A 57,671-nucleotide genomic window follows, 5' to 3' on the forward strand; every position below is an offset into this window, starting at 1 on the left:
GGCTGGCTTAAAATGGTCGATTGTTAAGATCCCCTCACCCCAACCCCTCTCCCATCCGATGGGCGAGGGGCTTTAACGCCATGGTTTTTGCGCAATTCGTTGGGAAACAAGGGTCGGCTCCTCCTCGCCCGCGTTCAGTGGGAGAGGGGGCTGGCTTAAAATGGTCGATTGTTAAGATCCCCTCACCCCAACCCCTCTCCCATCCGATGGGCGAGGGGCTTTAACACCATGGTTTTTGCGCAATTCGTTGGGAAACAAGGGTCGGCTCCTCCTCGCCCGCGTTCAGTGGGAGAGGGGGCTGGGGGGTGAGGGGATCATTACCGATCCCCAACCCCAACCGTTGCTAATTCCGCAACGGCTTGTTGTTTTGCAACATAAACATGATGCGTTCCATGGTTTTTGGTTCGTGGCACAGCGCCAAGAACACTTCGCGCTCCATGGCCAAGAAATGCTCTTCATCAACCCATTGCGGGCTGCTGAGGTCGCCGCCAGCGATGGCATAGGCTAGTTTGTTGCCAATAAAGGCATCGTATTCGGAAATATAACCGCCTTGTTGCATCATCCACACGCCGACGCGCATTGCGGCCAAGCCATCGCGGCCAGCGGCATAGAGCTTTTCGCGGGCTGGTGGGGTAAAGCCAGCAGCAGCCAAATCAAGCACAAATTGCTTAGCGCGACCAAGCAACTCATCGCCGTTCATAACGATTCGATCGGCTTCGGTAACAAAGCCTTGATCGCGGGCTTCGAAGGCGCTAGTGCCAACTTTGGCCATGCCGATTTGCTCGAACACTCGTTGCAGATAGGGCGTTGGGTCGCTTTCGGGAGCCAATTTGATTGCAGGAGAGATGACGCGACGCACAAATTCTTTGACCCCGCCAGCCCCAGGAATCAAGCCAACCCCAACTTCGACCAAGCCCATGTAGGTTTCGGCGGCGATACACATGCGCGAGCCGTGCATCGAAACTTCAGCGCCACCACCAAGCACCCGTCCGAATGGCGCGGTCACAATTGGCTTGGGAGAGAAGCGCATGCCTTGCATCAGGTCGTGCGAGGTTTTCAGCATTTGCTCAAGCTGATCAAATTGATCGTTTTGAGCAGCCATCATCAGCATAAAGATGTTGGCCCCGATGCAGAAATCTGAGCCTTGGTTGCCAACGACCATGCCCGTCCAACGCTCGTCTTTGAGCAATTCCAAGGCTTTGAAGCCCATTTCAGTGATTTCGCTATCCAGCGCGTTCATCTTGGAATGGAATTCAAAGCACAATACGCCATCGCCCAAATCGATTAAGCTAGCTGAATCGTTGCGGGCGACTTCTTTGCCAGCGTTGCGCAATTCATCAAGGTCAAGCTTCAAGTCGGAGCTTGGCACGGCTTCATATTCGCCAGTGACTGGGCTGTATGCTTGTTTGGTTCCATCAACCGTTTGATAGAACGAGCTATGGCCTTTTTCAAGCAATGCAAGCACCCAATCAGCCACATGAATATCGCGTTCTTGCATCAGCTTCACGCCATCGGCGAGGCCAATTGCATCCCACATTTCAAATGGCCCCATCTCTTTGGCAAAGCCCCAGCGCAAGGCATTATCAACATCGTAGAGATGGTCGCTAATTTCTGGCACGCGGCGCGCAGCATAGGCCAATGATGGCAGCAAGGTGTCGGCAATCAACTTACCACCACGATCTTGGCTTTGATTGACCAAGAAGCGCAAGCGGGCAGCCAAATTGCCTTGTTTTTTGGCTTGCTTGATGATTGGCAAATCAACTTCACGCGGGGCACGATGCTCGCCAGTTTCCCAATCGAGCACCCAAAATTCCTTGCCATTCGCACCTTTGACGGTTTTATAGAAGCCTTGGCCAGATTTTTGGCCGAGCCAGCCACGTTCCATCAAGCCTTGAACCGGAGCCGGAGCCAGCAACGCATCACGTGATTCATCATCGGGCACGAGATTGTAGAGGTTGTGGGCAACCCCAACCATCACATCGATCCCGACCAAATCGCCAAGCCGGAAGGTTCCCGATTTGGGATTGCCAATCAAGGTGCCGGTTAAGGCATCGACTTCTTCGATTGTGTAGCCGTTATCGACGATATATTTCATGGCATATGCGCCACCGAAGGTGCCGATGCGGTTGGCGATAAAGTTAGGCGTATCTTTGGCGATAACCACGCCTTTGCCCAAGCGTTCTTGGCCAAAGCTGCGAATATAGTCAATAATCGCTTGATCGGTATCAGGAGTTGGAATCACTTCGAGCAATTTGAGGTAGCGGGGTGGGTTGAAGAAGTGAGTTCCAAGGAAGTGCTTTTTGAAATCGTCCGAGCGGCCTTCAGCAATTTTGTGAATCGGAATCCCGCTGGTATTTGATGAAATAATACTGCCAGCTTTGCGAATTTCGTCGATGCGGGCCATGAGCTGCTGCTTGGGTTCGAGTTTTTCAACGATAACTTCAATTACCCAATCGGCTTCGCTGATTACGGCAAAATCATCTTCGAGATTGCCAAGTTGTACCAACTCGCCAGCTTTTTTATTCATCAGCGCGGCGGGGCTGCTCTTGACCACCCGATCCCAGCCAGTTTGCACAACCCGATTGCGCACGGCTTTGCTTTGCAACGAAAGCCCTTTGGCCTCTTCTTCGGGCGTTAAGCTGTTTGGCACAATATCCAACAACACGGTGCGAACGCCAGCATTGGCCAGATGGGCTGCGATGCCACCACCCATAGTGCCTGAGCCAATTACTACTGCCCGTTGAATGCGGTACGTCATTGAACCACCTTTCTTTCTGGTTGGAAGCGATTTAATAAACGATCAACTGTAATCAGCGAGGTTTTGCAGCTCTTTGGGGCTGATTCCAGGGTTGGAAAAACAATTAAAGTTCGATTCGGGCAACCTTACGCAATCCATCGGTCAACAAATCGACCAACGGATCGCCCAATTGCTGGCGCATAGCGTTTTCGACCGCATCGCCACGTTGGCGAGCATCGGGCAAACGCTCCAAACCACTGCTGGTTAATTGGATGCGAGTTGTGCGCCGATCGTTGGGGTCGGGCATGCGTTCGAGCCAGCCATCGCGCTCAAGGCGGTCGATGATTGGCGTTAGGGTTGAATTATCGAGATAAGTGCGGCTGGAAAGTTCGCCCATGGTTGGAGCTTCATCGGGCTTCATGGCTACGAGAACGAAGTATTGGGCGGTGGTCAGCCCCAAGGGAGCCAACACCCGATTGTAGTGGCTGATCAATTGGCGGGCTACGCGCCCAACTTGAAAACACAAATGATAGTGCGCTTCCACAATGCTACGTCCTTGTAAGCTTGATGAAGAACAGCGAATCGATTAATTTTTAACGACGAAGGACACGAAGCGCACGAATGAGTTCTCAAATCATTATTTGTGCATTGCCCCTAATGTTTATTCCTGACTCCTAGCCCCTGACATCTGATCCCTTGTGGGCAAATAGTCCGTACACAAACTAACTATACGCAGTGCGTTATGCTTTGTCAAGATTGAGAATTTTGCTACGAAGTGGCTGCTTGCGAGAGTGGGGAAAGCTTGTTATGATTAGTTAATCCTCACTTGGTCATGGATTCACCATGCATCCGCCAAAGAAATGCGTGCTACCATGAGTTTGTTCGAGACCATTCCTGCCAATCTTTTTCGCCCACTCGCTAGCCCTGGGGCTGCAATTTATACCCAAGTGTTGCTAGCGCTGTTTGCCGCCACCAAACAACAATCGCAACCGCTTAGCCGTGAACGAGCATTAAGCCTCGTCGAACAACAATTAGAGCAACCGAACGCTGAAGTGCTGACTAGCGATGCCCACGAAGAAGAATCGGAGCTTGAGCAAAATAATCATGCTTCGGCGATTTTGCGCTCGCTGCGGGCTTGGGGTTGGCTGCGCTTCGAGCAACAAAGCGATTATTCCTCGGCGATTATTTTGCCCGATTATGCCTTTCGGCTGTTGCAACTCTTTGAAGACCTTGCAACCAAACAGCGCCAACATTTGCGTGGCATGATTTGTGGCATTCACGATGTGCTCGAAAAAGCCTGCACTGGCGATGCGCCGCACGATCGGCTTTCGAATGCCTATGACCAAACGCTTTTTCTGACTCAAGCGCTCAAAGAATTGCAACACAATATTGGTTTGCACATTCAAACTGTGCTCAAAACCCTCAAAACCAAAGATGTGCTTGAACATGTGTTTGGCAGCTATCGCAAAGATATTGTCGATCAAGCCTATCATCAGTTGCGCACCTCCGACCACCTTTCGCGCTATCGGCCTGCAATTTTACAATTTTTGCACAAAATCGAGCGCACGAATCTCATCGATCTATCGGCGCAGCATTTGGTTAGTCGCGGCGAGGCTGCTAGTTTTGAACTAGCCTACAATCGATTAAGCGAGCAAATTGAAACAATTCGTAGTCATTTTGAGCAACTTGATCAATTAATTAGGGTAATTGATCTTCGTCATAGCCAATTTGTTGATTCGGCAGTGCGCAATATCGAATTATTTCTCAGTGCTAGCACCAGCACCAGCGGCCAACTCCACAGTATTTTGAGCCAGATCTTACCTAATCCTGAAGCCTATGCCCAAGCCAGCCCAGAAATTAGCGAACTATTGAATATTTACGAGGTTCAACTAACCGATCAGCAATCGTTAACTGCGCCAACGCGCGCGGCTGTCCCTTTTGAAAGTCAGGCTGATAGCTATATACCAATTAGCGAGGCAGACATTGAACAAGCACAGGCCGCTACCTTGCGCCAATTGCGCCGTTCGATCAGCCGCGATCGAGTGCGCCGTTATGCCTTACAACTGTTGGGCGATGCCGAGCAACGGCGTGGCTCAGAGATTGAGCTTGAAAGTATTGACGATTTATCATTAATTATCTATTTGCGCTCATATGGTGATGGCTCGCTGGGCTATAAAATTGAGCCAATTGATGATGGTGTGTGGGTTGAGCACGATGGCGTGGGCTTTCGCGATTTTTTGGTGCGGCGGGTTTCAACGGAGCAACCAGCATGAGTTTAGTTAATTTTGCTGAAGAATATAGCCAACTTTCATCAACCGAACAGCAATTATTTGCCGATAGTGTGCGGCGTTTGCTCAGCGATGGTCTGATTTGGCGTGAAGATGAGCAGGATCGGCGGATTTTTGCTTGGTTAGTGCGCCGCATCGATTTGGTGCGTGATTATTTAGCGGTCGCAGGCTGGGAACTGCATTACGCTGAAAATTTACATATTTTTCATGTCTTTCATCGTGATGGCAGCCATCGCCGCCGCTTTGATAAAGAGGAAACCCTCTGGTTGCTCTTATTGCGCTTGATCTACGCTGAACAATATGAATCCCTTAATCCGAGTTTGACGCGCTATCCTACTACGACGGTAAGTGATCTCTATACCCGTTATAGTGAGTTTTTCCCCAATCGAGCTATTCGTAAAAAAGGCGTTTTCGATAGCGCTTTACGTCTATTCAATGGACTTAAATTAATTCGTGCCCCGCAAAGTACGGTGCTGAGAGCCAATGATCCTGAGACAGTGATTGAATTATTGCCAGCCCTTGAGGTGATTGTTCCTGCTAGCGGCATCGCCGCTTTGGCCGAACGCCTAGCCGAATATCAACGCCCGAGCAGTTCAGACGAGGAGCAAGCATGATTAAGCTGAGTCGAATTTTTTTGTATCATTGGCATCGCTTCGATCGGCATGTCTTAGATGTGCAGGATAGTTTGTATTTGGCTGGCCATAATGGCTCTGGAAAATCATCAATCCTTGATGCGTTGCAACTTGTGCTCGTGGCCGATTTGGGGCGAGTACGGTTTAACAGCGCCGCCCAAGATCGCTCGCAGCGTTCGCTCGATAGCTATGTGCGCGGCAAAATTGGCGAGCAACATTGGCTGCGGCCTGGCAATACGATTGGCTATGTGGTGCTAGAGTGGACTGACGATCTGAAGCATCAAGCCTTTATCAGCGGGGTTTGTATCGAAGCCCGGCCCATCAACCAGAGTCTTGAAAGAACTTTTTTTATTGCTGATGGTCAGCTTAATCCTGACCTGTTTGTTAATCAGGGCAAAGAAACTACCCGCAGCGAACTTAAGAAATTGGCCCGCAATCGATCAAGTTTTACTTGTTTCGAGCAAATCGGCGAATATCAGGCGGAGCTGCTGAATCGACTTGGGGGCCTCAATCAGCGCTTTTTCGATTTATTTCTGCGCGCCCTGACCTTCCAGCCAATTCGTAATATTCGTGAGTTTGTTGAACAATGGTTGTTGGAGCCGAATTCGCTTGATGTGAATACCTTGCAAAATGTTGTTGAACGACTTCGCGATTTGGAACGTAAAGCCAAACAAGTCGAAGATCAATTAAAAAGCCTCAATGCAATTATCAAAACCCAAGATGAAGCGAAACGATTTCGTGATTTGCAAGGGAAATTTGAAATTCTAGCGGCGCATTACAACGTTGCGGCAATTCAACAACAGATTAATCAACACCAACAACGATTAATCGATACCCGCCGTGATTACGAATTGAATCAGACTGATTTAGAACAACAACTTGGTTTGCAACAAAATGCCCAAGCTGCCTTAGTTGAGGCTCAAGTTCAATTAAGTCAATCGGATGTTATACGGCGTAAACAACAACTTGCCAACGAAATTCAGCAATTGCAGCAACAAATTCAAAAAATTAACCAACGCTGGCGGCAGCTCCAAGCAAAATTGACCCAAATTGCTCAATTATTGAATACCTTACCAGCAATTGCTGAGCAAGATTTAGTTAATCTATTGCAGCAGCCTGAGCATATTCCCCAAGCGCAGCAAATTGTTCCTTTACTCCAGCAACAAAACGTGGCTACCGGATCTGCTTTAAAACTGCAAATCCAAGCGCTGACGAGAACTGATGATACGATTGCGCGCTTAGTTGAACAAGAAAGCAGCTTAAAAAAGGAAATTGCGAGCCTTGAACAATCAAATCGCCAAAATCATTATCCACAAAATGTGGAAAATGTGCGTAACTACTTAAAACAAGAATTAAAGATTGAACTGTTTTTGCTTTGTGAGCTTTTAGAAATTCCTGATCAACATTGGCAAGATGCTGTTGAAGCAATGCTTGGTCAGCGCCGATTCAATATTATTGTTGAACCTAAATATTATAGTCAAGCACTCGATTTGCTTGATCAGTTACGTGATAAACAACGCCTCTATGATGTGGGCTTGGTTGATTTGCAGCAAGCAAGCGCCGAAACTCGCCCAGCAAGACCATTATCATTGGCAACGAAAGTTAAAGCCAAAACAGGTTTAATTGATAAATATATTGCAGCGATTTTAGGCGATATTATCACGTGCGAACGTGTTCAAGATTTGCGCCAACATCGGCGAGCAATTACCGCTGAAGTGATGGTGTATCAAGAATGGACGGCTCGTTCAATCGATCCGCGCAAATTTCGGCCTTGGTTTATCGGCGAACGCGCACAACGCTCGCAAATCGAAAGTCGCCGCCAGCAATTAACCGAAATCCAAGCAGAGTTAGCGATATTACGTCCTGAACAACAACGTCAACGTCAATATTCTGAGCAACTTGAAAAATTACAACAAATCTTATTAGGCTTAGATTCATATTTTGCGGAAGAACTTGATGCGAGTGAATTACAACGAACGCTTGTAGAATTACAACAAGATCACGATAGCATTGATACCAGCGGCGTAGCTGCCCTTGAAGCAGAAGTTAAACGTTTGCAAATAATGTATGATGAATATTCTAAAAATATTAGCCGCTTTAATGAGCTAAATGGTGCTTTTAAAACTAAAATCAACCAACTTGAACAACAAATTCAACAAGATAACCATCAATTATTGAATGCTCAAAGCCTGTTTGATCATACGCAGCAGCAGTATCCCAACCAAATTGAGGATGCAAGCGCCGATTTTCAGCGTGAAAATACTGAAGCTGCGCAATTTAGCCGTTTGCAAGAAACCGCTGAGCAACAGAGTCGCGGCTATCATACGCGCTTCAATAATCGCCAAGAAGCTTTGCGTGAACAAGTTCTACTCTATAATCGCGATTTTGGGGCGCGTGAGCTGGCCGTTATTGAGCAAACGAGCTTCCAAACCAGAAAAGCTGAATTAGAAGCTACAGATTTGCCCAATTTCGGGCAGAAAATTGCTGAAGCAAAACACGAAACTGAAACAGAGCTACGTGAACATGTTTTACACAAGTTACGCGAAAATATTGGCCGCGCTAAAGCTGAACTTGATCGGATTAACGATGCTTTACAAGGCTTAGATTTTAATGGCCAGCGTTATCATTTTCGCTATGAAGTTGCCGATTCACTCCGTGATTTTTATCAACTAATCGAGCAATCAGCCAATGTGACCAGTGAAATTATTCAAGATAGTGACTTTTATCAACAACATAAGGCGACCTTTGATCGCTTTTTCCAATTGTTGATTCAGCCTGGATTAACCGACCAAGAAAAGCTTGAACAAGCTCAAATTACCGATTATCGACGCTATTTAAGCTACGATATTGATGTAATTGATCGTGATGGTACACGCTCTCGTTTGAGCAAGATTATGGGTCAAACTTCAGGTGGCGAAACTCAAACGCCATTTTATGTGACGATTGCAGCATCGTTTGTGCAACTGTATAAAATTAGCGAACGCAGCAAACGCTCAACCATCAGAATTGTGGCCTTCGACGAGGCATTTTCAAAAATGGATCAAGATCGGATTGGCTCGACCCTCGATCTCTTCCATCATTTTGGCTTGCAGATTATCACTGCTACACCGATTGAACGCTGCGAATATCTGGTGCCAAAAATGTGCACAACCTTGGTTTTAACGAGCTTGAAAGATCAGCAACAGCGAGTTTTGGTTGAGCCATATCGTAATTATGCAGCACGTCTAGAGGCGCTGAATGCTGAATCTGAACAAAACTAGCACTGCTATTTTGCAGCAATTGCTTGACCAACATGAGCAACGCGATCGTCAGCGGGTTAATCGTGTCCAAATTAAATCAGCTAAATTTCAGCGCTATTTTGACCCTAAGCAGGTTGATGAACGCCAACAAACCAATAGTTGTTTGCTTGAATTGGCGCGAACGCAGGTCATTAAACTCCATTGGCGCAAATGGGAAGAGCATAATTGGCTTGAAGCTGTCGATTTGCTTGAGGCTGTGCCGCTTTATCATTTATTGAAGCGTCAGCCTTTGGCCGAGCAAGAGCAGGCGTTGCGCGCATTGTTGGCCGAGTATGTGAACCCACAGGCTTGGTTTGCTGAGTGGTTGATGTGGCTCGAACAGCAATTAATTCAACAACGCTCAATCCAACCGCTTGATATAACCAACCCTGCTTGGAATCGCGATCTGCTACGGGCAGTTTATGGGCTAACTCAATTAGAAACGCCAATGCTAGAACGCTTATTTAGTGTTCGTTGGCTTCGCCAGAGCAAACGATTTAGCGAGCTAGAAGGCGCAGTTTTGCGAATTTTGCGCCAATTTGCGCCCCAAGCTAAGCAGTTTGGCGATGACGACCGCGCTTTGTTACAAGCATTTGGGCTGGAAAAAGTACCAGAATATGTGTTAATTGCTGGTGATGTGCGGTTGAGTTTGAATCAAAAAATCCTCGAATTGGGTAATTTTCGACCAAGTTTGGGCTTGCCTAGCTCAATTTTACGCCAAGCTACGGTGCTCGATTCAAGCTGTAGCGAAATTATTACAATCGAAAATTTAACGAGTTTTCACAGTATGCTTGTCCGTCAGCCCCAAGCGATGCTGATCTATACAGGTGGCTTTGCGAGCCCAAGTCTTTGCCAATTTCTGGTCAAGTTAGCAACCGCATTGCCAAGCGTCGGTTGGTATCATTGGGGTGATTACGACGTAGGTGGCTTGCGCATCTTGGCCCATTTACGCCAACACATTGCGCAAATTCGGTTATGGCAACCTGAGCCAACTATTTTTGAACGGATGCCCAATGCGAGCCAACCATTAAATCAAAAAGAACGCCAAAACCTCACTGAACTCCAAAAACACCCGTTGCTTGCCGATTGCCAAGCCTTGATTGCTGCAATGCTGGCCCAGAATGTAAAACTTGAACAAGAGCAACTTGATCTTTTAGGCGGCTAAAAATCCTTTGCCCAGCGAGGGGGACGCTGGGCAAAGGTGCGGCGGAAGGAGGTGTCTACACCGTTGCTGGCTTAGCAGGCGGCGCGGTGGAATTTGCGCCATCCATGGGGTGCCAAGTCACGGCAACAGTCAACGATCAAGGCCAGAACGTCCGGCACCATATTGGCCAATAGCACCACGATAGCGATCGTGGAAAGGAGGGCCTTGGCCGCAGACCGGCAATCAGAGAATCCTAGCTCAACAAGCTACCAAGCTTGGTAGCAACAGTGCTGCAAATATCAAGCTCTCGTGTCAACCGAATGAGTATCCCAGCTTCAGGTTTGCGAACCAGTTGAGCGCTGGTTGATACTCGGTTCAGGCATTGCGACGGCTAACCCTCAAGCTTTGTTGTTGATTCAGGTGGTTGGAATGGCCTAGCATTAACCACTGGATGAATCGAGCCAACGGCGATATTTGGACGCTGCTTGCCTTCGGATGAAGGCTTTGCTGAAACTAGGCTGTGAAGCGTCGCATCTTCGTTGAGCAGAATTGCTCTGACGATTGTGTCCAGCAGTGATGGTGCTTCACGTGGCCTCGTTTGTTTATGGGTTTAGGATACTCCTGCTTAGCCATAATCACTGAAATACTTTCGCAACGTATCGTAGCGACTCCTTCACCTGCTTAGGCTGGCAGTCGCACGCTCCAACCCGCTAAATCATGCTCAGGCTGGTGTTGCCAAATTAACAAGCCATCTTGGGCTAGGCCACTCACCAACTTGGCGAGCCAGGTAAGATCAGCCTCGTTGCCCATCCAATCTGGCTTTACTTGCGGCCCTAAACGTGCCAAATCGAGGCTTTGTTGTGCTTCAAGCGCCCGCAGTGCATCGATAATTCGCCCACGAAAATAGCGGTTGGAGCTATGAAACGGTTGCTCTGCAGCCTTTTTGCGGGGCTTGATGACTGGCGGTTGCCACATATCGAGCTGGGTATTGGCCTCGCGCCAGATCGCATAAGCCCGACAATGCTGATTGAGCGGGCAGCGCCAACATTGGGGCTTGGCTGCGGTGCAAATCAAGGCCCCCAACTCCATAATTGCTTGGTTCCAAGCCCAACCTTGGCCTGGCGGAATCAATTGTTTGGCATAATCAATCAATGTTTGTTCGTTGGTCTCAGGCGCTGCATCTTCGGGGCCAACCAACAAGCGCCGCACGACGCGCCGAATATTGGTATCAAGAAACGCCACATCACGCTCGAAGGCAAAACATGCCACCGCCCCCGAGGTGTAAGCGCCGATGCCTGGCAAATTGCGCAAGCCCTCGGGCGTATCGGGGAAGCCAGCAGGCTCGGTGGGATAGCCAGCAGCAACAATCGCTTGGGCTGCACGTTGCAAATTAACCGCCCGCCGATTGTAGCCCAAGCCTTGCCACGAACGAATGACATCGGCGGTTGAGGCGCTAGCCAAGGCTTCGACGGTAGGAAACAACGCCAAAAAAGCCTCATATTTGGGAATAACCCGATCAACTTGGGTTTGTTGAAGCATCGTTTCCGACACCAAAATATAGTAGGGGTTGCGGGTGCGTCGCCACGGTAAATCGCGTCCATTGGCCTGAAACCACGCCAACAGATCGCTTTGTAATGCGCTTGTCTCGTTCATAGCTCTTTCTGTTCTAAAATGTTCTAGCTTGATCGTACCATAAACTCAGCAAATTGGTTGAAATATCAGTCTTTTGGCGCTAGAAAACGAACAATTGTGCGGCTATACTAAACTTAATATTGATTGTATGTGGAGGACTCTTGATGAGTCAGACGCTTGAAACAGGCTATGTCGCTGTTGATGGTGGTGAATTGTATTATGAAGCGGTGGGCAGTGGCTTGCCGTTGGTTTTTATCCACGCTGGGGTGGCCGATTCGCGTATGTGGGATGCGCAAGTTGCCCATTTTTCGCCCAAATATCGAGTGATTCGCTATGATACCCGTGGCTTTGGCCGCTCGAAAACCGAAGCCGTCAGTTTTTCCAATCGCCAAGATCTGTTGGCTGTGCTTGATCATTGTAAGGTTGATCAGGCGATTTTGATTGGCAATTCACGCGGTGGCAGTATCGCGATTGATTCAACTTTGAGCTTTCCCGATCGGGTCAAGGGCTTAGTGGTGCTTGGCTCCGGCTTGGGCGGCTTTGGCTCAGAAGAAATTCCTCCCGATTTGGTGGAGCCAATTGGCAAAATGCAAGCTGCCCAAGAAGCCAAAGATTGGGCCTTATTAGCTGAATTAGAAGCCCGCTTTTGGGCCGATGGGCCAAATCAGCCAGCGGGTCGCGCCGATAATGCTGTCTATGAAGCTGTGCGATCAATGACCTACGAAAATTTTATTAATCAACCAGTCGAGGCTGATGCCCAACCATTAGATCCGCCAGCAATTGGTCGATTGGCCGAAATTCAAGTGCCATTGTTGATTTTTATTGGCTTACTTGATGAAGCAGATTGTGTTGAAGCAGCGAAATATCTGGCCGAGCATGTGACCAATGCCCAATATGTGGCCTTCCCCGATGTGGCGCATATGGTCAGCCTCGAAAAGCCCCAAGAATTCAATCGGATTATTGACGAATTTATCGATCGTAATCACTTGTAATTAATGAATTGGCCCAGCCCGACCACTTAATAAGGGTTGGGCCAATGTATCATCAAGCATGGCGATTGCGCGGTGCAGATGTTGTCGTCGCTTGGTGGTTTGATATAAAATCCAGCCAGCCCCAGCAAAAAAGAGCGCTGCCAGCATATTCGTGGTCAAAACCATCGAAACCATGAGTTCAGATGGCGCACTGAAACTATGGGCAATAATGTTCATGCTGCTAATCATCGTCAAATAAGCAGTTGAGAACAGAACGACCGTGCGCAAGCGTTGCCAGCGGGCTTGGCGAATGCATAAACCAATCACAATAAACGTAGCAATGCTGGTGAAGCTCAGCAGCAAAATAAATTTGCTTGGGCCTGCTTGGCGGCCAAGCATTAATGCAGTAAAGCCTTGAATCCCAACAATTGTGAGGATTGGCGCTAGCCAAATTTGGGCTGAACGCCGTAGTTGCAAGGCTTGCTGGCCATGCCAAAGCGCGTAGGCCAAACACACAAAACCTGGGGTTAAAAATTGAAACAGATCAATCGACCAACCAAACAGACTTTGCCCAGAGCTTAATTTGCTGAAACGGTTGAACGACGATAATGCGCCGCCAATGGTGATCATCAGTGCGCCAAGCCCCGCCAAATAACCACTTTCCTCATCCATTAAGCCGATCATGCTGGTGATCCACCACAACGCGGCTGAAGTTAATAAAAAGGTAAGTAAATCGCCTGCGGCGAGCATCCAAATTGTTTGCATAAAATGGCCTCCTGATTATTGGGTTGGCTAGCGTGGTTCCCAAACCCATTCATCATGGAGAATGCGCCAAATTTGGTTGGGAAAACGATCTTGATTGATAGGAATGCCAATAAAACCATCGAAACCAGCATTCCGCGTTCGTTCTACATCATCGATCATAATATTGGCGGTTAAAGCGACAATTCGCGTGCCAATTAATTTTGGATGCACTCTTAATATAGGCAATTGGGCAAATGCTGCCCGTAAAGGCCGTTTAATATCATACAAAATTAAGTCAAACAAGCCCGATGTCGGTGCATCAAGCATCGTAATTAACGAGCGGCCATCGCGACAACGCACACACGAACGCACGCCAACCTCAGCAAGCAACAGATCTTGCACCACAAAAAACGTATCATCGCGATCTTCAACGACCAGCACATGGGCAAATCTTGGGTCTATCATAGCGCTGTCTGTTTCGTCTGTGGGTCAAAAATCACAACTTCTGGCGTAAGATTTTCGGCAATCGGCAGGGTAAAGCTAAAGCTCGAACCGCTGCCAAATTGGCTTTCAGCCCACATCGTGCCGCCTTGTAATTCTACCAAGTGACGACTAATTGGCAAGCCCAAACCAGTGCCTTGTTGGCGTTGCGCCGAAGCAGCCTGCTCAACTTGGTGAAATTCCTCAAAAACCAAGGGCAACTCGTGAGCAGGAATTCCTGCGCCGGTATCGATCACTGAAATTTGCACCATGCCATCACTTTCGAAGGCACGCAGCGTAATGCCCCCGCTATCGGTAAATTTGGCAGCGTTGGAGAGCAAATTAAGCAGAATCTGGCGTACCCGCACTTTATCGCCGCGTACTGGCGGAATTTCTTCCTCGACATCTGCTTCGAGGTTCAGCCCCTTGCTTTTAGTCAATCCAACCGCAGTGGCCATTACCCCATTGAAAATCGGCTGTAAATCAAGCAATTCGAGCTGCAATTCCATCCGTCCCGCTTCAATTTTCGAAAGGTCTAAGATGTCGTTGATCAACCCAAGCAGATGCTCGCTATTGACCAGTACCCGTTCTTGCAGCTCAATTTGGCGCGCCGTTAGCTCGCCATAGCGTGGTTTGCCCAAAAACTGGGTAAAGTTGATGATTGCATTGAGCGGGGTGCGCAATTCATGCGACATATTGGCCAAGAAGCGGGTTTTCAAGGTGTTGGCTTCGTCGGCAACAGTCCGCGCCACTTCTAGCTCTTTATTCAATACTTGGAGTTGGCTGTTCAAGCGCGATTGCATCTCATATGCGCCTTCAAGCTCCAAGAGCGTGCGGGCTACGCGAGCCTCACTGACTCGCAAGCGTTCGGCGCGACGCTCAGCCAAGCGATGGCTTTCCATGGCCCATTCGACGGTTGCCACTAAGTCGCGGGTGGCGAGCCAACTGGTGAGTGCTGCCAAAACTAAAATCACGATTGGTGGCGTAAATGTGGTAATAAATTGGGTAATCGAGCCATAATGATTGGTAACATTGGTGGCCGAAGCAAAGCCGACAGATAAAAAGATGATGATAACTAAGCAAACTACGGTAAATGGTGCACGTGGCGAATATAAAATCCCAGCCACAATCACCGCAAGCACCAGTGAGTAGGCCATAAATGCGGTTGTGCCAGGCAGTAGAAACAAACTAATGGTTGGCGTGCCGACAATTGAGAAGAAGAATGCACCACGGGCTAAGCGAATTTTGTTGTAGCGCAAGCCCAAAAATGCCACGCCTGTGCCAACCGCAAACAAGGCCCATGGTGGGCCGCTGCGCACATAATTACTTGGGTTGCCAGTAACTTGGGTTAGCAACATGGCAAACCAAAATACCCCAAAGCCCAAGCACAAATAGACCAAAATCGTGAGTGTGTCGATCCGAAACGATAGGAGATTTTCCTGAAGGCTGGCATCAATTTGATCGCGTTCTTCCATCGTGGGGCCACCGTTCAGTTGCATTAATTTAATTAGGTTGCAAAAGCTTGATTATGGCTCAAAATCATACCATGTTTTTGTAATTATTGTGCGTCTGATTGCGCTAAATCAGCCTATTGCGCTTGGGCCAAACCAGCCCAATCTTCACGCTTCCAACGATAGGGCAATTGCACGAATGTGCCCGCTTGGCTGGCATGCATCAAGAGATCCAAACCATGCTTAATCAATAATTGTTGCTGAACGATGTTATGCGGCTCGCCTAACACATGGCCAAAGGGAAACTTGACGCTCAGGCCACGCGGCACGCCAAGCTGTTGGGCGATTTCAGCCAGCAGAAAAAAGCTGACCGTACTAATTCCAGCTGCTTCTAAAACCCGCGCGATCAGTCCCACGGACTGGTTACAAATGCCTCAGGCAGGGGTCAGCACTGCCGCCGTAATTCCAGCAGCGCGTAAATTGCGGGCAACGGTTGGCGCAGTTTGGTTGATTAATGTGTCGATGTGCTCGTCGGTGATATGGCCCATAAAGCTGTAGCATGGCCCAAGGTGCTGAATTGTGCCCTGCGCTGCCAGCTGTTGAAAATGGCTGATTGGCAGCACGATATTCACATCACGATCAGCATCACGATGATCATAATAATCGTGGGTAATCATCAAATCATTGGGCTTAGCACTGGCAGGAATCAAGCGAAAGCTGGGGTCGCCGTGCGGATCGTGCATATCAAACGCTGGATCACTGCGCAGATGCACGCCGCCAGTGGTAATTAAACTAATTCGTTGTTGCGCCAGCGTTCCTCGCAGCGCCGTCCATGGAATCTGGGCCTCAACTGGTTGCACCTCAAAGCGTTTGGCCCAACGCTGGCCAAGCCCAGGCAGCGCCCGATACAACCAAGCCCCAAGTTGATTGAATGCTCGCCGCATTGGCAAACTCCAAGCATCAAAATGCGTAATCGTGCTGTTGGCAGTGTAGCATGGCAAAAATTGTTGGGCAATAAAAAACAGCACCAATCGTTGTGATTGGTACTGTTTTCGCTTACGAGCAAGCCTAATTAGGCTTCGGTTGCTGGGTTAAGAATCGCTTCGATCCGTTCTTGGTAGATCTTCTTGGGGCCTGCGCCAACAATCCGATCGACCTCTTGACCACCTTGGAAGAAGATCAAGGTAGGAATCCCTTGAACCCCAAATTTCATGGCGTTGCCACTATCTTCATCGGTGTTTACCTTGGCAATTAACAATTTGCCTTGGTATTCATCGGCCAATTCTTCGAGCACAGGGGCGATTGAGCGGCAAGGCCCACACCATGGTGCCCAGAAATCAACCAAAACCGGAATATCGGAATTAATCACTGCTGATTCAAATTCGGCATCGCTAACTGCTAATGGCTTGGCCATTGAAAGTCCTCCTTGATAGCTTGTGCATTGCTGCACCTGCATGTAGTGTAGCACGTTTTTGATAAAAGCTAATAAGCGTTATATTAATGTTTAGGTGCTACTCTGCGCCATTAAAGCGTTGTTGCAAGGCTTGCTCAATTGCCTGAGAAACTTCATTTGGTGTGCCATCAGCATCGATCAAAATCAGTAAATCGCGTTCGCCATAGAATTGAAGTAATGGCTCAGTTTTGGCATTGTATTCAGCTAAACGGCGTTTAATCGTTTCTGGTCGATCATCATCGCGCTCGATCAGTTGGCCGCCGCTAGCGCGACATTGGTCTAAGGCTGCTTGGTCGCTGATATGCAAAATTTGGTCGGGCTGGCCTTTGATGCGGCAGATGCGGCGGCCACTTAAGCGCCGAATTGCCTCTTCATCGGAGAGCGTGAGCGCAATCACCACTTCAAGCGGGCGATTAATCGCTTGCATCAATTGATCAAGGCTTTGAGCTTGGCTCAATGTGCGCGGATAGCCATCGAGCAGCACGCCAACCTCGCTGGGAATGGTCAGCAGCCATTCATTCAAGAGCTTGTTCATCAATGTATCATCAACCAAGCGGCCAGCGGCCATGACTTGGGCAACTTCTTGACCTAATTCCGAGCCAGTTTCGACGGTTTGGCGCAAACGTTGACCAGTCGAAATTGAATCGATTGCTGCTAATTTATCCAAATAGGCCGCTTGGGTCGATTTCCCCGCACCTGGGGGGCCAAAAAGAATGAGGTTAAGTGGTTTCATCCCTATACCTCGGCATTAAACAAATAATATGCATTATCTTATCACAGCAGTTTCATGCTGATGTAGCGTGTTTAAAACAAAACAACCGCGAATATTCGCGATTGTTTTTTGGTGCCGAGGGTGGGAGTCGAACCCACACTCCCTTGCGAGAACTACGCCCTGAACGTAGCGCGTCTGCCAATTCCGCCACATCGGCTAAGGGATTTGCTGCTAAAGCAACGTCATCAAGTATAGCAAATCTTCAACGATTGTGCAAGTTGGGGCTAAAAAGCTTCAGAGCCGCAGTTGCGACTCTGAAGTGGTGTAGATACTCACATATTTGCTGTTGACTCTCGGTTGCCCTGAAATGTTCAAAATTATTGTTGCAGTTTGGCAAGCTCTTCGCTGGTAATCATGCGAAATTGGTTGCTGCTGGCATCGTTGATATACACCATCTCTTCTTGCTTGACGCTCACCAACATATCCAGACGTTGATCAGCATTGACATCAGCAAAGCGCAGGCTGACAGGAGTTAAGTCTTCGCCGGCCCCAAACAGGTATGGGCCAACAATTGTGCGGGCCTTGGCTGGGTCGCCACCAGGCATTTCGACAATTACAATTCGGCGTTCCATATTCATTGCGACAAAGTGCGAAGGCAAACCGTTGGTTTCGTCGTGGCCAACAAAGGCGGTAGTTTGCATGGTGCGCGGGCGGCCATATTTTACATCGTCGTACTTAACTTTGAACCACGAGACAATTGGGCTGAACATCGCATTGGCCAAAATCAACGCCAAAATAATGGTGATGGCATAGGCAAACTTGTTATGCACACCAAACGACATCGAGCGACTCGCATACCGTTGCCGCGTTTGTGGCAAGGTAATGACAGTGGTAGGTCTCGTGCGGCGCACAACCTCCGCTGAACGTAGATCGCGACTTGTAATGGCCATAGCGAACCTCCTGTGAGTCAACGTTAGAACAAATATGCTGGCTGTGAGTATAGTAGAACATGCGTTCTGTGTCAAGCGAAAAGCAGCCTTTTTGCTCGTTAACTCTTTGATTGGTTGTCGTAAGGCCAATTTTGCTTATTTGGCGCTTGAATACTCCACAACATGCGTCCAATGTGGATTAGCCCAAATTTCGCCATGGGTTGGCTCAAATATGCTTAATGCCTGTTGATCATCAGCCAGCAAACCCCGCAGCCACGCAGTTAAATAGCCGCGATAACTGCCGCCATCATGTTCGATTTCGGTATGCCCAGCGCCAACCGACAGTGCCAAAAAGCGCTTCTTGGCACTTGATTGTTCTAAACTAGCTTGGTTGGCCGCAGCAGGCGAGACAATTAGATCGCGGGTTCCACTGAGAATCAGCCATGGCACGGCGATTAAGCTTGGATCATAGGTGTGGGCTTCATCTGTCCAGCGTTGTTGTGGCAGCGCATTGGTGACCAAGGTTTTGAGCATCTGCCCTTGTGGATAGCGATTGTAGGCATTGATTATTCCTGTTGCGCCCTGCGATGTGCCAACTGCACCAATCTGATCAAGTTGAATTTTTTGGAATAAAGGATTAGCTGGGTCTGTATTAGCAGCAATTAAATAATCGAGAGTTTGAATAATATCTGCACCATCACCAGTAGTTTCACTATAACTATCAATCACAATAAATCCCCAGCTTGCCAGATGTTCGAATAAACCAGCATATTTTGCTGGCGAAGCAATCGTGCCATTGCCCCAAATAATTGCTGGATATGTGCGTGATAAATCATTTGGATAATAAATAATTGCTTTTTGCTGATTTGCTAACGTTAGCTCATTTTGGCTAATTGCTAAGCTGCCAAGCTGCGCATAGCTAAATTCCAATGGATACGCAGAATCAAAGTCATAAGTGCTGCGTTTACCAGCGGTGAATTTTAGCCCAACAATGCAGACGATCACTATAACAATCGAGCTGCCCATAATGCCCCAAAACCACTTTTTATAACGAGCCATGTGCAACCTCATCCGAGTCAAATTACGCCCATTTTAGCCAATTTGCCAAATTGCTGTGGCTACGATGCCAAAAATTAGAGCTGTGTGTATCTAGGGTTGGTTGTAGCGCTACGATTGTCAGTTTCTACATCACAAGGAAGGCTGCGATGATTCCAATACGCCGTGTTATGAGTATGTTGATTGTAAGTAGTATGATGATTGGTATCGTCCCTTCAAAAGCTGTTCAATCAACCGCGTCCACCGTTCAGCCCGTCGCTCAGCATGCCGCATTAAACGATATTCTGCTTGATGCCGATGATTATCAAGTGCTGAGTAGCGGCCAGACCTCGAATGTTGCGACCATTTTGCCCAAAACTGATCAAGATGTCTTTTATCTTGATGTTATGGCGCAGCAAGAAATTAGCGTTAATATGCAGCGCTCTGCGGATGAAGTAATGTTAAATGGTGAATTATCGCTGTTTGATCCAGCTGGCCGCTTAATTGCCAGCGATGATAATAGTGGCAACGCTGGGAATCCGCAGATCGGCCCGACGCTTGCGCCAACCACAGGCCGCTATGCAATTTGGGTACGCGACCATGCAGGCACGCGTACTGGAAGTTACCAACTTACTGCAACCGTAAGCGAGCCATTGGTTGCCGCTACCGAATATTCAACCTTTGATTTAGAACCAGATCCATGCCCTGAGCCTACTACTAGCATTGATTTACCTGAGTTAGAGCCATCACCGAATCAGCCGCAAAATGCCTCGGTCAAGTATACCAACCAGGCTTTACCACCTACAAACTACCCCTTGAACTGCGAGTTTGCTCGTGATCGAGAAATTTTGGCAACGCTTAGCCCTGAATCATTCAGCATCGAAAATGCCAGTCAAGCCTTTACAACCGAAGCATTGGTTGTGCCCGATGCTAGCCAAATGCTGCTGTTTGAATACATAGTTGGGCGCAAAACCGCTGATAGCATGACCCCGCTGCACGTGGAAGTATTGAGTGGGGCAAACTTTGCGGATGTTACCAACATTAGCAATTGGCGCATTAAGGGCCAATATCGGCTTGGCTGGCAAACAGGCCGATTAAATATTCAAGCCTTTCGTGGCCAAACGATTAAGCTCCGCTTTATTAACGATTGGTGGTGGATTGATCAGCCATCAGCCCAAGTGCGCGATCTGCGCTTAACGCAAGAAATCCCTGATTGGGAGCTATCGGATTTTGGCGAATTTGCAATTCACAATGATTATTTGATTGGCGCATATGCGGTAATTACTGGGGCAAGTGCCAGTCTTATTTCCGCCCCAATCAACCTAAATCAACAAGTTCAAAGCCTTTCGTTTCGCTATCGTACTGGGCGTTGGCAGCACGATGGGAGTGCGCCGCTTTTTGTGGAGATTTTGAGTGGCGCATCATTTGCAACGATAACCAACATTGATCAATGGAGTTTGAAAGGTCGCTTAACTGATGGTTGGCATGAAGCTGTGCTTGATATTCAGGCATTTCGTGGTCAAACGATCAAAATCAAAATTATCAACGATTGGTGGCCACACCATCCTCAAGTTACCTCGATTGATAGGTTTACGTTAAATAGGGCTGTGCCAGGCTGGGATATTTCAAATGCAAGGTTTGTGCGAACCAATACAGCAGCACAACCCTCAGGAACTCCATTAAACGTTGATTTTGCACAAGATTTTATGGCCTTTGATGTGATTGAAAACGCTGATTTTGAACAAACTCAGCTCGTGCTAGCTGAACCGCAACAGCCGCTGATCAATCTTGAAGGCCTGCAAACAAGGGCCAGTAGTGTTGATTTTGCCGTACCACCTGCGGCAACCAGTATTCATTTTGAATATCTGCTCGGCGATCTTGATGATCCTACTACTACTCGACGACTCTTGATAACGATATTAAGCGGCGAAAACTTTGAAATTCTTGAGTTCCCTCAAGGCCATAGTTTTGTGGGTTCGAGTCAAGCAGGCTGGCAACAAGGTCGACTTGATCTGGTTGGCTATCGTGGGAAAACCATCAAGCTCCAGTTGATTAATGATGTATATGGCCGCCCAATCAGCCAAATGAGACAATTAAAGCTTGTCCAAGATGTACCTGCTTGGCAAGCCCAAAATCATCAAGCGCTTAGCCTTGATCAGGATTCCACTCAAGGCAATCATGGCTATCTGCATGGCCATGCAATGCAGCTAACCTCGCTCGATTTTACTGTTCCGCTGACTGCTCAACAGGTGCGCTTCGATTATCAAGCTGGATTTAGCGACAATCCTGCTGCACGTCAGCGGGTTGCAATCAGTATCTTGAGTGGGCGTAACTTTGAAATCATCTATCCACTTCCTGCCAATTCTTTGCTTGGCTCAACAGATCAAGGCTGGCAAGCTTTGGCGATTGATTTGCAGCGCTTCCAAGACCAAACAATTAAGCTTCAATTCACCTTAGAAGCCCATAATACTGCCTATTTACGTTTAGATAATGTTCAAGTAGGCCACGTATTAACTGGCTGGTCGAGCAGCGAACATACACCATTTGTGCTCGAAACAAGTGATTCAAATCGCCAGGTTGTGCGCTTTGCTGGGAATAACGCACACTTTACCAGCGATGCCTGGACTGTGCTATCCGATACTGAAGCCCTCCAATTCAACTATAAAACCCAACACCCTGATGCGTGGTGGCGTTCGGTAATTGAGGTTTATGTGTTGAGTGGCACTGGTTTTGAAATCGTTACACCAATTGATGCAGGTTCGGTCTATGGTTATGGCAATGACCCAAATAATGGTTGGCATGAAGCGCGCTTAGGCCTGGCTCAATTTCAAGGCCAAACGATTAAGCTCCAATTTAGGCATCAAGGCCATGGCTATTCCACTTCTTGGCTGGATAATCTTCAGCTGATCGCTGGTGAAACGCGGGCAAAACAAGCAGCCTACCATTCGCCTGATCATGCATTTATCGAAATGTCACAGACTTGGCAGCATGTTACAAGTTCTGGTTTTGAAGTTGCCAATGATAGCCAATTCTTGCGCTTTGTCTATCAAGTTGGCAATAAAGATCATGGCAATGCGCAACATCATTTGGTTGTTGAAGTGCTTTCAGGAGCCAATTTTACAATTTTGACCCGAATCGATCAGAATCAACTGTATCGTTCGCTTAACGATGGCTGGAAGATAGCGCAATTGCCAATTCAGCAATTCCAAAATCAAACGATCAAAATTCGCTTTGTTGCACCAGGTTGGATTTCTGCACCAATCGCCCGAATTGATAAAGTTGCCTTGCTCAGCCCGCGAGCAAGCATTACCGGCCCAATCGATGTACATGGCGTAACGTATTTGAATGTACCACTTGCTGAATTAGCCGGAATGACTACCCCAACTACCATGACCATAAACTCCTTGGTTATGTATGATGACTATATGGATGTAGCGGGTCAAGTGCATTATAGCAATATGACTTATCCATTTGCCTTGTCTGGTGATTTATATCATTCCAACCTAGGTACAACTGGCGATATTGTGGCTGATCTTCAAGACACCACCGGAACATTTGAAGCGCTTTATTTTGCCCTGCGCCAACACCCATTTGGGCCTCAAGCCAGTCCTTCAATCGTTGATCAAAATCTTTCGTTATATCTCCAACGCCATGAAACCCGAGAAGCTACATTAATCGATCTTGGCTTAGATGATTCACTTAGTGCATTGTTAGGCCCACTATTCGAGCTATCAACGCTTACGAATGCTCGTTATGCTGATGATTACTGGTTTGGCAAACTTCTCGAACCACACTCCACTTTTGAAGTATTAGGCGACCCTGATGAAAAGAAGTGGACTTGGAAGCGCACGACGATTGGCAAAGATTGCTCATTATTACAACGGCTTGATTTTGGTGTTGTAGTGTCCGTTCCAGATGGCAATATTGGTGAAAATAGTGGCAAATTTGGCAGCCAACTGGAAATACTTGGATCAATCTCTAATGGTTATGTAACACCTGGACAGTCTTGGCCAGCAGATTCATGTGATATCTATGATGCTGATAATGCTGGCGTTACTTTAGGCTCCAAAGACGATCCAGTGACTGTTAAGTTTGTGTCCTCAGGTAACGGTTTAACTGGGAATGCTGCCCAAGGTGATTATTTGAGTGATGCAACCTTTGGAGGCGATGCCACTCGCTTTAAAGGTAATCAACTTTGGTTTGATCAATTTATTGGCGATTTGATTAAATCAGTTGATATGGTTTCAAAACTATATTCAATCCCAATTACTGTTGGTGATGTATCACAATTATTCCCTGAAAGTACGCCAGATATGGGAGATAAACCATCTTTAGTAAACACTATGATATTAAATGACTGGGATGATAATCCTAATACAAAAATAAAAGTCTTACGCGTACCATTTCAACAATCTGTACTAGTTAAGCAACGAGATTATTTTATGGTTTCTACTATTGTTGCATGCAAGAAACAAAATAGTAATCGAGATATGCTGTTGAAAATATATTGGGAGATTCCACTTTATGATAATGTTACAAGAAAAGAATTGAATGTCAATTTATATAATAGAAGCTTTTTGGTTGATTATAAAAGTGGTCCTTGTAACAATTAGCTAATTTGAATAGCGTTGAAATTAGCTTACCCATAAAAGGTAGGCTAATTTCAACTTAGTAGCAAAGGGATGACTATGAACATATTTCAACGTTGGTTACTAGCGGCTTCACTGATTAGCTGTTTAGTTCTGAGCTTTTATAGTTACACAATCAATCATAATTTAAAGGTTATCGAAGCACGTCAGCGTGGGCAAATTGCTACAACAGGACAATCGTTATGGTTTAGTTGGCATAATTGTGCTGACAAACTAACTTGGGTTTTAAGAGCTAGTGATCGTGATGCTCAAGCAGAGGTTTTAGAATATCTTTCCAATGCACAGCTTCATTGTGAAGCATCTTCACAATTTATCTATAACTACAATGCTGCTCTGAAGTGGGCCGTTAAACCATGGTGGGATTTAAGCTTAGGCTCAGGCAATGTGATTGGATTTGTGCAATTATTTGATTACTATTCAGTCCAAATAGGCCATATTAAAAGTAATATTAAAGAAGAAGGGTCAGTAAGTGCAGTAAGTCGTGATCGAATTCAACAACTATATGATGATATTACAAATTTTACTGAAAAAATACCTGAACCTATGCTCCAAAAAGGAGATATTAGCGAAATTCACCAGGCAATAGTAGATTGGTGCGGGATGATTAAGGATGTTAAAGCAAAAGAGTCGATTAGGCTTCGAGAAGAGCAATATCAGGATGCTTGTAAATAGGAGAAGCAGTTATGTACCATGTACCGAAAACAAACCGTTGGCAACAGGTTCATGTCCAAAAATATCTTTATCTTATTAACATCGGGCTGTATTCTTTAGCGAGCTATCTCACGATTTTTAAAACTCCAACCATTATTGCTTGGTGGCTTGACGATCCTCGTCACGACTTAAATTTTGCATCATTTATCTGGTTTCCGATAGGCTTATTACTCTTGAACTCGTTTATCTGGCAAAGGAGCTATACAACGAGAACCTTAGGAATTATAGGGATTAGTTTATTACTGATTAATGGATTTATGACGGAGTTCAAGCATGTATATTTTAGTGATGCTGATCAAGTTGGTTGGGCTGTGGTGACGCTACTTTCGGCGATGTTCGCGTTGTATGCATGCTACCGAGCTAGGCCATGGCGCAAGTTGCAGCAGCGAACATAAGCTCGCTGGTCGAACCACGCAGTGCAACGAGGTATGTATTAATAGGCAAATACTTGATGAGCAAACGATTACAATTAGCAAGATTGAGCCTAACTGTTGGCTTGTAAAGCTGTGCAAGCGCTCGGTGATCAGCTATCATAGCATGGTTATACCAATCAACCTAGGATACAACTTAGATGCTTGCTTATTGGATTAATCTGCTATTCGTGGTGCTTGAAACTGCTTTAGGTACGTTTATTCTGGCGCGGGCAAGCCAATATCGGCCTGCCCGAATCTTCTTTTGCTTAACCTTGTGTTTGGTGGTGATTAATAGCACGGCGCTTGCCCGTAATCTAACCACCGATCCAGCTAGCTCATATATTTTGGTTTGTGTTGCGCTGATTAGCTTAGGCCTCTTGTGTTTATTAATGCTGCTGCTGTTTGCGGCGCTGTTTATGCCTCAATGGTGGGAAGGCCAGCGCCCAATTCGCTGGATTAGTCTGGTTTATGTTGGGGCGATTGGCATAGTAGCGCTTGATCTGGTTGGCCAATTTGGTTGGTTTACCGCAGGTATAGCGCTCGATCAAGAGATTTATCGGCCAATTGCTGGCTCGGCAGCTGGCTTGATGTTGGGCTTATTTAGCCTTGGGTGGTTGGTTCAGCTTGGTTTGTTGGCAACGGCATTTTGGCGTAATCCAGCAACGAGGCGCTCGATTAGCTGGCTCATGTTCGCCATTTTATTTACAGCGCTGACCAACTCGGTCTTGGGAATTATTAAGTTGGATTCAAGTGGGCAGCTCGCGAGCATTTTGCAAACCGTGCCTTTAGTGCTGAGTTTGACCTATATTGTGCTACGTGGGAGTTTATTTCAAACCAAACAAGTGGCAGTGCAGCAGGCGCTGCAAACGATGAGCGAGGCCATGGTTGTGGTTGATCGCGAAGGCATGTTGGTGTATCTCAATTATGCAGCTCAACAGCTTGGCTTGCAGAATCAACAACCACTTCAGCCCAATTTAGCCACAATTGGGGTTGCTGCTGAGGATATTGCAGCATTGCAGCGTGCCTTAGCTCAAGATCCATTCCAGCCTTTTAGCCAAACGTTGGCTTTAGGCGAGCCACTGCGCTTGCTGGAAAATACGGTCTCGCCAGTGTTAGATAGCGCTGGGCAGATTCAAGGCACGATGTTGTTTATTCGCGATATTACTGAATTGGAACGGCGCACGGCGTTGCTTGAGCAGGAACGGCGGCGGCTGAGTACCACGGTAGAGCAGCTTGAGCAAGAGCAAGCACAGCGCAATCAATTGGCGCAGGCGGTGCAAGCACTTTCGTTTCCGACGATTCCGGTTTTGCCTGGCGTGTTAGTTATGCCGCTGATTGGCGTGCTCGATCAGCAGCGAATTGCTGAATGCCAGCAGGTATTGATGGAATCGCTCAATCAGCAAGCGGTGCAACGCTTATTAATTGATTTGACTGGAGTTCAGTTGATTGATGACGAAGGTGCAAATGGTATGCAACGAATTTTGCGGGCGGCCTATTTGCTGGGGGCACAAACAACCTTAATTGGGGTTCGGCCCGATGTTGCTCAAACATTGGTAAGTATGGGAGCCGATTTGAACGCTGTGGCGACAGCAGCAACCTTGCAAGCAGCAATTGGCCAAATTATTGCAAAAAAAGAGCCACATCAAGCGCTAAAAACTTGCTGATGTGGCTCGTATGGGTTGCGATTAGCGCGGGCGAATCGCTAAACCCTGCAATTCGAGCGCATATTCAACCCCTGCTTGCAAGTTGGCACGGGTCACGATGCCCGTTAGGTCAATGCCCAATTGAACGATCGTTTGGGCAATTTCGGCCCCGATACCGACCAAAACGACGGTTGAGCCAAGCAAACGAGCGGCGCGGGCTGCTTGCAAGAGATAGTTGGCAACCCCAGTATCAATGACTGGCACGCCGGTAATATCCAAAATAACAACATCGGCGCTATAGGTATTTATTGCTTCGAGCAAGGCTTCCATAATTTGGCCTGCACGGCGCGAATCGACCGAGCCAATCAGAGGTAGCACCAAAATGCCGCCATAGACTGGCACAATTGGTGATGAAACCTCGGCTAAGGCTGATTCTTGGTTGGAAATAATTTCGACTTGAGCATCTTCATAGCCGTTGAACATGCCCATCATGCCTTCTGCGGTGAGTTCATGGAGGCGGTCGAGCATTTCGAGCAAGAAGACCGGATCATCCGTATAATAGTTACGCAACACGCTAGCAGTTGCTTGGTTGGCGCTGCGCAACACTTGTTGAACGCTATTTAAAGGAATATTTTGGCGAAAGCGATCGTAGCTAATATCGCGCATATGTTGCTGATAGGCATGCTTCTCAGGATCACGCAAATCTTGAATTAATGCATCCATTGAGGCAACTGTGCGTTTTTTAAGTTCCTCGCGCGCCATTTTGCTATATTCAACCACATTGGCTTGAATGACCCCGATCGTGGCTTCGATAATTTCATCGAAGTGTTTGGTGTAAAAAGCTGCTAAATCTGCCACAGTTGCGAGCCCTCCTAAAGTTAGGTTTTTTGGATTGCGATAAAAGATACCAACCTACTGCGATCTGCCGAGTCTCTAACTATGCTGATTTAACAGCGTTTTGGCTTGATTAGCGTGGGCGAATTGCCAAGCCTTGTAAATCTAAGGCATATTCAATGCCCGATTGTAAGTTGGCGCGGGTGATAATGCCAGTTAAATCGATGCCCAATTGAACGATTGTTTGGGCAATTTCGGCCCCGATGCCCACCAAGACAACGGTTGAGCCAAGCAAGCGTGCGGCACGGGCGGCTTGTAAGAGATAATTGGCAACGCCAGTATCGATAACTGGCACGCCAGTAATATCTAAAATTACCACATCGGCGCTATAGGTATTAATCGATTCAAGTAGTGATTCCATAATTTGGCCTGCGCGCATCGAATCGATTGAGCCAATTAATGGTAAGACCAACACGCCCTCATAGACGGGCACAATTGGCGATGAAACTTCGGCGAGGGCATAGGTTTGCGATGAAATAATTTCATCTTTGTGCTGCTGAAATCCCTCGTAGACTGCGGCGATTGCGGCGGTAGTAATTTGATGACCTTTTTCAATCACATTAATTTGATCGGTGGGGCTATCGCTGTAGGCTTCGCGCAAGCTTTTAATCATAATATCGGTAGAAACAAGCAATACCTCTAAGAACGCGCCAATAGGAATGCCTTGTTGGGCACGTACATAACTGGTTTGCCGCCAATAATCAGGGAAAGCCTGCGGTTTGTCGTTATCGAGATCGCGGGCATATGGATCAAGCCCAGCTATTACCCGTTTACGCACATCATCTCTGGGCATTGAACCGTAGGTGGGAATTTGGCTTTGTAAGGCGTTGATAACGCGATCGACAATGACTTCTTCGTGCTGCTTGAACATTTGATAATAGCTGGTCATGCAGGCTCCTTGAATGCTGGCAAGGTTTCCCGATTGCCAAGGTATCTCGCTTCTGGTTTGGTCAACGGAAGGGTTTCTCTACGACCCTTCCGTTGCAACACCAAACACTTATTTGATGACGATGTTGACCAAGCGATTTGGTACAACAATTTGCTTGACGATGGTCTTGCCTTCAACCAACGGTGCAATCTTTTCATCGGCCAACGCGGCAGCAATAATTGTTGCTTCATCGGCGTTGGCGGCTACCTGTATTTTACCGCGAACTTTACCATTGATTTGCACTGGCAATTCAATTGATTCGTCGATTAATAAGGCTTCGTCGTAGCTTGGCCAAGCTTGCAGGTGCACGCTTTCGCTATGGCCCAAGAATTCCCACAATTCTTCGGCAATATGCGGCGCGATTGGCGCTAACAACAAGGTTAAGGCTTCGCTGGCTTTGCGCCATTGTTCGCTGCCATAAACATCGGTTTCGCGGGCTTTCATCAATTCGTTGACGAATTCCATCAAGCCAGCAATGGCGGTGTTAAAGGCAAAGCGTTGAATATCGTCGCCAACTTTTTTGATGATGCGATGGGTTTGGCGTTCCAAAGTGCTAGCATCGCCCGCTGCATCGTGGCGTTGCGGCGTATCGGTCACGACGCGCCAAGCCCGATCTAAGAAGCGCACACAACCCTCGATGCCGCGATTGTTCCACGGGCCGCCTTGCTCCCACGGGCCGATGAACATTAAGAAGGTGCGCACGGTGTCGGCCCCATATTGGGCTACCAGCATATCTGGGTCAATCACGTTGCCGCGTGATTTGGACATTTTATTACTATCTTCGCCTAAAATCACCCCTTGGTTGATCAAGCGGGTCATTGGTTCGTTGGCGCTGACCAAGCCCAAATCGCGCATGGCCTTCCACCAAAAGCGGGTGTACAACAAGTGCATCACTGCATGCTCACGCCCACCAGTATATTGATCAACTGGCAACCATTTATCGGCGATGGCTTTGGTAAATGGCGCATTGGCATCGTGAGGGCTTAAGTAGCGTGCTTGATACCACGATGAATCGACAAAAGTATCCATGGTGTCGGTATCGCGCTCAGCTTCGCCGCCACAATTGGGGCAGGTAGTAAAGCGCCACGTTGGGTGCAATTTCAAGGGCGATTCGCCAGTTGGCTTGAAATCGACCTCATCGGGCAACAGCAAGGGCAATTGATCTTCTGGCACGGGTACAGTACCACATGTTGGGCAATAGATCATTGGGATTGGCGTGCCCCAATAGCGTTGGCGGCTGACCAACCAATCGCGCAAGCGATAGTTGATTGCCCGTTTGCCCAATTGTTCAGCTTCCAACCATTTAATGACTGCTTCTTTGGCTTCTGCTGAGCTTAACCCATCGATCTGGCCCGAATTGACCACCGTGCCATAAGCTGCTTCGGCTGCTTCCAAGGGTGTTTCCGCAGTTTGCTCTGCTTGGATAACCACGCGCTTGATTGGCAAGCCAAAGGTTGTGGCAAACGCAAAATCGCGTTCGTCGTGGCCGGGCACAGCCATAATCGCGCCAGTACCATAGGTCATCAGCACATAGTCGGCAATCCAAATGGGCACGCGCTCTTGGCTGGCCGGATTAATCGCATAGGCACCGATCCACACGCCAGTTTTGGGTTTCTCGTCGTCGGTTGATTGGCGCTCAACTTCGGTTTTGCGAATTGCTTCGGCGACATAGGCATCGACGCTGGCTTTTTGCTCGGCGCTGGTCAATTTAGCAACTAAGGGATGTTCGGGAGCCAAAACCATAAAGGTTGCGCCCCACAAGGTATCGGGTCGCGTTGAAAAGACCGTGATTGGATCGCCGGCCTCAGATTTAAAGGTAATTTCGGCACCTTCCGAGCGCCCGATCCAATTGCGTTGCATCGACGTAATGCGTTCTGGCCAATCCAAGCCTGAGAAATCCAGCAATTCATCGGCGTAGGAAGTAATTTTGAAATACCATTGATCCAAATCGCGCTTGGTGACTAAGCTATCGCAGCGTTCGCAGCGGCGTTCGTCGCCAATAACCTGTTCGCGGGCCAAGGTTGTATTACACTTGGGACACCAATCGACAGCTGAGAATTTTTTATAGGCCAAGCCACGTTTGAAAAACTGAATAAAAAACCACTGGTTCCAGCGATAATATTCAGGGTCGGCACTGACAATCTGTTGCTGCCAATCGACCATCATGCCCATTGATTGCAACTGGCCGCGCATATATTCAATGTTTGAATAGGTCCATTTGCGCGGATCTAAGTTGTTTTTGATGGCGGCATTTTCGGCGGGTAAGCCAAAGGCATCGAAGCCCATTGGGAAAAAGACGTTGTAGCCCTGCATGCGCATATAGCGGGCATGCACATCGCTGGGCGACATGGCATACCAATGGCCAATGTGCAAATTGCCCGATGGATAGGGCAGCATAGTGACTGCATAATGTTTTGGTTTATCACTGTCTGGCTCAAAGCGATAAATTCCATCACGTTCCCAGCGTTCGCGCCATTTTGGCTCGGTGACGCTACTGTCATAACGAGTGGCCATAGTCTACTCCTTCGTTAACCATATCTAAATTGGCAAAAATCTAAAACAAAAAACCCCGAACTCATGCGAGGGACGGAGCAAAACCCCGTGGTACCACCCTGCTTATGAGCCGAAGCACATCACTTGTAGGCGCGATAACGGGCGCACCCGCCACCAACTACGCAGCCGAGGCTGTTCCCTGGTGGGGCAATAAACGGGCGAGTTGGGCGCTTGGTGTAGCTTTGCACCAACCAGCTACTCTCTGCAAAAACGCGCTTAATACTCCCGCGAACCAAGTGTTATCAATTAATTGCGATTATACCACGGCTTGATCAGCAGCCATCAATCTAAAGATTGAACTCTTTAACGACGCTGTGATTGTGAAGATAGCGCTGCTTAAGCCTAACGAAAGTACTAGGATTAAGCAAGATTAGCTGTTTAGCTGTGGTCATAGCTAACTACATACCTCGCTTTTGAAACTCATTGGTCTAAGATCGCTAAAAATGCGCATTTGCGAGCCATTTAAGTTAAGCAAAACTAAGATTTTGCTGATTAGAATGAGCAATTAGGTTAAATTTGCATAAAGAAATGCTTGCTAGTACAATAGTCCTATCCCCAACGGGATACGAATTTAAGCGATTGTTGCCCCATAGCGCCTCAAACTGAAGCGTTACCATACGCCCATAACCAGTGAACGGGCTTCTTTAAGCTATAACTCTCACCAAATTTGCGACAATCCCCTTTTGATGAAAGGAGGGATGCAGTTTAGTATTCGTATTTTGACATTTTAGCCACTTGCTCACCATCGTACCGCTTGGAAATTGACTGGTATTACATACACACTTGTGTGTGGAGGATGGCATGGCCAAATTCCCCTTCATTCGGCAAGCAGCCCTCATTGCAATGACGCTCTCATTGGGACTTCAAGGTGCGGCGCAACCAGCCCGTGCAGAAGTATTGCGTGCTCCGACTGCGACGACCAAATTCCTCGTCGAACCCAACAGCCCAGCTAATAAATTTGTCCGCACAAATGGCACGTTAATTGCCGATTATGGTTCTTTTTCTGTTTGGCAAGTTGCCGATAGTAACGTCAACAGCCTTAACAAATTAGCTGGTGCCCAAGCCGCCGATCTGGATACGATTGGTTTGCGCGGGATTAGCTTTAATCCTTTAAAAAACGTTCCCACGGTGCAATCAAGCTTGAGCCAAAGCCCAACTGCCGACCCCCAACTGTGGTTGGTGCAATTTGCGGGGCCGCTCAAGGATGCTTGGTTGGATGAAATCACCAAAGCCGGGGCCGAACGCGTCATCTACATGCCCAACAACGCCTACCTCGTTTGGGCAAATGGCCAAACCTTGGCCAAACTCGATTCGCTTAGCAAGAGCAATGTAGCGATTCAATGGGCTGGTGCTTACCACCCAGAATATCGCTTGGCACCTGAATTGCGCCAAAAAGCCAGCAATCCCGATGCAAAGGGCCTGGTCGATGTCACGATTCAGTTTTACAACAGTGCCACAGTTGCGCAAGATGTAAACGAAGTGCTGAAAGCCAGCGCTCAAGTTTATGCAACGCCATGGCAAGTGCTCAACTTCACCACGATTTCGGTGCAAGTGAGCGAAGACGCTTTGGGTCCAATTGCTCGTCGCGCCAATGTCTACAACGTTGAGTCGTGGCAAGCTCCCAAGCTGATGGACGAGCGCCAAGGCCAAATTTTGGCTGGCAACATAACCACCGCTGGTGGCAAAGTTGTGCCAAATGGCCCAGGCTACCTCCAATGGTTGCAAAGCCAAGGCGTGCCAACCGATCCTAACCAATATCCAATTGTCGATATTGTCGATGATGGTCTGGATAACGGCACGACCTCGCCAATTCACCCTGACTTCTATGTCAATGGGGTGAAGCCTGGTACCTCGCGGATTGCCGCCGTTGGCAACTGTACTGCCGATGCGACTGGCGCAAACCAAGATGGCCACGGTCACCTTAATGTGGGGATCGTTGGTAGCTACAACAACTTGACTGGCTCGCCACACGTTGACGGTGCTAGCTCAGGGATTGCTGGTGGCTATCGGGTTGGCTTAGGTATCTCGCCATTCGGTCGCATGGCCAGCACCAAAATCTTCAATAATGCTGGTAGCTTTAACCTAACCAACTGTGGTGGCGGTAGCAACTACTTTGGGATTATCGAAATGGCTTATAGCCATGGCGCTGCAATCTCATCGAACAGTTGGGGTGCAGATAGCGGTGGTGCATATACCGCTTCATCACAAGCCTTCGACCAAGGCACCCGTGATGCAAGTAGCACGACTGCTGGCAACCAAGAAATGACCCACATTATCGCTGCTGGTAATGCTGGTCGCGGTGGAGCTAACACGGTTGGCGCACCTGGGACTGCGAAAAACGTTATCACCGTTGGCGCAACCGAAAACGTGCGCGATCAAGGCGTGATTGACGGTTGTAACGAACCCAATGCCGATAATGCTGATGATATTGCTCTATTCTCAAGCCTTGGACCAACCGATGATGCGCGGGTTAAGCCCGACATTATGGCTCCTGGGACCCACGTGATGGGGCCAGCTTCACAACAAGCTGACTTTAGTGGCGATAGCGTTTGTGCCATTGCTGGGAGTGCCTACTACCCAACCGGCCAAACCCTCTACACTTGGTCGAGCGGTACCAGCCACTCAACCCCAGCGGTTGCAGGCTCGGCTTCATTGCTCTACACCAAATATCGCACCAGCTTCGGCGGTGGGGTTGCTCCAAGCCCAGCTATGTTGAAAGCCTATTTGTTGGCTTCAACCCGTTATCTCAACGGCACGGGCACCGGCGGCACCTTGCCATCGAACCAACAAGGTTGGGGCGATGTGAACTTGGCACCAGCCTTGGATAGCACTCAACGGATTTTGGTTGACCAAACTCGCACCTTTGGCGCAACTGGGGAAGAATTCACCCAAGTTGGTCAAATTGCTGAATCAACCAAGCCCGTGCGCATTACCTTGGCCTGGACTGACGCAGCTGGCAGCACAACTGGTAACAGCTATGTCAACAACCTTGATCTCGAAGTAACCGCTGGCGGCCAAACCTACAAAGGTAATGTCTTCAACGGCGCACTTTCAACCACTGGTGGCACCGCCGATACCAAAAACAACATCGAAGGCGTATACTTGCCAGCAGGCACCACTGGCACCATCCAAGTGAAAGTTATTGCCCGCAACATTGCTGGCGATGCAATTCCTGGTAATGCCGATACCACCGACCAAGACTTTGCCTTGTATGTTTACAACGGCTCAGTTGGCCCAACCGGTACCTTGACTGGCCGCGTTGCTCAAAGCAACAACAACCCAGTTGCTGGGGCAACCGTGCGGACTAGCGGTGGCGCAAGCGCTTTGACCAACGCCAGCGGTAACTACAGCATGGTTGTGCCAGTTGGTACCTATGCAGTAACCGCCAGCTTGCAAGGTGCTTTCCAAGCTGTACCAAGCGTAACGATTACCCAAAATGTCACCACGACCCAAAACTTCACTTTGAGCTATGGCTCAATCAGTGGGACGGTGCGTGATGCCTTTACCCCAAGCAATGCTGTTGCTGGGGCAACCGTTTCGGTACCTGGTTACACCACCACCACCAACGCTGCTGGTCAATACACCATTCCAGTGGCAAATGTTGGCTCAACCACCGTTACGGTTAGCGCTCCAAAGTATGTTACCCAATCACAAACTGTGACGGTAGCCGATGCAACCAACGCTACCCAAGACTTTACCTTAGCCGCTGGTGCGGTCGCAGGGATTGTGACCAACAGCGCTAACGGTGCGCCGGTGGCTGATGCAACTGTGGCAATTAGCAACCAATATGTGAAGACCAAAGCTGATGGTAGCTTTGCAATTCGCTTGGAGCCAGGCAGCTATACTCTGACGGCTTCGAAAATTGGCTTTGCTGCTGATAGCGAAAGCTTAACAATTAGCAACGGGGTTACTGCAACCCAAAATCTGGCAATTACTCCAGCGTTTGGCTACACCCCAGCCAGCTTGAGCCGCACCTTTACCTTTGGTGATGCACCATTCACCGATACGGTTGGGTTGACCTTGACTAACAACGGTACCCAACCATTTACCTATACCATCCGCGAAAACGGCCAAGCAGGCTTTACGCCAGCCGCTGTCCAAGCTGGTAAGGTCTTGGTTGTGCAACGCAACTCGGCTACGTCGGCAACGGCGGCAACCACCGCTTTGACCGCACTTGGCTATACCTTCGAATCAATCGATAACGTTGCTTTCGAAGCCCGTAGCTTGGCCAACCTGCAAACCTTCGATGCAGTGATCTACCTCGGCGCAACCGGTGGTACCGGCAGCAGCCCGAACCCAAGCGAAAACAAGTTGACCGAATACTTGAACGCTGGTGGCCGCTTGTTTATCGCCGATAACGACCTTGGCTTCTTCACCAATCCAGGCGTGTTCTACAAGACCATGCTTGATTCAACCTATGGTGGTGACGATCCAGGTGCTGCCAACCGCGCCTTAACCGGTGCCGATTTCATGGCTGGCGTAAACGCTGCATCAAGCGATAGCTTCCCTGACTATTACACCCCAGGTAGCTCATCAACCGTGATCTTCCGCTACGTAAATAACGCAGTTGGCGGTAGCTTCATCCAACGCAATAGCTACAAAGCTGTCTACCTTGCAACCGACTTCGTTAACCTTGGCACATCAACTGGTGGCGAAACGATCGAGCGCACGGTGCTTGAGCGGGTCTTGCAAGCAATCACTGGTGGTAGTGATAGTCTGCCATGGTTGAAGGAAGCACCAACAACAGGCGTAATTCCTGGCGGCGCTACCCGTAACGTCGCAATTGGCTGGAACCCATCTGCTGTAACCCAACCTGGCACCTACACTGGTAGCTTGAGCCTTGGTTACTCAGCAGTGATTACCCAAACCTTCAATATTCCAGTGACGATGGTCGTCAATCCATCAGCGACTCAAGCCCGAATCTCGGGTACGGTTACCTCATCGGGTATCTGCGATACCGTTCCTGCTCCTGCAAGTGGCGCGAAAATTCTTATTACCTACACCAATGGGGTTACTGCAACAGTGACCACCAATGCTGCTGGTCAATATGCCTTCTTCGTTCCTCAAGGTGGCACCTACACGGTTGCTGCTAGCGCCGTTGATCACCTTGGTCAATCGCAAAGCGTAACCGTGACTGACGGTGGCGACGTAACCCAAAACTTCACCTTGCGCTTGAACAAGCCTTGTGTGACGGTTAGCCCAAGTTCATTGAGCGCTTCATTGGTCTTGGGTGCTGCTCCAGTAACCCAAACCTTGGTTGTGACCAGCAAAGGTGCAGCGCCACTCAACGCAACCATCAGCGAACAAAGCCGCAGCGCAGTCAGCCAAGCTGGCTATACCATCGCTGAAGTTCCCTATAGCTGGATCGAAGCGAACGATGGCACTGACTTGGCTTTGACTGATGATGGCGCAGCGAATATCACCAGCCCATTCACCGTTACCATTTTCAACACCAGTAGCCGCAACCTGCGGGTTGGCAATAATGGTGGCATCTTGGTTGGGGCGACAACTGGTGATGTTGCTGCAAGCAACGCATCGTTACTGACTGGTACCGTCAATAACATCATTGCTCCATTCTGGGATGATATTGATGACGGAGCCGGCGGAGTCTTCTGGAAAGTTATTGGCACTGCGCCAAATCGTTCATTGATTGTTCAATGGAATAACCGCGCCCACTACGAAAACATTGGTAGCGGCACGTTCCAAGTTGTGATCAAAGAACAAGGTGGCATGGTCTACCAATACAAGGATGTCGATTACGGCGATGCAGCATTCAACAATGGTGCTAGCGCAACTGTTGGTGTTCGTGGCGCAACCACGGCGCAAGCTGTTCAATACAGCTTTAACCAACCACGAGTGCGCAACGAAATGGCCTTGTGTGTCTCGGCAACCTGTGATGGGATTTCATGGTTGAGTGAATCGCCAACCACGATTACTGGCTTGGCTGGTACGCCACCAAGCAACCAAGTTGTCAATGTGGTCTTCTCGACTGCTGGCGTGACCCAAGCTGGGGTCTACACTGGCAACTTAATCTTGACCCACAACAGCCCGCAACCAGCAGTAACCATTCCGGTTACCTTGACGGTTACTGCGCCTGCCAACTTCGGTACGGTCAGCGGTACGGTTCAAGGCTTGGCTGCATGTGATGTCTCACCAGCTCCATTAAGTGGCGCAACTGTGACAATCAATACTGCAACCCCAACCGTCTTAACAACTGATGCTGCTGGCGCATATAGCTATAGCTTGGCTGCTGGTACCTATACGGTTACGATTGCTAAAGCTGGCTATGTGACCCAAACCTTCACGGTCGTGGTTCCGGCAAGTGGTGCTGTGACTCAAAATGCCGAATTGCGCTTGAACGCGCCATGTTTGGATGTGGATACCACCCCAATCAGCGAAACCGTTGGCATCAACACCATCACGACCCAAACCCTCACCTTGGAAAACAATGGTGCTGCACCATTGACCTGGACGATTGGTGAATTGGCTGCAAATGGCCGCCCAGCCCCAACCAGTGGCAATGGCGAAGTCGCAACCCGCAAGCCAGTGCCAGCAAGCAATCGCCTCAACGGCAACAAGCAAACCGCTCCCGCCGCTGAAGTGATTCAAGACGGTAGCTTCGAAGCCACCGAGTCTGATGGCAGCAACCCATTCTGGACTCAAACCTCAACCAACTTTAGTGATATCGTTATGTGTACCGCAGACTGCGATGAAGATTCAATCTCGGACGTTCCACATACTGGCGAATTCTATGTTTGGTTCGGCGGTATCAACGCAACCATGCCAACCGAAGAAGCGTCACTTGAGCAAACCTTCACCGCTTCAAGCGATAGCGAAGGCACGCTTTCGTTCTGGATGTTTATCACGGCTGCTGCCAACCGACCAAACGACTACATGCGCGTTTTGATCGATGGTAATGAAGTCTATCGGGTAACCAACCCAGAACGAACCGGCTTCCCAACCTACACCTTGGTTGAAGTGCCAATTGATTCAGCAGACTTTGATGCTGGGACAACCCACACCTTGCGGGTTGAAGCAGTTATTCAATCTGGTGGCAATAGCAACTTCTTCCTCGATGACATCTCGCTCGATTTGGGTGTTGCTTGTTCGCCAGATGCTGCTTCATGGGTTCGCGCAGTGCCAAATAGCGGCACGATCGCAGCCGATGGTTCAGCCAATGTGGCGCTTGAATTCAACACCAACGGCTTGGCCGCTGGTCTCCACACAGTCAACCTGTGTATTCAATCGAACGACACAACCAAGCCAAACGTTCAAATTCCAGTGACAATCAACGTCTCTGAGAATGTTGACCCAACCCGCAAGGTCTACTTGCCTTGGGTAAACAAGAACTAAAACTCCTTGGCGGCTCCTGGGTTTACTCAGGAGCCGCCAACGGCTTTGGTTAATCAAAAAGGCCGCCTTGGAGCACTTCCAAGGCGGCCTTTCGTTGCTTATTGTTTAGACTTCCATCACCACCGGAATAACCATTGGGCGGCGGCGGGTGCGCTCGTAGAGGTAACGCCCAACCACTTCTTTGATTTTGCGGGCTGCTGGCGATGAAACTGCTGGCGAGTTGCCCTCGGCGGTTTCTTCACCATCGCTGAAGGCCCGCGCTGGCACAACGTAGCTTTCGCTAAACGAGGCTCGCACTGCTTCCTTGGCTCCTTCAATCAAATCGGTTGAGTCGCGGGTCGATACAAAGCCACGGCTGACAATATCTGGCCCGGCAACCAAATTGCCAGTTTGCAATTCGACTGAAACAACCACCATCAAAATGCCATCTTTGGCCAACATTTGGCGGTCGCGAACGACAGCGCCACCAATATCGCCAACCGAAACGCCATCAACAAAGACATGGCCAACTGGCGCACGGCTAACCAGTTTGCCATAGTTTTGGCTGAATTCCATAATCGAGCCACCCTCGGCAATCAGCACGTTGTCGCCATTAAAGCCCATGCCCTCAGCCAATTGCTTGTAACGCGCAAGGTGGCGATAATCGCCGTGGAAGGGGATGACATATTGCGGCTGCACCAAGTTGAGCAACATTTTCAGCTCTTCTTGGGCTGCGTGGCCCGAAACGTGGACTGGCAAATCTGAACCGTAAATCACATTCGCGCCAAGTTTATACAAGTTGTCGATCACTTTGTAGACCGACACTTCGTTGCCTGGAATTGGCGAGGCTGAAATCACGACCGTATCGCCACGCTGAATCGAAATTTGGCGATGATCGCGGTTGGCCATGCGCGAAAGCGCCGCCATTGGCTCGCCTTGGCTGCCCGTACAGACAATCGCAATTTGATCATCAGGCAGGTTTTTCATATCGCCTGGCCGAATCAGCATGCCATCGGGCACTTCCAAATAGCCCAATTCACGGGCAATCGTGGTGTTATTTTCCATCGAGCGGCCAACTGGCACAACCTTGCGGCCATAATCCAGCGCTGCATTGATTGCCATTTGCACCCGCGAAATATTCGAGGCAAAGGTGGCCATAATCACCCGCCCAGGTGCGGTGGCAAAAATTTGATCAAAGGCATCGCCAACCACACGCTCTGATGGTGTGTAGCCCTTCGATTCCACCCGCACACAGTCGGTTACCAAGACGATCGGGTTGCGGCGGCCAAAATCGACCAAGCGATCGATTTCGGTTGGCCAGTTGTCAACCGGCGTATGGTCAAGCTTCCAGTCGGTAATGTACAAGGCCAAGCCAGCGGGCGAGGTCAAGCCAAAGCCCACCGAATCGGGGATGGAGTGGGCAATGTGGAATGGCTCAATCGTGAAGCAACCAAGCTGGAATTTATCGCCTGGCGCAATTGTTTTGGTCGAAACTTTATCGGTCAAGCGATGTTCTTTGAGCTTATTCGAGAGCAAGCCCAAGGTCAATGTTGTGCCATAAACCATGGGAAAGCCCAGATCGCCAATCAACCATGGCACAGCCCCAATGTGGTCTTCGTGGCCGTGGGTCAGCAACACGCCGCGAATATTGGCAACTTTATCGCGCAGGTAGGTGATGTCGGGCAAAACCAAATCAACGCCCATCATCTCGCTTTCAGGAAACATCACGCCCATATCGCAGATGATAATATCTTCTTCATACTCAAAAACCCACATGTTGCGGCCAACTTCCGATGCGCCCCCAAGTGGGATAACCCGTAATTTGTTTTTAGTCATACGAATACAAACCACAGTGCAAGCAGGCTCGCACTGTCGTCATGGCTCCTTTCATGGATAATCCCAACCCCATTGGCTGAGATAGTTGTTAAATAAAGCTTCTTGGTCGTACCACTCCACATAACGATGAGTAGCAGTTCTTCAGATCACAGCGTAGGCCAGTTGGCCTAAACTGTATTATTGGGCCAATGCTGCTTGATTTGGCTTAACAAGCTGGTTAATTGGCCGGATGTGGCATACAACGGCACTTTATTGCAATAATGGCGATAAAACCAACGCCGATACCATGGCGCTTTGCCCAATGCGTTTGTCATCAGCACATCGATGCGCTGCACATAATCGTCGTAGCTATAGGCTGGCCGCAATTGCTCAACTGCCTGCCACGGATAAAATTGCAGCAAGCCAAGCGTGCGAATCGTCAAGCCATCAGCTTCAAATTGATAGCTGGTTTGCCATTCCAAGAGCAATTGCCAAAGCATGCGTGGCAAGCTCAAGCCCAAACTCAGCAAGAGAAAGGCAGTCGTTTTTTGGCCAGCAGTCCAGGTTGGGGCTTGCTGTTGCCACGAACGAAACAAGGACGTTAATTCTAAGCCCAACAGATTAAATAACAGCCACCAGGTGGCGATTAATAAGCCAGTGTTCAGCAACCCCAGCCCAATTAATGATCTGCGTTGCCGAAAAAAGCTCATGCATAATCCTCTTCGCGAAATCAACCAACCGGATGTTCTGTGGTTTCGGCGCTGAGACCTTAAAACATTGATGTTTGGTGTGGTGGCGCTGTTGGCTCGTCGATTTCAGGCTCGCTTGGTTGGCTTGCTTCTTCGTGCAAGCGCTGGTTGAGCCGTGCAATCAGCCGTGGAACCAGCCGAATATCGGCGATTGCATCGGGCATGGCGTTCATGTTGCGCAGCACATAGGCTGGGTGGAACAACGGTAAAAATACCGTTTGGCCAACCCGTTTCACGCCCCGAATGCCATGAATTTTAGTAATTTTGCCACCAGGGAAAAATTTGTTCATCGAATGCCGCCCAAGTGTCGCAATCAACTTGGGAGCCAAGGCCGCAATTTGGCGATCTAAAAATTGGGCACAAGCGGCAATTTCGCTTGGCTCAGGGTCGCGGTTGCCAGGTGGCCGACATTTGACCACATTGGCAATAAAAACCTGTTCACGGACAAGGCCAATTTCGGCCAGCCATTGTTCGAGTAAATCGCCCGAAGGCCCAACGAAAGGCCGACCAAGCGCATCTTCACGTTGGCCAGGCCCCTCACCAATTAACAAAATTTCGGCATCGGCTGGGCCTTCGCCCGGCACTGCATTGGTTCGGGTGCGACAAAGTGGGCAAGCAGTGCAGTGGGCGACTTCTTCAGCAATCAGTGCCAAGGTTGCTGCTGCATCAGTCATAGGCGCAATTAAACCCAGAGTTGCTCAAAACCTTAATCAAACATCGTTTGCATGTTTTGATATTGTACACGAATTTAAGCTTGTCTGATTCTGGATAGCTATTTGACGCTCACCCGCTGACCAAATTTGCTTTCGGTGCCGTTGCGAAGGCGGGTAATATTATCACGGTGCGAAATAACCACCGCCAAAGCAATCAAGCCGCAGTAGGTCACAATTGCGATGTGGGTTTGATCGAGCGCAAAAAATACACCAGCGGTTGCTGCTGCCGCAATGCTCGCCAAAATTGAGGCCAGCGAAACATAGCGCGTCAGCCAAACGACCAGCCACCAAACCAACGCTGCTGCCAGAAAGCCCCACGGGAAGATGCCTAAAACACCGCCCAAGCCAGTGGCTACGCCGCGTCCGCCATGAAAGCCTGCAAAAATTGGGTAAATATGGCCAACCACTGCCAGCGTCGCCGCCAGCGCCATGGCCCACGCATTATCGGGCAAGAGCCAACGTGCTGCCCAAATTGCTGCGATACCTTTGAGTGCGTCAAGCACAAATACTAATCCGCCATAGCGCGGCCCCATAGTGCGCAGCACATTGGTTGCACCAGTGCGCTTCGAACCATATGATCGTACGTCAATCCCACCAACCATGCGGCCAATTAACAACCCAAAGGGAATCGAACCGAGCAAATAACTGATTACAGCAATCAGCAGGTAATTCACGCAGCCTCCTTAGTCTTGGTTTTGGCGTGGTGGTTGGCGGAAGATTTCGCGAGCAGCCCAGATATATTCGACCCCCGACATGATGGTAAGCAACACAGCCAGCCACAAGACAATTGATGATAAATGGCTGAGCCACGTCAAGCCGCCACCAACATCAATTGCAGTAAACCAGCCAGCGCGGTCGATATTGGCGCGAACCATAATCCAGCCGAGCGCCAGGATTGTGACAATCATTTTGAGTTTGCCCCAACGCCCAGATGGAATAACCACACCTTCTGCTGCTGCCAGTGAGCGCAAACCAGTAACCACAAATTCGCGCACCAAAATAATAATCGCCGCCCAAGGCGCAAGCAGGTTGGTTGCAACCAAACAAATCAGAATGCCGGCAGTGTAAATTTTATCGGCGGTGAGATCAAGGAAGATGCCTAAATTGCTGACCCAGCCATATTTGCGGGCCAATTGACCATCGAGCAAATCGGTGATCGCCACGACCGCATAAAACCAAAACGCCCAGAAATAGCTGACCGCAGTGTCGTTAAGCAACAACATCAACAACGGAATCGTTGCGATTATCCGAATCGAACTTAAAATGTTGGCCCAGTTCCATGGGTTCACCCAAGGCTTACGCCCAGCCCGCTCCTTCCTTCGAAGCAGCGGGGGGCGTTTACTGCGTTGAAAACGCGGAGCCGGTGATTGCCCTGATGAAGGTGCATTACTCATTGATTACTCAGCAAACACAGTTGCGGCATCGGGAACTTGTTTCCAATCAACTAAGAAGGTTTCGATGCCTTTGTCAGTTAACGGGTGCTTGACCAATTGTTGCAGCACTTTGAACGGCATAGTAGCAACATGCGAGCCAGCCAATGCCGATTGCAGCACGTGTACTGGGTGGCGCACTGAAGCGGCCAAAACTTCGGTTTGGATATTGTAATTCTTGAAAATCTGCACAATATCGCGAATCAAAATCATGCCATCTTGGCCAATATCGTCGAGCCGCCCCAGGAATGGGCTAACGAAGGTTGCGCCAGCTTTGGCTGCCAATAAGGCTTGTGAGGCCGAAAACACCAAGGTTACGTTTGTTTTGATGCCTTCGCTGGTCAATTGCTTAACAGCTTTCAAGCCTTCGGCCATCAAGGGAACTTTAACTACAATGTTTGGTGCCCATTTGGCCAAAATGCGGCCTTCGCGGACTATTTCATCGGCTTCCAATGCCACGGTTTCGGCACTGACTGGGCCGGGGCAAATTTCAACAATTTCTAAAACTACATCGCGGAAGTTGCGGCCTGCTTTTGCTGCCAATGAAGGGTTGGTGGTCACACCATCAACCACGCCCATCGCCACACCTTGGCGAATTTCTTCTACATCAGCAGTATCCAAAAAGATTTTCATCCAGTTGCTCCTTTGATTGCCCTGGTTAGAACCTATGCCTCTCAGACTTCCGCTTGCATTATAGCAGCATAATGCGCTGCATTATGAAAATGATCATCGCAACGCAGGGCTAAAATGCGAATTGGGCCACTGCTGCTGCCGAAGCAGACTTCAATGGCCCATCGCACTTGGATTGTGGCTATTGGCTGTGGGTAACGCTGGAATCAATCATCACAACTTGGATTATGCCGCCGATGATGCTGCTGCCAAGTTGCCAGCGAAGATTGATTGTATTGATAAGCTTGCCATCTTGCTCTGGTTTGATGTAGCGGTGATGCTTGTCGCTCATCACAATTTTCTGCCAACCTTGGCTTTGCAAAATTGGGTCGTAGAAATTGGGTGCAAGCGTTAAGTCGCTTGAATCGATCACCAAGGCTTGTACGCCATCAAGATAGGTGATTTCTTTGCAATCGTTACTGGAGCGTTGGTAACGTAAACTATTAAGCCAACCGTAAACATAGGGATTAAATCGTTCATGGGGTACAGAATTGAACTTAACAGCATCGGGCAGTAATGGCAAGCTATGAGTAATTGGCTCAAAAACCTCAGATACAGGGCTATGAAGATCAAATTGAGTTCCCCGAAAGTTAACTGTCGCTACGGAAGTTGCGCTTGATTCGCTGATAATTCCAATACTGCCACTTAACTGAGGGTTGTAGCGACTGCGTTCAATCAAATTAAGCGTACCACCATGATGGCCTTGCTCAGTTCTGACTCCATAAAAAGCAAACGTTATCTCGTCTCCTAGATTATTCCAGTCGTTTGGTTCGGTTAATGTTAGTTTATAGGTTGTTGATACTTCGATTGGGTTGCTGTCGCTGCTGAAAACACTATAGCGAATGTTGCTGGTTGGGTTGGTTGGGCTTGGGCTGCATGCGGATTCTGCTGGGTAGTTGGTGTTGATGTAGGCCTGAAGCTTGGTTTTGGTAATCTCATTCTGCTGCCAGCCATAGAGCAAGCTATCAATCAATCGATCAGTACCAAACTGATAATCCTGCTGATCTGGTTGAGTTGGGATTTCTAAGGCTTCAATTGGGCTGAAAAAGCTAGGGTCTAACCTGAAATTTGGCTGCTCGGAGGGTCGTAAGGTCACCAGATGCATTCCCAACAGCCAGTCATTTGGGCTTGATTGGGCCAGATATTCATGCTCGCTGAGCTGGTTCATCAGCAGCACTTGAATTGTATTATCAACAAAACGCACCAATGGAGGGCCGACATAACTATCAGTTTCCAATAAGTTATTGCTTGCTTGCCAACCACCAAGTTCAGCCATAGCTTTCGCTAAATTGTAGGTAAGTTGCTGAGAATCGGAAGTCTCAGCAACGAGGCTCGCTTCGAGCGTGATTTCGCCTGGCCAAAAGCTTTGCTGCTGACGAACGGGCATCAGCAGATCGCGTTTAAGCAGCGCTCCACTGGCGGGATCATTCAACAAAGCGTTATTGATTGAGGTATCTGATGGGAAGTGCAGATCGTGCGCTGTAAAGATAGCTGAGGTATTCACCAACGGCAGTTCGAGGTTTGGCAGTGACTCATTCGTTTGTAGCAATTTAATCGAAACAAACAATTGATCAGTATTGATTGGCGTAAAGCTAAAAATATAGAGCCGAGCTTGTTCATATTCAAACATCAAACTCGCATTTTGGGGATGTATATGTTGAATCGGCTGGGCAATCCAATTTGTGCTGGCAAAGCTGGTTTGATAATGCGCAATCACTTGATCGATTGGCGTGTCGGTGAGATAGTCATCAATTGCTTGAATTGGTATATCGTTGGGATTACTGCTCGAATCGAGATCAAGCATCATGAGCTGATCGAGCATAAATTCCTGCATAAATAACGACAACCGATCATTAATGTTCGCACTCATGGGGCTTGGCACAAACTCGTAGGTCTGGCTTTGGGCTGGCCGTTGCAATTGCTCAATCATGCTCAGTTCGCTGCTCTGACCGCCATTGATCGGCGTACTACTTGGGTTGGCTTGGGCTGCTGGCATGGTTGCGATTGGGTTGCTGGCACGTGGGGTATCTGGCTGACCACAAGCAAATAAAACCAAACTTATGAGCAACATCCAACATTTCGATCGTTGCTGCATTTGGCATTCTCCTTTGCAAAATCCACTACATCGTTGCACTCAATGTAGCCGAATCAATTGGCAAAACAATGGGCTTTTGCTGCCATTTTGGGCTGTAATCCAGTACTTGGCAGTAAATTTCTGCGCTCAATTCGGTATCAGGGCTGAGTTTTGGCCTAGGCTAGTTTGTTATAGTCAACCAAAGCGTTAATTGTAGGAGGTGTGTGATGGGCCGATTTGGCGAAGAACCGCTGGATTTTTTTACCAATGTCTATACTACTGTGCCGCCGTGGGATGTTGCTTCCCCGCAACCAGCGCTGATCGACTTGATCAAGGCTTTTCCACCGCAAAATCCGTTGCTTGATGTTGGTTGTGGTTCGGGCGATTTGGCAATTGGCCTCGCCCAACTTGGCTATAGCGTTGTCGGTGTCGATTTTGTGCCAAGCGCGATTGAGCAAGCACGCGAAAAAGTTGCGGCACTACCTGCTGAGGTTGCCCAACGACTGAGCTTTGAAGTTGGCGATGGCCTCAAGCCTTCGTTATTGCCAAGCAAATTTGGCGCAATCGTTGATACTGGCTTTTATCATTTGTTCAATGAGGCTGATAGCGAGCCATTTATTGCTGATTTAGCGCAAGCGTTGCAACCGCAAGGCCGCTATTATCTCTTGGCGTTTGGGGTTGAATTCGCCAGTGTCAACGTGCCCCGCGCCATCAGCGAGGATGAAATTCGCAGCCGTTTTACTGCTGAGCGTGGTTGGCGTATTCTGGCCTTGCATCCAGCCGAATTTCTCAATCGGGTTGGGCCGCCTGTCGCTTCTGTCGCCGCCTGTATCGAACGGATGTAGGTTCTGGGGATCAGTGGAACCACGAAGGACGCGAAGAGCGCGAAGGATAGGATGTTAGGCTATGGGCTATGTGTACTGGTCCATTGGATTGAAAATCAAGAACATGCCCTCACCCCCAGCCCCTCGCTCACTGAACGCGGGCGAGGGGAGCACGGGTTGCGTGGTTCCCCCTCGCCTCGCGGGCGGGTGAGGGGGCTTGGGGGATCGTCGTTAACGCAATGAACCGGTACAGCTATAGACTATTGCCTTCAGCCTTCTTCCTCTGCGTTAAAAGCAATTCACTTTTAGTCACAGATTCCACAGATTCGTTTGATTACGGTTTGCATAGCCAAAAGCCAATAACCTATCGCCACTATTGACGAGTAGACTGCAAATGCTTGATAATCGATCTTGGATTCAACCGCACAGCAAGGAGCCGTTATGCCAGAGATGACAACCTATGAACGAGCACTGCAAATTTATCAAGTGTTGATCGGTTTTGCTTATCAACGCCAAAACTTGACCTATACAACTCTAGGCAAATTGGTTGGTTTACCTCCGCATGGCCTTGCAATGCACCTTGATCATCTATTGCGCTATTGCAAAAACCAAGCGTTGCCACCAATTACAATTTTGGTGGTGCGTCAGGCAGAAGGCACGCCAAGCACTGGCTTTCCGTCGGCAACGATGGATCTTGATCAAGAGCGCGAACGAGTCTTTGACTATCCATGGTTTCGCCAAAAACCACTAACGGTCGAAGAACTCAAGCTATTATCCTAAAAATTGCCAAAGAGCGAGGAGTAGCCAATGAAATATTTCTATCTTCTGGTTGTTTGTTTAATGCTTGCGAGTTGTGAAACAGCGACCCCGCAGCCAACCTCGATTCCGCTCATTGAGCCAGTTATCCAACAAAAAATTGAACAAACAGCTGAACAAATCCTTGGCCATTCCAAGATTAATGATGTAGTTATTCATGAAATCCCTGGTTTAGAACGCGATCGCCTGTTTGTATTTTTATTTCAAGCCTCCGAGGGCTTGATGATTGGCTCAACGAGCGGTTGGCATGATCAAACACAGCAAGAATTTCATACCAAAGGGCTTAGTATCGATGGCTTAACGCCTATGACTGATCCATTTATTTCTCAAGTTTCGATTGAAAATGAGCCTTTTTATTTAGTCTATGGCTATATGCCAAGTCGAAGTGCGCAGTTGGCTAAAATTTTCTTGAAAAATGGCGATGTGTTCTATTTTGCTGCTGGTTCTGGTTTGCAAGCTCGCTTGCTGTTCTTGGCCAATCCTGCGGTTAAAGTTGAATTTGTGGATAATGCTGATCAGGTGATTCTGGAGCATCAACTGCATAGCAAATAATCTGCAAAAAGCGAATACAAATTGCTGGCTAGCTGCAAAATAGATTGATCGCACTAGCTAAACGGAGCATTAGAATCGCCTAAAAACGCTTGACATCTCCATAGTTTGCACTATACTTCACAATATCAATTGAGATGCGCAATGCAGCGCCAGCCTCGTTTGAGCAGCCTCAACGGTGCTTGGCCAGAGCGGCTCGTTTTGTGGTGTTTTCAAAGGAGTGTGCGGGATGGACATCTCCCCCAACGCAATTCCCGATGTTGTAGTGCGGCGATTGCCAATTTACGCACGTAGCCTGAGTTATTTGGCCGAAGAAGGTGTTCGCTCGGTTTCCTCGCAAGAGTTGGGGGAACGCATTGGGGTAACTGCCGCGCAAATTCGCAAAGATCTTTCCTATTTTGGTGAATTTGGCAAACAGGGCATTGGCTATAATGTCGAGTATTTGCTGGGCCATATTCGGCGCATTTTGGGTTTGCACGAAGTTTGGCCAGTGGTGCTGGTTGGGGTCGGGCCGCTTGGCCAGGCAATTGCTCGCTACGAGGGCTTTCGCTCGCGCGGCATCGATATTATTGGGGTTTTCGATAACGATGCCTCAAAAATTGGCTTGCAGCTAGGCCGCAACAGCGTTCAGCCCGATTCTGATTTGCCCAAGATTTTGAAAGAACATGGCATTCGTTTGGCAATTGTAGCCGTGCCAGCTGTGCGTGCCCAAGAAGTCGTCGATGTATTAGTTGAAAATGGCGTACAAGGTATTTTGAACTATGCGCCCGTGGTGGTGCAAACGCCCGATAATGTTTGGGTACGACATATCGACCCCGTGGCCTTGCTGCATAGCATGACCTATTATCTCTCGCGCGAAGACGAACACCACGCGATGAACTAGCGTTGGCTCAGCAAAATCGCTAGTTGCTGCAACAGCTGCTCAATTTGGCTCTCAAGTTTGCGGCGACCTAGCCCTAAACGGCCAGCGATGGTTTGTTGGGCAACTCCATGCAATAACAGCCCCAACAAGCGCGCCTGATCGCTTTCTAGCAAGGGTAAGCATGAGCGCAAGGCAACATGGGCGGCGGTTGCCCCGCCAAATTCGTGTTGCAGATCGAGGCCTGCTTGCCGCCCTTGCTCGCCCACGTGAAACCCCGTCGTTAGCACCGCCAAAAGATTGCGCAGGTCGTCGATATTCCACAAGCGTGGAGCTGCTCGCTGCTGTAACTCCAATAAATTCAGCACATCAAGCTGGCCTTGGCGAAACGCCACAGCGCTAATTTCATCATTTAGTGCAGGCACGGGCTGGGTGATTAATTCGGCTAGCCATTGAGCTTTAAGCGGCGTTAACGGTTTACGCAGCACTGCGCTACAGCCAGTTGCCAAGGCTGCCCACTCGCGCTGTGGATTGAGTTCGCTGCTAATTGCCACCAAATGTACTGGCGCATGGCGAGCTTGGGCCACTGCATCGCTAATTGCTGCTGCCAGCACCGTGCCCTCTAAACGTGGAAAGCTTGGGTCGGGCAATTTAATATCGAGCAAGCCCAACATTGGTTGCGTGGTTTGATCGTGCTCAAACCATTGCCAAGCTTGGCGAATTGAGCGCCAAATCGTTACTTCAAAGCCAGCTTCTTGCAACAGCAACTCGGCTAAGGTTGCATGAACGTCGCTATCTTCGACCACAAATGCTCGATACTTCACCGCTAAATCCTCCTAGATCGCTCGCTGTAGTAGTTGATTGGATTGGCAATGCCCTCACCCCCAACCCCTCTCCCACTGAACGCGGGCGAGGGGAGTCCTGATTCGGTAATTTCCCCTCATCTCGCGGGCGGTAGGGGGTAATCGGTAGTTAATGTAACGAACTACTACAGGTAGCTTCGTGGCAATTGAATGCAGGCCCAGGCTCCTTGACGATTTTCCAACTGTAGGCTGGCCCCAATTAAGCTCAGGTTGGCCAAAACACCGCGTAGACCAAAACCATAGCCTTCGCCATCGCTGCTGCTTGGTTCTAAATTGAGTACATGCTGCGGAAAGCCCGACCCATTATCGTGAATAAGAATCGTGATCTTCGTAGCATGGAGTTCGATGCTTAAACTCAGCTGATCGCCACCATGATCAAGGCTATTTTTCAAGAGATTATACAGTGCCCGCCCAAGTAAACGCTGGTTGGTGTGGGCCTGAATTGGTTGCAGCCGTGCTTGAATTTGCGGTTTGTTGGCTTTTTGGGCAAAAGCAGCACTGGCTTCTAATCGGGCAATTTCAGCGCTACAGATTTCAGCCAAATCAACCGGAGTTTGGTGCAGCATAGCTTTGGTTTGGGCGCGCGCAATATCCAACAGATCGTGCATTTGCTGACCAATATCTTCAATTTGCACCCGCAATAAATTCCATAATTGCATGCGTTGCGGTTGGCGCTCCAAGACATTGATTAAGCCTGTTGCGCCATCGATTGGCGAACGCAAATCGTGAATTGATGAGCGCAGCAGTTCGCGCAGAAATTCGGCCTCATCGCGGGCATTGGTTGCCTCGCGTCGCGCTTGTTCGAGCCGCAGCGAAAGTTGTTGGGCTTCGCTCATCTCAACGCTGATGCGCAGCAACAATAATGGCAGCAGCAAAAGCGCAAAACGCAGCTCACCAGTGGCAATTGTAAAGCCCAAGCCACCCAAAAAAATCACATATGGAATGCTGCGTTTGGCAAGCGTATCGATGCTTAGTTGATTGCTGAGCGGGCTAGTATCGTTGGGATGAATTGCCGCAGCTTGGGCCAATATCAGCCAAGCAACACAATATAACGCTCCAATTGGCAACCCAACTAATTTACTGCGGTCGAAAATCCAAGCCAAATCGACCAAACTCAAGGCCAAAATGCCGCTGCTGAGCTGGCGAAACAAGGCTTGCCAACGCTTTGGCTGTTGCTGGCGAATCAGATCGAGCGCGTAGAGCAATGAAAGGTCGGCTCCGACAAATAGGCCATCATACCAAGCAACGTTGGGCACAACTTGGCGAATCGCAATCGTGGTAATGATCATCAAGCCAACGCTCAAGCCAAACCAGTCGAGCACAATGCTACTGCGGCGGCGCTGGCTAAATGGCAGGCTCACAAAAAATGCCCCAGCCATTACCACGGTTGGCACATAGACAATAATTGGTAGCACAACTTGGCTTAGGCCTTTGATGCTCGTGAGCGTGCCGCCCAAGCCGCGATAAAGTGCCAACATGCCCCATTGCAAGGCCAAAATTCGCCAGCCTTTGGCCAACGCCGCATGTGGGCGCTGGATTGCAGGCAACCAAAAACGCCCGACACAGACCAGCAAAATCAGCACCTCAACCAAGCGACTGGTTGGGCCTGAGCGTTTGCCAAGGGCGGGCCAGATTAATGCAGCGGCCAGATACAGCAGCGCCGCCGCATACCACCAGCGGCTATATAACCAGCGATGCCAGCGTTCATGCATAGGGCGATTGTACGCGAGGCGGGCACTTGAGGCAATTGTATATCGTTCCCTCACCCCCAGCCCCTCTCCCACGGAATGCGGGCGAGGGGAGCAGCTACTGTTCACTAATGAATTCCGCAAGAACAATGTGGGCGAGGGGAGCAGCTACTGTTCACCAATGAATTCCGCAAGAACCATGAAGTTAAAGCCCCTCTCCCAGTGAATGCGAGGGTGGCTGGAGGTGAGAGGATCAATTCAAGGCTCCCCCTCGCCCGCTGCGTGGGAGAGGGGGTTGGGGGGTGAGGAGATCAATTCACGAAAGATAGCCACCGCCCAAGGGTGCTTTCTCGATCAGCGCTTGGCTGATGGCCCAATCGAAAAAGCTGTGCAAGGCTGCTTTGGCAACTTCGCGTTCGGCAAGGCTGAGGCTGCTCAAATAGGCCTGCACCCAATAGGTTGAAATGCTATCCAGCTCGTTGGGATAGCCGCTATCGAGCCAGCGTTGGGCAAAATCGTCGAGATATTCATTGTAATCGGCGGCCAGTTGGGGGCGGGTGCGCACCAAGGTTCCGCCAAAACTATCCAAAGCGCCCAACAACGTCTGTTCGTGCACCAAAAACTCTTGCATGGTCATGGCTAAACTCCCAAATCAAACAAAGGCGCAGCCCACCCCATTGGAGGCTACGCTATAGCTGCGATCTACGTTCTAGCGCTTGAAGCCAGTAATGGCGACGACCCCTGAACGTGGAACTTCGTTGCCACCGATTGGCCAGTGGCTGCTCAATTCAGTCAGGCTCTTGGATTCTTCGCCTGGGTGTTGAATTGAGAGGAACAGGGTGCGGCCATCAGGCGACCAGCATGGCCCGGTCAGTTCGCATTCAACTGGCCCTGATGCAAATTGGAAGGCGATGCCTGCATCGGGGCCGCTAGTGCGGAAGAAAAATAGACCATTGTTGCCTTGGAATTTGTAGATGCCTTTGTTGGTGCGCGATGATGAGATGTCGGTTACCATCCACAAGTTGCCTTCGCCATCGAACACTAAGTTGTCGGGCGATGAGAAGCCGCTTTGCGAGCCACCAACCGCAAAAATGCTCCAATCGAAGCTCATGGCGGCGGGGTTGCCATCGGTTTCGGCCAAGCGCACAATTTGGCCGTGGAAGTTGCCGTGGCCAGTGTTGTTGGTCAAGGCCACGTAAACGCTGCCATCAAGTGGGTGAATTTCAATATCTTCTGGGCGATCAACTGGCGTGGCTTTGAGCGCCATGGCTGCCGCTTGGGCATCGGCCAGCACATCTGCTTGCGAGGTAAAGAGCAAGTTGCCTTTGCTATCTTTGGCGCTTTGCAAGGCGCTTTGGCTGTTGTAATCGAGCAAAATCCATTTGCCATTGGCAAAGTCGGCGGCGTAGAGTTGGCCGCTTTCGAGAATTTGCATATTGCCTGGGCGATCGGCTAAGTTGGTCAATTTGCGCTCGGCCACGAATTTATAAACACATGAATCGGCTTTGTCGTCGCCCATATAGGCCACAACCGTGCCGTCGCCGCCAACCCGCACGGCCACATTTTCGTGGCGGAAGCGACCCAAGGCGGTGTGTTTGCGTGGCGTGCTGTTTTTATCGAATGGGTCAACTTCGACGACCCAGCCATAGTGGCGCTTGGCATAAATTTCTGGTTCCCAGCCGTAGCCAGTTGGCGCAGCATTGGGATAATCTTGGAAGTTTTCTTCGCAGCTGAGTGCCGTGCCCCAAGGCGTTACGCCACCTGAACAATTGCCAAGTGAGCCAATCGCGATTGGGCCGCCATCGATGTTGGCAGCAGGGCCCGTCAGGGTAATTGGCGTAGTTGCGTCGATGCGGCGGTTGTGAGCGGCATCAGTTTGGTCGAAATACCAGCGGCCATCGCTGTTGCGCTTGACCCGAATTACGCTCATTCCAACCATATGCTTTTCGGCGTTGATCTGATCGCCCGATTTTGCGCCCGAGCCAGTGTAGCCTGAGATAAACATCGGGTTGATATATTCGTGGTTGACCAGCAACAAGCCATCGCTGCTCGATAAATCGCTGCGGGTAAAGCCAAATTGAGGCCGAGTTTGGTCAAGCCCTTTTTCGAGCATATCGATTGGGAAGAAGGCCAAGAAGTCGGCATTTTCGCCGAACTGATTGCCATTGCCCATATCGTGGCCACGGTGGGCCAACAAATCGTAGCGAAAGCCTTCGGGCAAAATCAAATCGTCGGCAAGGCTGGTGCTGATTGGCTTGAATGGCAAGGAACCTTGGGCTTGACGCTGGGCCAAGGCTGGAACCGACGTTGGAGCGTTATATTGGGCAGCTTCAGCAGTTTGCAGATCCAACGGCAAGGCGGCAACCGCAGCGGCAGCAGCACCAGTCGCAACAAGGCTCCGGCGATTAATCCGACGTTCTAATAAATCGTGCCAAATACTTTTGCGCTCTGCACGCTGATCATGGCTGGTCATGGAATATCCCTCCAACTTGGCAACACACCATTCTTCAACTGGACACAGCCGCTAGTCTAGCCACGCCATGTCAAGCCCAACTCATCAGTATGTAAAGATCAGATTAAGAAATGAGGGTGCTATAATGAACGCTAGCAACAATAAGGAGGTTATCCCATGGCAGTACGACGGGTATTGCAGATAGAAGATCCAACCGATGCAGTGGTCTTGCGAGCCAAGGCCAAGCGCATTACCAGTTTTGACCAAAGCTTAGCGGGCTTGGTTGATGATATGATTGAAACCATGCGCGAGGCCCGTGGGGTGGGCATTGCTGCGCCCCAAGTTGGGGTTTCGCGCCGCGTGGTGGTAATCGAAGAGCCAGCCCAATATGAAGAAGACGAAGAAACTGGCGAGCGCACCGAAATTGCGCCTGCGGTTTTGTATGTTATGGTCAACCCAGAGATTGTTAAGGCCAGCGAAGAAACCCATATGTTGCAAGAAGGCTGCTTGAGCATGCCAGGCCGCTACACCAAAGTGCCACGCAACAAATGGGTCACGATCAAATATTACGATCTCAAAGGTCGCGAACAACGCTTGCGGCATATTCCCGCTGAAGATTACAAAGTTGGGCATATTGCACAGCACGAGTTTGATCACCTTGATGGGATTATGTTTACCGACCGCATGACCGAAGAAAGCAAGCTGGTCGATTATCGCAAAGAAAGTGAAAGTGCCCGCCTCAAACGGCGCGGTTTGTTGGCGCGCAAAAAACGCCCCGATCCTGAGCTAGAATCAGAATCGGCAGCCAATGAATAAGCACATGCTTCATCGAAGCAACGCTTAGAAATACTTAATATTCAGCCAAGCAATCTGCGTTTAGAATAGGGCGACTTCTGCGCCGATATTCTGTTTGAAGGAGTTCACGATGCGCGTGTTGATCACGGGAGCAGCAGGGTTTTTAGGCTCACACTTGTGTGAGCGTTTTCTTGCCGAAGGCCATTCGGTTGTGGGGATGGATAATTTCATCACTGGCAATCCGGAAAATATTGCCCATTTAGTTGGTCAAGACGATTTTCAATTTATTCGCCACGATGTGACCAACTATATTTTCTTGCCCGGCCCGCTCGATGCAGTGTTGCACTTTGCCTCGCCAGCCTCGCCAATCGATTATCTTGAACTGCCGATTCAAACGCTCAAGGTAGGAGCTTTGGGAACCCACAATGCCCTGGGCTTGGCCAAAGCCAAAGGCGCGCGCTTCTTGATCGCCTCAACCTCGGAAGTCTATGGCGATCCGCAAGTGCACCCACAACCAGAAACCTATTGGGGCCATGTGAACCCAATTGGGCCGCGCGGCGTGTACGACGAAGCCAAGCGCTTTGCCGAAGCCATGACCATGGCCTATCACACCTACCACGGCGTGCAAACGCGGATTGTGCGGATTTTCAACACCTACGGCCCACGCATGCGCTTGGCTGATGGGCGGGTTGTGCCAAACTTCATTCAACAAGCCTTGCGCGGCGAGCCGCTGACCCTCTACGGCGATGGCTTGCAAACCCGTTCGTTCCAGTTCGTGGGCGATTTGGTCGAAGGCGTGTATCGCTTGTTGCTCTCCGATGAGGTTGAGCCAGTTAACATTGGCAACCCCCACGAGTTCAACATGCGCGAGTTTGCCGAAATCGTCAATGCAATTACCAACAATCCTGCTGGCACGGTTGTCAAACCTGAACTTCGCATCAAGGACGATCCACAAAATCGCCAGCCAGACATTAGCAAAGCCAAACGGGTTTTGGATTGGGAACCACAAGTGACCTTGCAAGCAGGCTTGGAAAAAACCATTCCATGGTTTGCTGAGCAATTACGCAAACGTGGCGAAATTCAATAAGCCCAAGTTTCGCTTAGCAAGCGCCCTGAGCATCGGTGTGGATGACTCGGGCTTTTGGGATACCCAACAAGCGTTAGAGAGGAGCCACGCAACGCCATGCAGCGTCGAGCATTAACTTTGCGCGCCGTACAGCCATTAGATTGGCTGTTGGCAAGCTTGGGGTTGGCAGGAGTGGCCATCATCAGCCTGCTGCCATTTGCCCAAGCAGCAACATTAATTATTTGTGGCATGTTGTTGGTTGGCATGCTGATTCAGCCAGCGGTAGGCCTGAGCTTAACCGTTGCCACCGTCATGATTCAAGAGTTGCTGAGCTTTCCGCTTGGCCTAAGCGCAACCCATGTGATTGGCATCATGGCGCTGGGGGCGTGGCTCTTATATGGCATGGCGCAGCGTAAAATCATCATCGATACAACCTTGCTGGTGCCATGGAGCCTGTTTTTGATGGCGCTGCTGCTCTCGGCGGGCCTGACCGAATACAACGCGGTTGATGCCTTAAAGCAAGTGGTGCGTTGGTTTATGGCTTTTCTGGCTTTTGTGGTGACGGTTGCCACGATTACCACGCCCAAGCGGGCAATTGGTCTGATTGCGGTGATGTTTGCGGTTGGCGTAATCGAGGCGCTGATTGGCATTCAGCAATATCGGCTAGGCGCTGGCCCGTTTGCAATTGGCGAAAGCGTGCGCGCCTATGGCACGATTGGTAAACCCAATACCTTTGCTGGCTTTTTGGAGTTGATGTGGCCTTTAACCTTGAGCGTGGCCTTGGGTTTGCTCTGGTTTTGGTGGCAGCAACGCCAACGCTGGCACTATTTGCTGGGCGCGGCCTTGAGCGGCGGCGCAAGCCTGATTATTCTGGCGGCAATTGGCGTGAGTTTTTCGCGTGGGGCTTGGATTGGGATTATGGGAGCGCTGGCGGTGATGCTGCTGGCGGTTGATCGCCGACGCGCCTTGCCATTAATTGGGCTTGGCGGCGTGTTGTTATTGGCAATTATCAGCCAGCCAGAGCTATTTCCGGCGGTCATTAGCGAGCGAATTAGCAGCCTGACCAACAATCTGCGCATTTTTGATGCTGGGCGCGTAACCGTAACCGATGAAAATTTTGCAGTTGTCGAACGCATGGCCCATTGGCAAGCAGGGGCAAATATGTTTCTGGCCAATCCGATGCTGGGCGTTGGCCCCGACAACTTCAATCGGGCTTATCCTGAATTTTTTGTTGGCCGCTGGTCGGAATCGCAAGGCCACTCGCACAACTACTACATTCATATTGCGGCAGAAGCTGGTTTGTTGGGTTTGCTGGCCTATTTGGTGCTGATTGCGGCGGTTTATCGCCAAGCCTATTTGGCAATTCAAGCGACGCGCGGCACGGTTTGGCAGATGGTAGCGATTGGCTGCTGTGGTATCATAACCGCCATTCAGTTGCACAACATTTTTGATAATCTCCATGTATTGAATTTTGGAATTCATTTGAGCGCGGTGTGGGCCTTATGTGTGGTTCTGACACAGCGCCAAGGGTGGCGTGCATGACATATTTAGTAACGGGTGGTGCGGGTTTTATTGGCTCGCATTTGTGCGAAACACTGTTGCAGCGTGGCGAACGTGTCATTGCATTCGATAATTTCAACGACTATTACAGCCCCGAACGCAAACGGCGCAACGTGGCCGATTTGCTCAAGCACCCCAAT

44 protein-coding genes and 1 tRNA gene (1 of these 45 running past the window's edge) are annotated in these 57,671 nt (G+C 49.3%); 18 read left to right on the forward strand and 27 right to left on the reverse strand.

The annotated features are described in order from the left end of the window. Positions 1–343: 343 nt before the first annotated feature. The gene (locus ACFMKP_RS21100) at positions 344–2,758 is read right to left on the reverse strand and encodes a 3-hydroxyacyl-CoA dehydrogenase/enoyl-CoA hydratase family protein (protein ID WP_382294816.1); all 2,415 of its coding nucleotides are present in this window, start codon (positions 2,756–2,758) and stop codon (positions 344–346) included. Between the two features lie 103 nt (positions 2,759–2,861). Beyond that, positions 2,862–3,281 carry a MarR family winged helix-turn-helix transcriptional regulator gene (locus ACFMKP_RS21105; RefSeq protein ID WP_054532864.1) on the reverse strand — a complete coding sequence of 140 codons (420 nt, stop codon included), beginning with the start codon at positions 3,279–3,281 and terminating at the stop codon, positions 2,862–2,864. A gap of 328 nt (positions 3,282–3,609) precedes the next feature. Between ACFMKP_RS21105 and ACFMKP_RS21110 the strand changes: the two genes are divergently transcribed. From ACFMKP_RS21110 to ACFMKP_RS21125, 4 genes are read left to right on the forward strand one after another with little or no spacing between them, the layout of a single operon-like run. Next, positions 3,610–5,010, forward strand: coding sequence for a Wadjet anti-phage system protein JetA family protein (locus tag ACFMKP_RS21110; RefSeq protein ID WP_382294818.1), 1,401 nt, complete (start codon positions 3,610–3,612; stop codon positions 5,008–5,010). Then, a complete protein-coding gene (locus ACFMKP_RS21115; protein WP_382294820.1) occupies positions 5,007–5,639 on the forward strand; it encodes a DUF4194 domain-containing protein in 633 nt (210 codons plus the stop codon). The genes ACFMKP_RS21110 and ACFMKP_RS21115 overlap by 4 nt, the downstream gene beginning before the upstream one ends. After that, on the forward strand, positions 5,636–8,917 hold the full coding sequence (locus ACFMKP_RS21120; RefSeq protein WP_382294821.1) for an ATP-binding protein: 3,282 nt from the start codon (positions 5,636–5,638) through the stop codon (positions 8,915–8,917). Before ACFMKP_RS21115 ends, ACFMKP_RS21120 begins: the two co-directional genes overlap by 4 nt. Beyond that, positions 8,895–10,100, forward strand: coding sequence for a Wadjet anti-phage system protein JetD domain-containing protein (locus ACFMKP_RS21125; protein ID WP_382294823.1), 1,206 nt, complete (start codon positions 8,895–8,897; stop codon positions 10,098–10,100). The genes ACFMKP_RS21120 and ACFMKP_RS21125 overlap by 23 nt, the downstream gene beginning before the upstream one ends. Before the next feature lie 660 nt (positions 10,101–10,760). Here the strand turns inward: ACFMKP_RS21125 and ACFMKP_RS21130 are convergent. Then, entirely contained in the window at positions 10,761–11,732 is a 972-nt protein-coding gene (locus ACFMKP_RS21130) for an A/G-specific adenine glycosylase (RefSeq protein ID WP_382294825.1), read from the reverse strand. 143 nt (positions 11,733–11,875) lie between these two features. Between ACFMKP_RS21130 and ACFMKP_RS21135 the strand changes: the two genes are divergently transcribed. After that, positions 11,876–12,703 carry an alpha/beta fold hydrolase gene (locus ACFMKP_RS21135; protein ID WP_382294827.1) on the forward strand — a complete coding sequence of 276 codons (828 nt, stop codon included), beginning with the start codon at positions 11,876–11,878 and terminating at the stop codon, positions 12,701–12,703. Here the strand turns inward: ACFMKP_RS21135 and ACFMKP_RS21140 are convergent, their stop codons facing one another. The 10 genes from ACFMKP_RS21140 to ACFMKP_RS21185 form a co-directional block, all read right to left on the reverse strand. Further along, complete coding sequence (locus ACFMKP_RS21140; protein ID WP_382294829.1) at positions 12,704–13,447, reverse strand: hypothetical protein; 744 nt, start codon at positions 13,445–13,447, stop codon at positions 12,704–12,706. It abuts the gene before it with no gap. A 27-nt stretch (positions 13,448–13,474) separates the two neighbouring features. Beyond that, a complete protein-coding gene (locus ACFMKP_RS21145; RefSeq protein WP_204753961.1) occupies positions 13,475–13,891 on the reverse strand; it encodes a response regulator in 417 nt (138 codons plus the stop codon). Then, a complete protein-coding gene (locus tag ACFMKP_RS21150; RefSeq protein ID WP_382294831.1) occupies positions 13,888–15,381 on the reverse strand; it encodes an ATP-binding protein in 1,494 nt (497 codons plus the stop codon). The genes ACFMKP_RS21145 and ACFMKP_RS21150 overlap by 4 nt, the downstream gene beginning before the upstream one ends. A gap of 113 nt (positions 15,382–15,494) precedes the next feature. After that, positions 15,495–15,773, reverse strand: coding sequence for a hypothetical protein (locus ACFMKP_RS21155; RefSeq protein WP_382294833.1), 279 nt, complete (start codon positions 15,771–15,773; stop codon positions 15,495–15,497). An 18-nt stretch (positions 15,774–15,791) separates the two neighbouring features. After that, entirely contained in the window at positions 15,792–16,385 is a 594-nt protein-coding gene (locus tag ACFMKP_RS21160) for a glycine/sarcosine/betaine reductase selenoprotein B family protein (protein WP_382294835.1), read from the reverse strand. 44 nt (positions 16,386–16,429) lie between these two features. Then, on the reverse strand, positions 16,430–16,771 hold the full coding sequence (gene trxA, locus ACFMKP_RS21165) for a thioredoxin (protein ID WP_054532876.1): 342 nt from the start codon (positions 16,769–16,771) through the stop codon (positions 16,430–16,432). Between the two features lie 97 nt (positions 16,772–16,868). Then, positions 16,869–17,543 (reverse strand): adenylate kinase family protein, encoded by a 675-nt coding sequence (locus ACFMKP_RS21170; RefSeq protein ID WP_382294836.1) that lies wholly within the window; start codon positions 17,541–17,543, stop codon positions 16,869–16,871. A gap of 109 nt (positions 17,544–17,652) precedes the next feature. Further along, a tRNA-Leu gene (locus tag ACFMKP_RS21175) sits at positions 17,653–17,739 on the reverse strand. Positions 17,740–17,899: 160 nt separating this feature from the next. Beyond that, a complete protein-coding gene (locus ACFMKP_RS21180) occupies positions 17,900–18,472 on the reverse strand; it encodes a hypothetical protein (RefSeq protein ID WP_382294838.1) in 573 nt (190 codons plus the stop codon). A 135-nt stretch (positions 18,473–18,607) separates the two neighbouring features. Beyond that, positions 18,608–19,510, reverse strand: coding sequence for an alpha/beta hydrolase (locus ACFMKP_RS21185; RefSeq protein ID WP_382294840.1), 903 nt, complete (start codon positions 19,508–19,510; stop codon positions 18,608–18,610). 146 nt (positions 19,511–19,656) lie between these two features. Between ACFMKP_RS21185 and ACFMKP_RS21190 the strand changes: the two genes are divergently transcribed. The 4 genes from ACFMKP_RS21190 (at position 19,657) to ACFMKP_RS21205 (ending at position 26,923) form a co-directional block, all read left to right on the forward strand. After that, on the forward strand, positions 19,657–24,099 hold the full coding sequence (locus ACFMKP_RS21190) for a hypothetical protein (protein ID WP_382294842.1): 4,443 nt from the start codon (positions 19,657–19,659) through the stop codon (positions 24,097–24,099). A 75-nt stretch (positions 24,100–24,174) separates the two neighbouring features. Next, the gene (locus ACFMKP_RS21195) at positions 24,175–24,807 is read left to right on the forward strand and encodes a hypothetical protein (protein ID WP_382294844.1); all 633 of its coding nucleotides are present in this window, start codon (positions 24,175–24,177) and stop codon (positions 24,805–24,807) included. An 11-nt stretch (positions 24,808–24,818) separates the two neighbouring features. After that, positions 24,819–25,241: a hypothetical protein gene (locus ACFMKP_RS21200; protein ID WP_382294846.1), complete on the forward strand. Its 423-nt coding sequence runs from the start codon at positions 24,819–24,821 to the stop codon at positions 25,239–25,241. Positions 25,242–25,417: 176 nt separating this feature from the next. Continuing rightward, positions 25,418–26,923: an STAS domain-containing protein gene (locus ACFMKP_RS21205; protein ID WP_382294848.1), complete on the forward strand. Its 1,506-nt coding sequence runs from the start codon at positions 25,418–25,420 to the stop codon at positions 26,921–26,923. A 21-nt stretch (positions 26,924–26,944) separates the two neighbouring features. On the opposite strand, the gene ACFMKP_RS21210 is transcribed toward ACFMKP_RS21205, so the two are convergent. The 3 genes from ACFMKP_RS21210 to leuS form a co-directional block, all read right to left on the reverse strand. Beyond that, a complete protein-coding gene (locus ACFMKP_RS21210) occupies positions 26,945–27,760 on the reverse strand; it encodes an STAS domain-containing protein (protein ID WP_382294850.1) in 816 nt (271 codons plus the stop codon). Positions 27,761–27,869: 109 nt separating this feature from the next. Then, the gene (locus ACFMKP_RS21215) at positions 27,870–28,685 is read right to left on the reverse strand and encodes an STAS domain-containing protein (protein ID WP_382294852.1); all 816 of its coding nucleotides are present in this window, start codon (positions 28,683–28,685) and stop codon (positions 27,870–27,872) included. Between the two features lie 108 nt (positions 28,686–28,793). Continuing rightward, the gene (gene leuS, locus ACFMKP_RS21220; RefSeq protein ID WP_382294854.1) at positions 28,794–31,238 is read right to left on the reverse strand and encodes a leucine--tRNA ligase; all 2,445 of its coding nucleotides are present in this window, start codon (positions 31,236–31,238) and stop codon (positions 28,794–28,796) included. A gap of 840 nt (positions 31,239–32,078) precedes the next feature. Here leuS and ACFMKP_RS21225 point away from each other — a divergent pair. After that, positions 32,079–38,630 carry a carboxypeptidase regulatory-like domain-containing protein gene (locus ACFMKP_RS21225; RefSeq protein WP_382294856.1) on the forward strand — a complete coding sequence of 2,184 codons (6,552 nt, stop codon included), beginning with the start codon at positions 32,079–32,081 and terminating at the stop codon, positions 38,628–38,630. Positions 38,631–38,735: 105 nt separating this feature from the next. On the opposite strand, the gene ACFMKP_RS21230 is transcribed toward ACFMKP_RS21225, so the two are convergent. The 7 genes from ACFMKP_RS21230 to ACFMKP_RS21260 all read right to left on the reverse strand — a co-directional run bounded on the left by ACFMKP_RS21230 (position 38,736) and on the right by ACFMKP_RS21260 (position 46,080). After that, positions 38,736–40,445: a ribonuclease J gene (locus ACFMKP_RS21230; RefSeq protein WP_382294858.1), complete on the reverse strand. Its 1,710-nt coding sequence runs from the start codon at positions 40,443–40,445 to the stop codon at positions 38,736–38,738. A 167-nt stretch (positions 40,446–40,612) separates the two neighbouring features. Then, on the reverse strand, positions 40,613–41,134 hold the full coding sequence (locus ACFMKP_RS21235; protein WP_382294860.1) for a hypothetical protein: 522 nt from the start codon (positions 41,132–41,134) through the stop codon (positions 40,613–40,615). 59 nt (positions 41,135–41,193) lie between these two features. Next, positions 41,194–41,847, reverse strand: coding sequence for a uracil-DNA glycosylase family protein (locus tag ACFMKP_RS21240; protein ID WP_382294862.1), 654 nt, complete (start codon positions 41,845–41,847; stop codon positions 41,194–41,196). A gap of 98 nt (positions 41,848–41,945) precedes the next feature. Continuing rightward, entirely contained in the window at positions 41,946–42,560 is a 615-nt protein-coding gene (gene plsY, locus ACFMKP_RS21245) for a glycerol-3-phosphate 1-O-acyltransferase PlsY (RefSeq protein ID WP_382294864.1), read from the reverse strand. Between the two features lie 9 nt (positions 42,561–42,569). Next, positions 42,570–43,280: a CDP-diacylglycerol--glycerol-3-phosphate 3-phosphatidyltransferase gene (gene pgsA / locus ACFMKP_RS21250; protein WP_382294865.1), complete on the reverse strand. Its 711-nt coding sequence runs from the start codon at positions 43,278–43,280 to the stop codon at positions 42,570–42,572. Positions 43,281–43,283: 3 nt separating this feature from the next. Then, entirely contained in the window at positions 43,284–43,949 is a 666-nt protein-coding gene (gene fsa, locus ACFMKP_RS21255) for a fructose-6-phosphate aldolase (protein ID WP_382294867.1), read from the reverse strand. Positions 43,950–44,127: 178 nt separating this feature from the next. Continuing rightward, a complete protein-coding gene (locus ACFMKP_RS21260; protein WP_382294869.1) occupies positions 44,128–46,080 on the reverse strand; it encodes a hypothetical protein in 1,953 nt (650 codons plus the stop codon). 206 nt (positions 46,081–46,286) lie between these two features. Between ACFMKP_RS21260 and ACFMKP_RS21265 the strand changes: the two genes are divergently transcribed. From ACFMKP_RS21265 to ACFMKP_RS21280, 4 genes are all read left to right on the forward strand, one after another. Further along, complete coding sequence (locus tag ACFMKP_RS21265) at positions 46,287–46,904, forward strand: class I SAM-dependent methyltransferase (RefSeq protein WP_382294871.1); 618 nt, start codon at positions 46,287–46,289, stop codon at positions 46,902–46,904. Positions 46,905–47,324: 420 nt separating this feature from the next. Then, entirely contained in the window at positions 47,325–47,663 is a 339-nt protein-coding gene (locus ACFMKP_RS21270) for a hypothetical protein (RefSeq protein WP_382294873.1), read from the forward strand. 27 nt (positions 47,664–47,690) lie between these two features. Beyond that, the gene (locus tag ACFMKP_RS21275) at positions 47,691–48,251 is read left to right on the forward strand and encodes a hypothetical protein (RefSeq protein WP_382294875.1); all 561 of its coding nucleotides are present in this window, start codon (positions 47,691–47,693) and stop codon (positions 48,249–48,251) included. Between the two features lie 226 nt (positions 48,252–48,477). Then, positions 48,478–49,131: a redox-sensing transcriptional repressor Rex gene (locus ACFMKP_RS21280; protein WP_382294877.1), complete on the forward strand. Its 654-nt coding sequence runs from the start codon at positions 48,478–48,480 to the stop codon at positions 49,129–49,131. Here the strand turns inward: ACFMKP_RS21280 and ACFMKP_RS21285 are convergent. The 4 genes from ACFMKP_RS21285 to ACFMKP_RS21300 form a co-directional block, all read right to left on the reverse strand. After that, positions 49,128–49,931, reverse strand: coding sequence for a response regulator (locus tag ACFMKP_RS21285; RefSeq protein ID WP_382294879.1), 804 nt, complete (start codon positions 49,929–49,931; stop codon positions 49,128–49,130). The genes ACFMKP_RS21280 and ACFMKP_RS21285 overlap by 4 nt on opposite strands. A gap of 164 nt (positions 49,932–50,095) precedes the next feature. Continuing rightward, on the reverse strand, positions 50,096–51,682 hold the full coding sequence (locus tag ACFMKP_RS21290; RefSeq protein ID WP_382294881.1) for a sensor histidine kinase: 1,587 nt from the start codon (positions 51,680–51,682) through the stop codon (positions 50,096–50,098). A 292-nt stretch (positions 51,683–51,974) separates the two neighbouring features. Further along, on the reverse strand, positions 51,975–52,295 hold the full coding sequence (locus ACFMKP_RS21295) for a hypothetical protein (protein WP_382294882.1): 321 nt from the start codon (positions 52,293–52,295) through the stop codon (positions 51,975–51,977). 72 nt (positions 52,296–52,367) lie between these two features. Continuing rightward, positions 52,368–54,131 carry a PhoX family protein gene (locus ACFMKP_RS21300; RefSeq protein WP_382294884.1) on the reverse strand — a complete coding sequence of 588 codons (1,764 nt, stop codon included), beginning with the start codon at positions 54,129–54,131 and terminating at the stop codon, positions 52,368–52,370. 156 nt (positions 54,132–54,287) lie between these two features. On the opposite strand from ACFMKP_RS21300, the gene def reads away from it, so the two are divergent. From def to ACFMKP_RS21320, 4 genes are all read left to right on the forward strand, one after another. Then, complete coding sequence (gene def / locus ACFMKP_RS21305) at positions 54,288–54,926, forward strand: peptide deformylase (protein ID WP_382294886.1); 639 nt, start codon at positions 54,288–54,290, stop codon at positions 54,924–54,926. A 109-nt stretch (positions 54,927–55,035) separates the two neighbouring features. After that, positions 55,036–55,992, forward strand: a complete 957-nt coding sequence (locus tag ACFMKP_RS21310) for a UDP-glucuronic acid decarboxylase family protein (protein ID WP_054532902.1) — start codon at positions 55,036–55,038, stop codon at positions 55,990–55,992. 96 nt (positions 55,993–56,088) lie between these two features. After that, positions 56,089–57,513: an O-antigen ligase family protein gene (locus ACFMKP_RS21315; RefSeq protein ID WP_382294888.1), complete on the forward strand. Its 1,425-nt coding sequence runs from the start codon at positions 56,089–56,091 to the stop codon at positions 57,511–57,513. Beyond that, a protein-coding gene (locus ACFMKP_RS21320) for a GDP-mannose 4,6-dehydratase (protein WP_382294890.1) crosses the window boundary here: on the forward strand, positions 57,510–57,671 show its beginning. The gene runs 792 nt beyond the window's last position; only the first 162 of its 954 coding nucleotides appear in the window; it begins with the start codon at positions 57,510–57,512; its stop codon lies beyond the right edge, outside the window. The genes ACFMKP_RS21315 and ACFMKP_RS21320 overlap by 4 nt, the downstream gene beginning before the upstream one ends.

This window comes from Herpetosiphon sp. NSE202, assembly GCF_042688385.1.
GTDB lineage: Bacteria > Chloroflexota > Chloroflexia > Chloroflexales > Herpetosiphonaceae > Herpetosiphon.

What these genes read in the sequence shown, in the direction of transcription:
- ACFMKP_RS21100 (WP_382294816.1), bottom strand. Translation starts at nt 2,758, where the DNA reads ATGACGTACCGCATTCAACGGGCAGTAGTAATTGGCTCAGGCACTATG.
- ACFMKP_RS21110 (WP_382294818.1), top strand. Translation starts at nt 3,610, where the DNA reads ATGAGTTTGTTCGAGACCATTCCTGCCAATCTTTTTCGCCCACTCGCT.
- ACFMKP_RS21115 (WP_382294820.1), top strand. Translation starts at nt 5,007, where the DNA reads ATGAGTTTAGTTAATTTTGCTGAAGAATATAGCCAACTTTCATCAACC.
- ACFMKP_RS21120 (WP_382294821.1), top strand. Translation starts at nt 5,636, where the DNA reads ATGATTAAGCTGAGTCGAATTTTTTTGTATCATTGGCATCGCTTCGAT.
- ACFMKP_RS21125 (WP_382294823.1), top strand. Translation starts at nt 8,895, where the DNA reads ATGCTGAATCTGAACAAAACTAGCACTGCTATTTTGCAGCAATTGCTT.
- ACFMKP_RS21130 (WP_382294825.1), bottom strand. Translation starts at nt 11,732, where the DNA reads ATGAACGAGACAAGCGCATTACAAAGCGATCTGTTGGCGTGGTTTCAG.
- ACFMKP_RS21135 (WP_382294827.1), top strand. Translation starts at nt 11,876, where the DNA reads ATGAGTCAGACGCTTGAAACAGGCTATGTCGCTGTTGATGGTGGTGAA.
- ACFMKP_RS21140 (WP_382294829.1), bottom strand. Translation starts at nt 13,447, where the DNA reads ATGCAAACAATTTGGATGCTCGCCGCAGGCGATTTACTTACCTTTTTA.
- ACFMKP_RS21145 (WP_204753961.1), bottom strand. Translation starts at nt 13,891, where the DNA reads ATGATAGACCCAAGATTTGCCCATGTGCTGGTCGTTGAAGATCGCGAT.
- ACFMKP_RS21150 (WP_382294831.1), bottom strand. Translation starts at nt 15,381, where the DNA reads ATGGAAGAACGCGATCAAATTGATGCCAGCCTTCAGGAAAATCTCCTA.
- trxA (WP_054532876.1), bottom strand. Translation starts at nt 16,771, where the DNA reads ATGGCCAAGCCATTAGCAGTTAGCGATGCCGAATTTGAATCAGCAGTG.
- ACFMKP_RS21170 (WP_382294836.1), bottom strand. Translation starts at nt 17,543, where the DNA reads ATGAAACCACTTAACCTCATTCTTTTTGGCCCCCCAGGTGCGGGGAAA.
- ACFMKP_RS21180 (WP_382294838.1), bottom strand. Translation starts at nt 18,472, where the DNA reads ATGGCCATTACAAGTCGCGATCTACGTTCAGCGGAGGTTGTGCGCCGC.
- ACFMKP_RS21185 (WP_382294840.1), bottom strand. Translation starts at nt 19,510, where the DNA reads ATGGCTCGTTATAAAAAGTGGTTTTGGGGCATTATGGGCAGCTCGATT.
- ACFMKP_RS21190 (WP_382294842.1), top strand. Translation starts at nt 19,657, where the DNA reads ATGATTCCAATACGCCGTGTTATGAGTATGTTGATTGTAAGTAGTATG.
- ACFMKP_RS21195 (WP_382294844.1), top strand. Translation starts at nt 24,175, where the DNA reads ATGAACATATTTCAACGTTGGTTACTAGCGGCTTCACTGATTAGCTGT.
- ACFMKP_RS21200 (WP_382294846.1), top strand. Translation starts at nt 24,819, where the DNA reads ATGTACCATGTACCGAAAACAAACCGTTGGCAACAGGTTCATGTCCAA.
- ACFMKP_RS21205 (WP_382294848.1), top strand. Translation starts at nt 25,418, where the DNA reads ATGCTTGCTTATTGGATTAATCTGCTATTCGTGGTGCTTGAAACTGCT.
- ACFMKP_RS21215 (WP_382294852.1), bottom strand. Translation starts at nt 28,685, where the DNA reads ATGACCAGCTATTATCAAATGTTCAAGCAGCACGAAGAAGTCATTGTC.
- leuS (WP_382294854.1), bottom strand. Translation starts at nt 31,238, where the DNA reads ATGGCCACTCGTTATGACAGTAGCGTCACCGAGCCAAAATGGCGCGAA.
- ACFMKP_RS21225 (WP_382294856.1), top strand. Translation starts at nt 32,079, where the DNA reads ATGGCCAAATTCCCCTTCATTCGGCAAGCAGCCCTCATTGCAATGACG.
- ACFMKP_RS21230 (WP_382294858.1), bottom strand. Translation starts at nt 40,445, where the DNA reads ATGACTAAAAACAAATTACGGGTTATCCCACTTGGGGGCGCATCGGAA.
- ACFMKP_RS21235 (WP_382294860.1), bottom strand. Translation starts at nt 41,134, where the DNA reads ATGAGCTTTTTTCGGCAACGCAGATCATTAATTGGGCTGGGGTTGCTG.
- ACFMKP_RS21240 (WP_382294862.1), bottom strand. Translation starts at nt 41,847, where the DNA reads ATGACTGATGCAGCAGCAACCTTGGCACTGATTGCTGAAGAAGTCGCC.
- pgsA (WP_382294865.1), bottom strand. Translation starts at nt 43,280, where the DNA reads ATGAGTAATGCACCTTCATCAGGGCAATCACCGGCTCCGCGTTTTCAA.
- fsa (WP_382294867.1), bottom strand. Translation starts at nt 43,949, where the DNA reads ATGAAAATCTTTTTGGATACTGCTGATGTAGAAGAAATTCGCCAAGGT.
- ACFMKP_RS21260 (WP_382294869.1), bottom strand. Translation starts at nt 46,080, where the DNA reads ATGCAGCAACGATCGAAATGTTGGATGTTGCTCATAAGTTTGGTTTTA.
- ACFMKP_RS21265 (WP_382294871.1), top strand. Translation starts at nt 46,287, where the DNA reads ATGGGCCGATTTGGCGAAGAACCGCTGGATTTTTTTACCAATGTCTAT.
- ACFMKP_RS21270 (WP_382294873.1), top strand. Translation starts at nt 47,325, where the DNA reads ATGCCAGAGATGACAACCTATGAACGAGCACTGCAAATTTATCAAGTG.
- ACFMKP_RS21275 (WP_382294875.1), top strand. Translation starts at nt 47,691, where the DNA reads ATGAAATATTTCTATCTTCTGGTTGTTTGTTTAATGCTTGCGAGTTGT.
- ACFMKP_RS21280 (WP_382294877.1), top strand. Translation starts at nt 48,478, where the DNA reads ATGGACATCTCCCCCAACGCAATTCCCGATGTTGTAGTGCGGCGATTG.
- ACFMKP_RS21290 (WP_382294881.1), bottom strand. Translation starts at nt 51,682, where the DNA reads ATGCATGAACGCTGGCATCGCTGGTTATATAGCCGCTGGTGGTATGCG.
- ACFMKP_RS21295 (WP_382294882.1), bottom strand. Translation starts at nt 52,295, where the DNA reads ATGACCATGCAAGAGTTTTTGGTGCACGAACAGACGTTGTTGGGCGCT.
- ACFMKP_RS21300 (WP_382294884.1), bottom strand. Translation starts at nt 54,131, where the DNA reads ATGACCAGCCATGATCAGCGTGCAGAGCGCAAAAGTATTTGGCACGAT.
- def (WP_382294886.1), top strand. Translation starts at nt 54,288, where the DNA reads ATGGCAGTACGACGGGTATTGCAGATAGAAGATCCAACCGATGCAGTG.
- ACFMKP_RS21310 (WP_054532902.1), top strand. Translation starts at nt 55,036, where the DNA reads ATGCGCGTGTTGATCACGGGAGCAGCAGGGTTTTTAGGCTCACACTTG.
- ACFMKP_RS21315 (WP_382294888.1), top strand. Translation starts at nt 56,089, where the DNA reads ATGCAGCGTCGAGCATTAACTTTGCGCGCCGTACAGCCATTAGATTGG.